This is a genomic window from Archangium sp. (assembly GCF_057119385.1).
The window spans coordinates 1-57,671 of sequence record NZ_DBNGVP010000069.1 but is presented as its reverse complement, the minus strand read 5'-3'; the positions used below and the strand labels follow the sequence as shown (position 1 = coordinate 57,671).

The following is a 57,671-nucleotide window of genomic DNA, read 5'->3' as shown; positions in this document are numbered from 1 at the left end:
CCCGCTCATCGGCGAGTCCTCCAGGCGCATGGACAAGACGGACACGTTCATCCAGCAGGACGGCTCCAAGGTGGACGTGCTCTTCGTGGTGGACAACACGGCGTCCATGGTCGAGGAGCAGCCGCGCATCTCGGCGGCCATGCCCGCCTTCGCCGACGCGGCGCTGGCCCGGGGCGTGGATCTGCACGTGGCGGTCACCACCACGGGCATCGACCCGGTCTCCAACGCGTGCCCCGGCGGGGCGCAGGGCGGTGAGGCGGGCCGCTTCGTCCCGGTGGATGGCACCCGGCCGCGCATCCTGACGAACCGCACGCCGGGCCTGGCCTCCGTGCTGCAACAGAACGTGAACGTGGGCCAGTGCGCCACGGTGGAGCAGGGCTTCGAGGCCGTGCGGCGCGCCCTGTCGCCTCCGCTGGTGAACAACGCGGATGATCCGCGCACCGCGCCGAAGAACGACGGCAACCTGGGCTTCCTGCGAGACGAGGCGGCGCTGGTGGTCGTCTTCATGGGCGACGAGGACGATCACTCGCCCGACAGCGTGGACACCTACGTGCGCTTCCTGCGCACGCGCAAGGGCGAGAACCAGCCGCAGCGCATGACCCTCTACGCCATCGCGCCCACGGCCTCCGGTTGCCCCACCTCGGGTGGCGCGGGGACTCGCTATGCCGAGGCCGCCTCCCGCACGGGTGGCGAGGTGCTCTCCGCGTGCGCCGCGGACTACGCGCCGCTGCTCCGCTCGGTGGCCACCAAGGCGTTCTCGGCCCAGGACCGCTTCCCGCTCAGCGAGCCGCCAGACGCGGGCAGCATCGCGGTGCGCGTGAATGGCTCCTTGGTTACCAGTGGCTGGACCTACGACGGCGCCACCAACAGCGTCGTCTTCGCCACGGCGCCCGCTCCGGGCGCGAAGGTGGAGGTCTACTACCGCCGCGCCTGCCGCTGAGCAGCCCGGCGAGGGGAGGCGCTCCGGGGCCGGTATTCCGGCTCCGGGCGGGACATGTCGGCCCCGGGTGCTACAGCTCTGCATCGGTCTGTGCGGTTGACCGGAAAATTGGACGGCACCCCATGCTGAGTACCCTGAGCGCGTCCCCGCAGCAGGAGGCGACGGTGAGCTCCCGACAGCACGACGACAACTCCACTTCCGAGCGCCCGCTCACCCGCCGCTCGTCCCTACCGGCCGCCCGCTCGCCTGGCGGCCTGCGGGTCATCGAAGGCGGAGGCCAGCGCCGGCAGGACGAGCCGCTCGTCTCCCGCGACGCCGTGGCCCGCGTCCTCATGGAGGCGGGCGTGGATCTGCTCCTGCGCCGCATCAGCCCGGCCCGGGCCGCGGAGATCGAGCGCAAGGTGGACCGGGTGTTGGACCTCTTCGACCGGGTGGACGCCGCCCCCCTGTTGATGCCCGTGCTGCAGCGGCACCTGGACGAGCTGGAGGCCCTCATGCGGGAGACCCGCCAGGTCAGGGCCCCCGCCCGTCGCGGAGGGTAGTGCGTCCCCGGGGGGGATCCGGGGGAAAAGTGCGACAGGACGTTTGACCCACCCGGCCGGGCCGCTTACGCTCGGGGCCCCTTCCGCCTCCGGGTGTTCCTCCTGCACGGCGTGACTGCCGTACGAGGGGGGCGCGTCGCACCGTGTCGAACGAGAACTACGGCAAATACCAGCTCCTCAAGCGGCTCGCCATGGGAGGCATGGCGCAGATCTATCTCGCGCGCCAGCGGGGTCCCGAGGGCTTCGAGAAGCTGCTGGTCATCAAGCGCATCCTCCCGCACCTGGCGGAGAACGGGGACTTCGTCCGGATGTTCCTGGACGAGGCGCGCATCGCCGCCCGGTTGGATCACCCCAACATCGTGGACATCTACGACCTGGGGGCGCAGGACGACAGCTACTTCATCGCCATGGAGTACATCCACGGCGAGGATCTGCGGCGCGTGTGGAAGCGGGCGGAGCGCAGCGGCCAGCTGATTCCGGTGCCGCTGGTGTGCCGCATCATGATCGAGGCCTGCGCGGGCCTGGACCATGCGCACAAGCAGAAGGACGCCCAGGGCAAGCCGCTGGGGATCGTCCACCGGGACATCTCCCCGCAGAACATCCTCCTGACGTTCGAGGGGCGGGTGAAGGTGGTGGACTTCGGTATCGCCAAGGCGGCGGACCAGGCCACCGTGACGCGCTCGGGGGTGCTCAAGGGCAAGTACTCGTACATGGCGCCGGAGCAGGCCGCCGGGCAGAAGAACCTGGACTGCCGCACGGACATCTTCGCCCTGGGCGTGGTGCTCTACGAGCTGCTCACCGGGATGCGCCTCTTCAAGCGCCTCACGGACATGGCCACGCTGCAGGCGGTGGCGGATTGTCAGATCCTTCCGCCCTCGCAGATCAACCCGCGGGTGCCGAAGGACCTGGACCCCATCGTCATGAAGGCGCTGACGCGCGAGCCGGAGGATCGGTACGCGGAGGCGCTGCAGCTGCAGCTGGCGCTGGAGGACTGGCTGCTGACGCACCAGCTGCCGTCGTCCACGGCGCACGTGGCGGCCTTCATGAAGGAGCTGTACGCCGCGCGGCTGGCCGAGGAAGCCCGGCTGGGGGATGTGCTGATAGAGGATGCCGATGGCGCCCTGCCCGCCGGTGCGGGCAGGACGTCCGAGAAGTCCGGTGTCGAGACGATGGCGGCGCCGCGCCAGGCGGACACGCAGGCGCCGATGCCGGAGCGGCCCTCGCTGCGCACCCCGAGCCGGAGGGAGCCGCGGGGCTCCTCCGAGCGCAAGCCCCTGGAGCCCCGGCGCACCGTGGACATCCGCCGGGTTCCGGCGCCCGAGCTCGGGGAGGAGCCGCGCTCCTCCGCTCCCGAGAGGTCCACCCGGCGCCGGACCCCGCCGCCCGAGGTGGAAGACGAGTCGCTCTCCGAGGGGTCGGATCCCGAGAAGACCCTGGCGCCGAAGTCGAGCCGGTCGCGGCAGCCGGCGGTGCCGCCCCAGGCGCCCCGGAAGTCGTACCGGCTCGCGCTGCTGGCGGTGGGCGTGGGGCTCGTCGTGGGGGTGGGCCTGGGAGGGTGGTTCGCCCTTCATACGGAGCACGCTCCGGTGGCGGTGGCGCCCGCGCCCAAGCTCAAGCCCGCTGCTCCGCCGGAGTCCGCGCCGTCCGTCCCCGCGCAACCCGCGCCCGCCCGGGAGGAGCCGAAGCCCGTGGTGGCCGCCACCGCGCCCCCCCCGCCGGCCCGGGAGGAGCCGAAGCCAGAGCCCGAGCGCGTCGCCCCGAGCTCCGCTCCAGGCCCGGTGGAGCGCGTGGCCGCGCAGGAGTCGCGCCGGGGCACGGTGCGCTTCGCGGTCACGCCCTGGGCCGAGGTGTCCTGCGGTGGACGCAACCTGGGCACCACGCCGCTGCCGGACGTCTCCCTGAGTGCCGGCGTGTATGAGTGCAAGTTCTCGAACCCGGAGCTGGGGACGCGTACCCAGCGGGTCGAGGTGAAGGCCAACAGCCACAACAAAGTGGTCGTGAAGTTCTAGCTCGTTCTCCGGGATCTCCGCCGTGACACTCGAAGCAGGCACCCCCATCGGCAAGTACGTGGTCAAGCGCAAGCTCGCCGAGGGCGGCATGGCGGAAATCTATCTGGCCACCTCCACGGGCGCCGAGGGCTTCGAGAAGGAAGTCGTCATCAAGCGCGTGCGCTCGTTCCTGTCGGACGACGAGAGCTTCGTGCAGATGTTCATCGCCGAGGCGCGGCTGGCCTCGGGGCTCAACCACGCCAACGTGGTGCAGATCTTCGACTTCGCCAAGCACGAGGACTCGTACTACCTGGCCATGGAGTACGTGCGCGGCTGCTCGCTGTGGGATCTGCGCAAGCGCTGCCGGGAGAAGGGCATCTCCGTGCCGCCGGTGCTGGTGGCGCACATCGGCGCGCAGGTGGCGGCCGGGCTGCACTACGCGCACCGGCTCAAGTCCTCGGATGGGCAGCTGGTGCACCTGGTGCACCGCGACGTCACCCCGCACAACGTGCTGCTGTCCTACGACGGCGCGGTGAAGCTCACCGACTTCGGCATCGCCAAGGCCAGCAACAAGCTGACCCAGCCGGGTGTGCTCAAGGGCAAGTTCGCGTACATGTCCCCGGAGCAGGCCCGCGGGGAAGAGGTGGACGCGCGCACGGACGTCTTCGCGCTCGGCGTGGTGCTCTGGGAGATGCTCACCGGCGGCAAGCTGTTCGACGGGGACTCGGAGATGGCCGTGCTCCGGGCCGTGCAGGAGAGCGTCATCGCCCGGCCGGCCCGCCTCAACCCGGACGTGCCCGAGGAACTGGACCGGGTGGTGTGCACCGCGCTCGAGCGCGATCCCGAGGCCCGCTACCAGTCGGCGGGCGAGCTGGAGCGCGCGCTCGCCCAGTGCGTGCTGCACCGCGCGACCAGCGTGGACGAAACGGACGTGGGCACCTTCGTCCGGAAGCTCTTCGACGTCCCGCTCACCCAGTTCATCGCGGTTCCCTCCGCGCTGATGGACCGCTCGCAGCGCAGCCGCTCCGGCAGCGTGCCCGTGGCGGGGACGACGCCGGGCGCGCAGGCGCGGAGCCGTACGGGAGAGTCGCCCTCGGTGCAGGTGTCGGAGCCCGCCGCCCAGGCGTCCGCGCCCGTTCGCGAGCCCACCGCGGTGCTGCCCGGCTCGAATCCGGCCTCGGGGCGTGACAGGCCCGTGCGCCCGGACGCCTCCGAGGAGGCCCTGGTCTCCGCCTCCACCCAGGTGCTGTCCCGCGACCCGCTCCCTCCGCGCTCCACCCAGCCGCTGCCCCCGGCCGAGGGGGCGAGGAACTCCCGTCCCATGCCCGTGGTGGGCCCGGCGGAGCAGGGGAGGGCACCGGAGCCCGCGGCGCTCGAGCCCGCTGCCCCCGTCCGGGTGGCCCAGGTGATGCCGCCCGTGGCCGAGGCCAGCGCGCCGAAGCGTGGGGGCAAGGGACTCTGGGTTGGCGCGAGCGCGGTGGCCGTGGTCCTCATCGGCGGGGTGGCGGCCCTGGTGGCGCCGTCGAAGCCGCCGGCTCCCGAGGCTTCGGCATCCGCTCCGGTCATGCCTTCCTCCGCACCGAAGGCGGAGGCTCCCACGCCGCCCGTCCCCGAGCCCGTTGTCGCGGCGGCCCCCGATGCGGGCTCGCCCGACGCGGGAGCCGTGGCCGCCGCGATGCCGCCGCCCGAGTCTCCTCCCGCCCAGACGGGGAGCGCGGGGCAGACCCCGGCGGAGCAGGCTCCCGCCGTGGAGGCCAAGGGGACGCTCTCCGTCAAGGCAGTGCCGTATGCCGACGTCTACGTCGACGGCAAGCTGGTCCGGCGCGAGCTGCAGGGCACCGCGAACATTCCGCTCGTGGCGGGCCCCCACAAGGTGACCTTCAAGCACCCCTCGCGCACCGAGTCCTCCGACTTCACCCTCGCGCCCAACGGCCGGGTGACGAAGGCCTTCAACGCCACGCGCAAGTAGCGCGCCCGCCGTTCACTTCCTGACCTCGTAACCCCCGCGCCGCCGGCCTGCTCCGGTGCGCCAGGGCCCTCGTACGTCCGGTGCTACCGGCTGCTACAGGCTCTTGTTGACAGCTTCGGGCGCCTTCTGGCATTCAATGCCCTCCATTCAGTAGCATATATTGAATGGAAGGCATGCGGTTGCTGGAGCCCGACGAGCTCGAACGCATCGAACGCGACTTCGCTGGCGGGCTGCCCGCGAGGGAGATCCTCGAGATCTTCCGTCCCCGCGGCGTTCAGCTCTCCGAGGCGACGTTCCGCAAGTACGTGCAGGTAGGCCTGTTGCCCCGCAGTCGCCGGGTGGGGCGCAAGGGCAAGCACCAGGGGAGCCGGGGGCTGTACCCGGTGGAATCAGTTCGGCGGATCAACGCCATCAAAAAAATGATGGCCGAGGGTCACACCCTGGAGGACATCAAGCGTTCCTTCTTGTTCCACAAGAATCACATCGATCAGCTGGAGCGGGATCTCTCCGAGGTATTCGAGGGGTTTCAGGATCAGATGGGGGAACGCGCGTTCGGTACGGAGTACCGGCGCACACTGGAAGCAGAGCTGGCGTCGTTGAAGTCAAGGGCTCGGGAACTGGTCCGGGATGTGGCCCGGCTGGGAAGCGCGGTCACCGCGCGCCGAGACGAAAAGCTCCATTCGCCGTAGGCTGAAGGGTGGGGGACCGGGTAGAGTGGACTCATCGTTGGAGGGGACATGTCTGAAGTGAAGCAGCAGCGGCCGGAGGAGGAGGCGCCCGCGGAGGCGGACGGTGGGGCGGAGCGCCGTCGCTCGAAGACGATGTCGCGGAAGGAGATGGCCAGGGATCTGCGCCGTCGCCGCCTGACGGGGCAGATCGATCCCGAGGAGAGCGAGCTCCTCACCGCCGTCGACTCGCAGCGGCCGAAGACGCGGGCGGACTGTGTGAACGGTCCCCGTCCGTGCCTCTTCGTGTCCTGCAAGCACAACCTCTACCTGGATGTGAACCCGGAGACCGGTTCCATCAAGCTCAACTTCCCGGACAAGGAGATCTGGGAGCTGGAGCACACCTGCGCCCTGGACGTGGCGGAGAAGGGCGGCATCACGCTCGAGGAGGTGGGCGCCATCATGAACCTCACCCGCGAGCGCATCCGCCAGGTGGAGACGCGCGGCCTGCTCAAGCTGCGCGAGGCCACCGAGGCCGAGCCCCCGGTCTCCGCCCGCAAGCCCTGAAAATCGGGCCGGAATCCGCTGACGCACACGGGTTGCATGCTTCGTTGACACCCCGTGGGGTGGTTGCTAGACGAGCCGCCTCTCCTACAGACAGAGGCGTGCAAACCCGTGCTGGCTCTCCTCAGCGTTTCCGATAAACGCGGTCTGGTCCCCTTCGCGCAGGGGCTCGTCCGGCTCGGCTTCGAGCTGCTCTCCACCGGGGGCACGCTCGCCGCGCTCCAGTCCGCGGGAGTCCCCGCGAAGAAGGTTTCCGAGCACACCCAGAGCCCGGAGATCCTCGGGGGCCGCGTGAAGACGCTCCACCCCCGCATCCATGGTGGCCTCCTCGGACGGCCGGACCTGGACAGTGACCGGGCGGAGATGGCCGCCCACGGCATCGCCTCCATCTCCCTGGTGGCCGTCAACCTCTACCCCTTCCGCCAGACGGTGGCCTCCGGTGCCTCCGAGGCCGACGTGATCGAGCAGATCGACATCGGCGGGCCGGCCATGGTGCGCGCCTCGGCGAAGAACTTCCGCCACGTCACGGTGGTGGTGGACCCGGACGACTACGAGGCCGTGCTGGCCGAGCTGGAGAAGTCCCGCGCCACCAGCGAGGAGACGCGCCGGCGGTTGATGCGCAAGGCCTTCGCGCACACCGCGGCGTATGACGCGTCCATCTCGAACTGGCTGTCCTCACAGGCCGGCGAGCCGTTCCCCCAGGAGCAGACGCTCGCGTACCAGAAGGTGCAGAACCTGCGCTACGGCGAGAACCCGCACCAGCGCGGCGCCTTCTACCGCGAGCACGCCGCGCCCGCCGAGCCCACCGTGGCCTTCTCGCGCGTGCTGCAGGGCAAGGAGCTCTCCTACAACAACATCCTGGACCTGGATGCGGCGCTGGGCCTGGTGCTGGAGTTCCCCGAGCAGCCCTGCGCCGTCATCATCAAGCACAACACCCCGTGCGGCGTGGCGCTGGATGCGTCGCTGGTGACGGCCTACCGCACGGCGCGCGCCATCGACGAGGTGTCCGCCTTCGGTGGCATCGTCGCGCTCAACCGCGAGGTGGATCGCACCTGCGCCGAGGCCCTCGCGGAGACGTTCCTCGAGGCCGTCATCGCCCCGTCCTACTCGGCCGAGGCCCTGCAGGTGCTCGGGGCGAAGAAGAACCTGCGCCTGTTGGAGGCGGGTCCCGGCCTGGCCTCGACGACTGCCCGGCCGAGGGCCCAGCTGGAGGCCCGGAGCGTGTCCGGCGGCCTGGTGCTCCAGGATCGGGATGCCGTCGAGCCCCCGCTCGAGTGGAAGGTCGTCAGCAAGCGGGCGCCCACCCTAGAGGAGGAGAGGGCTCTTCGCTTCGCCTGGAGGGTGTGCAAGCACGTGAAGAGCAACGCCATCGTGTTCGCCAATGGCTCGAAACTGCTGGCCGCGGGAGGAGGGCAGACGAGCCGGGTGGACTCGGCGAAGATCGCCGCCACCCGAGGGGGCGAGGCCCTCAGGGGGAGCGCCGTGGCCTCGGATGCCTTCTTCCCCTTCAGGGATGGGCTCGACGAGGCCGCCCGGGCGGGGGCCACCTGCGTCATCCAGCCTGGCGGCTCGGTGAGGGACTCAGAGATCATCGCCGCGGCCGATGAACATGGAATGGCCATGGTGCTCACCGGAGTGCGACACTTCCGGCACTGAGCCATGCGGATCATCTGCCAAAAATGTGCGGCGGCCTACGCCATCGATGACCGGGTCATCACGCCCAAGGGCGTGCGCGCGCAGTGCCCGCGCTGCCGTCACCTCCAGTTGGTGAAGCGCGAGGACTCGCCCGCGGTCCCGGAGTCCAAGCCCGCTGCCGCCGCGGCGAAACCCGCCGCCGCGGCGAAACCCGCCCCCGCGCCCAAGCCGGCCGTGGCGGCGAAGCCCGCTGCTTCCCCCGCGAGACCGGCCACGCCGTCCGCGCCCCTGTCGCCCGACTCGTTGTTCGGCGATCTCGGGGACCTCGAGCCGGCGTCGGATCCCAATGAGGCCCCAGCGGACTCGTTGATGGACGACCTCGCGGCGATCGGCAGGCCGGCCACGCCCGCCGCTCCGTTGGACAAGGACTCGCTGTTCGGTGACCTCTCCGAGCTCACCCAGTCCTCGCCCTCCAATCCGGCGATCGACCTCGGTGCCTCGTCGAAGCCGGGGACGCCGGGCTATTCGCTTCCGTCCGGCGATCTGCTGTTCGATGAGCCCGCGCCCGCTCCGGCCCCCGTGCCGCAGCCCAGGCCGGCCGCGCCGGTGCAGGCCCGTCCGGCCGCGCCCGCTCCGCAGCCCAAGCCCGCCGCGCCGGCCTACTCGGTTCCGTCCGACGACGCGCTGTTCGACTTCAACTCGCCGCCTGGATTCGACCCGCCCGCGCCACAGCCCAAGCCGGCCGCGCCCAAGCCCGCTCCTGCTCCCGCCGCGCTGCCGGAGATGGCGGATGACGGGATCTTCGACTTCAACGCGCCGCCGGGCTTCAGCTCGCCACCTCCCGTGGCCGCGCCCGCGCCCGCTCCCGCCGCGCTGCCGGAGATGGCGGACGACGGGATCTTCGACTTCAACGCGCCGCCGGGCTTCAGCTCGCCACCTCCCGTGGCCGCTCCCGCCGCCGCGGCTCCGGAGAATGATCCGCTCATGGACTTCTTCGGTTCAGCGCCCGCGCAGCCGGCGCCCGCCGCGGCTGCTCCGCCCGTGGCGGCGCCCATGCCCGTCGCGGCTCCCGCCCGGCCCGCCGCGCCTGCTGCTGGCGCCCAGAAGCCGTGCCGCGAGTGCGGCAAGCAGCTGGTGGACCCGTTCGACCTGGCGCTCGGGGCATGCGAGGACTGCCGGCGTCGCGCGTCGCAGAAGCCCACGCCCGCCCCCGTGCCCGAGAGCCGTCCGGTGGAGGTCCTCGATCTGCCGCCGCTCGGTGACGCGGGCGGAGCCCCGGCGAGCGCGCCGCTGCCTCCAGAGCCCGGCAGTGGTGCACGCGCCGCTCCTCCGCCGCTGGCGCCCGAGCCCCGCAGCGCCGTCAATCAGCGTTCCGGCGTGGCCGTGTCGGCTTCCAGTGGAGGCCGTGGCGGTCTGATCGCGGCCGCGGTGGTCCTGCTGCTCGTGGGTGGCGGCGGCGCCGCGTACTTCTTCGTCCCCCAGGTGAAGGAGCTGGTGGGCGGCGGCAAGTCCGAGAGCGGCGGTGGGTCCACGCCGTCCTCGTCCGGCAAGCAGCCGTCCGAGACGGCCACGCTTCCTCCCGCGCTGGAGTCCGTGCTGCCCCGCTGGCAGCTGATGTTCGTGGACGCCAACAGCGGCGACAGCAAGCAGCTCCTCGCACAGGGACAGTCGTTGCTCGCGAAGGATCAGCGCGTCGCCTACTCGGAGGCCGCCGAGTCCTTCCAGCGGGCGCTGTTGTTGGATCCCCGCAGTGACACGGCCATCGGTGGCTACGTCCAGGCGCTCGCGCTGGGGCTCGGCTCGCGGATGGATGACCCGACCTTCCTGGAGGCGCGCTCCCTCATCGAGGCCGCGGAGGGCCGCTCCCAGCGGGGTGCGGATCTCCTGGTGGCGCACGCCAACCTCCTGCTCGCGCGCGCGGGCAACTCGGAGAACGTGCAGCAGGCGCAGAAGCTCGCCGAGGAGGTGCTGGCCAATCCCAAGGTTGGCACCCCGGCGCAGAAGGCCGAGGCCCACCTGGTGCTGGGCCGCGTCTTCCTGACGTCGTCCCGGGAGCTGGCCAACGAGCACTTCGAGTCGGCGCTGTCGCTCGCCTCGGACTTCCAGCGCGTGCACTACTACCGCGCGCTGGCCGACGAGACGGCCGGTGACTACTCGCTGGCCATCGAGCGGCTGCAGAAGCGGCTCGCGCAGGATCCCGATCACTGGGAGACCCGGTCCACGCTGGCCCGCATCTTCATGGAGGTGGGCCAGGTGGAGCAGGCGCGCGAGCTGTACGAGTCGCGCCTCAAGAGCACGCCGAATGACTTCCAAGCACTGTTGGCCATCGCCGTGATGCGCTACCAGGTGGAGAACGGGCTGTCCGGTGGGCTCGGGGCCCTGCGGGCCCTGTTGCGCAACCGCGAGAAGTACGACGAGCGCGAGGTGGCGGAGCTGCTGCTGCACCTGGCGGCGGCGGAGCGCTCGGCCAACAACCTGGAGGCGGCGGCCAAGGCGGCCCGCGAGTCCCTGCAACTGGAGAAGAACAACCCGGCGGCGCACCTCCAGCTCTTCCTCGTGTCCGTGAAGCGCAAGGACGCCACGGCCGCGGCCGAGCACTTCGCCGGCCTCAAGGGCCACCTCGACTCGCCCGTGCTGGAGAAGCTGCTCGAGGGACGGCTGCGGCTGCTGGAGCGCAAGCCCGCAGAAGCGATGCCGCTCTTCCTGGAGGCCGCACGGCAGGATCCGCGCTACGTGGATGCCCTGCTGCTGGCCGGCGTGGCCGGTGCCCAGAGCGGGCGCCGGGACGAGTCCTTCCGCGTGCTCGCCCAGGCGAGCCAGGGAGATCCGATGCGGCTGTCTCCCCGGCCGGCCGTCACCTCCTTCTACCTGCGCCCGGGAGATCTGCTCGACGGGCTCGAGGGCTCCATCGTGGGCGCTGGCCGTGGGGACGACGACCTGCTGGCCAACCTCTACGAGGGCCTCCTGCGCTTCCACCAGGGCGATGCCGCGGCGGCGGAGAAGCTGCTGAAGAAGGTGAACGACTTCGACACCAACAACGCGCTCGCGTCCGCCTTCCGGGCCTTCATCGCCCTGGGCCGCAAGGACCTGAAGTCGGCGAAGGCGCATGCCGCTCGCGCGGTGGCGGGGGGCCGTCAGGTGGCCGTCGCCCACCTGGCCCTGGGCCTGGTGATGCTGGAATCCAAGGAGCTGGAGCAGGCCAAGCGCTCGCTGCGCGAGGCGGTGACACTCGCCCCCAAGCTGTACTCGGCGGAAGTGAAGCTGGCCGAGATGGAGGGGGCCTCCAGCCGCGACTCGGTCCGCGAACGGCTGGTGCGGCTGCTGAGCCTGGATCCGTCGTACATGCCCGCCAAACGCGTCCTCTACTCACTCGACAAACGAGGTTGATGTGAAGGTCCTTCTGCTCGGCTCTGGCGCGCGGGAGCATGCGCTCGCGTGGAAGCTGTCCCAGAGCCCGCGGTTGACGAAGCTGTGGGTGGGCCCGGGCAATCCGGGCACCGCCCGCGTGGCCACCAACGTGCCGCTGAAGGCGGATGCGCCCGGCGAGGTGGTGGCGTTCGCCCGGCGGGAGCAGGTGGACCTGGTGGTGGTGGGTCCGGAAGCGCCGTTGATGGCGGGGGTGGCGGATGCGCTCGGCGCGGCCGGCATCGCCTGCTTCGGCCCGGTGCAGGGGGCCGCGCTCATCGAGGGCTCCAAGGCCTTCGCCAAGGAGATCATGGCCGACGCGGGTGTGCCCACCGCCGGCTTCCAGGTGTTCACCGACGTGGCCGCGGCCGAGGCCTACGCGGTGGAGCAGGGCCGCATCGTCGTGAAGGCGGACGGACTGGCGGCGGGCAAGGGCGTCATCGTGGCGCACGACGCTCAGGCCGCTCGCGAGGCGGTGCGCGCGGTGGGCGCCATGGGCACGGCGGGCCAGCGGATGGTGCTGGAGGAGCTGCTGGAGGGCGAGGAGGTGTCCGTCATCGCCCTGTGCGACGGCGAGCGCTACGTGCTGCTCCCGCCGGCGCAGGATCACAAGCGGGTGGGGGAGGGCGACACGGGCCCCAACACCGGCGGTATGGGCGCGTACGCACCGGCGCCCTTCCTGTCCGCCGCGCAGCTCTCCGAGGTGGGCGAGCAGGTGATCGCCCCGACGTTGGCCACGCTGCGGCGGCGGGGAATCCCCTTCCGGGGTGCGCTGTATGCGGGGTTGATGCTGACGCGCAACGGGCCCCGGGTGCTCGAGTTCAACGCGCGTTTCGGAGACCCCGAGACGCAGGTGCTGATGATGCAGCTGGCGGAGGACGTGCTGCCGCTGCTGGACGCGTGTGCGCGCGGCCGGTTGGAGCAGCGCCCGCTCGCGGTGCATCCGGGCGCTTCGGTGGGCGTGGTGCTCGCCGCCCACAACTACCCGGAGACGCCGCGGCGCGGAGATCGCATCGAGGGCGTGGACGCGGTGCCGGCCAGCTGCCCGGTGTTCGCCGCGGGCGTGGAGGAGAAGGGCGGGGCGTGGCTCACGGCCGGTGGCCGGGTGCTCACCGTGTGCGCGCGCGGCGCGGACCTGGCGGAGGCCCGCTCCCAGGCGTACGCCGCCACGGCCCACATCCGCTTCGAGGGCATGCACTTCCGCCGGGACATCGGCGCCAAGGGGCTGAGGGCGCCCACCGCGAAGTAACGTGACGCCGTGAGCCTGCTCTCCCGCTATCTGCTCAAGGAGCTGGTCATCCCCCTCGTGGTGTGGGTGGCCTTCCTCTTCCTGCTCCTCTTCGTCATGCAGTTCCTGCGGGGCTCGGACGTCATCCTCGGCTCGTCCGTGTCGCTGGCGGACCTGGGGCAGCTCATCGTCTACCTGGCGCCGCACTTCCTGATGATGGCGTTGCCGGTCGCCTTCCTGCTGGCCATCCTCCTGGGCCTGGGCCGGTTGTCGGAGGATCGCGAGCTCACCGCGCTCCAGGCGCTCGGCATCGGCCCGGTGCAGCTGCTCGCGGGGCCGCTGGCCATCGGCGCGGTGCTCGCGGCGCTCATGGTGCTCATCACCTCCACCGCCGAGCCGTGGGGCCTCACCAGCATCAAGACCTTCGTCGCGGACCTCATCAAGAAGAACGTGGTGGGCGACGTGAAGTCGGGCGTCTTCTACGAGGACCTGTCCAACCTCACCCTCTACGCCGAGACGGTCAATCAAGAGGATCGCCGGTGGACCAACGTGCTGCTGCATGACGACCGGGAGCCGTCCGCCCCGCTGTTGATGCTCGCGCGCAAGGGCCAGGTGAACACCAACCGCGCCGGACAGGTGCTGACGCTGGAGCTCGGCGATGGCGAGGCGCACCGGGCCAACCAGGATTCCGAGTCGTACTCGGTCATCACCTTCCAGCAGGCGGAGATCGCCGTGGGCGTGGAGGGCTCCATGGGGCGGCGCAACCGCTTCCGCTCGCCGAAGGAGGAGCTCACGCCCTCCGAGCTGCTCCAGGCCGCCGACGAGGCCGAGCGCACCGGGGGAGATCCCAAGCCCTTCCTGAACTCGCTGTACAACCGGCTGGGGCATGCGCTCGCGCCGCTGTCCTTCGCGCTGCTGGGCACGCCGCTGGCCATCGGGCGGCGGCAGGGCGGACGCGCGTGGGGCTACCTGCTGTCGCTGGGCGGCTACGTGGCCTTCCACCTGCTGATGCGCTTCTGCGAGCAGCTGGGCCTGCAGGACCGGGTGCCGCTGCCGCTGGCCAACCAGCTGGCCAACATCATCTTCGGCCTGGTGGGCCTGGTGGCCATGTACCGCGTCAGCCGGGCGGGGACGGTGCGGTGAGAGGCACGCTCTTCCGCTACGTGGTCCGCACGTACCTCCAGTTCGCGGTGGGCATCCTCGCCGCCGTGCTCTCCATCTTCCTGGTGGTGGACTTCGTGGACCGGGCGCGCCAGTACACCGGCGAGGGCTGGCTGTGGAACGTGGTGGTGCTGTACGCCAACAAGGCGTTGGTGGCCACGCAGCAGCTCGGGCCCGTGGCGCTGCTGCTGGCGGCGGGCACCTCGGTGTCCTCCCTGCGCAAGCGCGGAGAGGTGACGGCGATGCGCTCCCTCACCTTCGGCCCCAAGGCCCTCTACCTGCCGGTGGCCTTGTGCGTGGGGCTGGCCTGCGTGGGGCTCATCGCCTTCGACGAGTGGGTGGTGGTGAAGGCCTCCCAGCGCGTGGAGGAGATCACCACCCAGCGCTTCAACCGCTGGGGAGACTGGGGCGTGTACCACACGCCCAAGCAGTGGTTCCGCAAGGGAGACCAGATCTTCTACCTGCGCCGCGGCAACGCGCAGGAGGGCTTCGAGAACGTGGCCATCCTCACCGTCACCCCGGAGTTCCGGCTGGCGCGGCGCGTGGACGCGGACACGATGCGCTCGGTGGAGGGCACACGCTGGATGTTGGGCGGAGTGGTGGAGCGCTCCTTCACGAAGGACGGCCAGTCCCAGGTGCGCCAGATGGCGGAGGCCGAGTACGACCTGGGCGTCACCCCGCACACGTTCCGCCTGCGCCCCGGCCGGCCCGAGCAGATGCGCATCCCCGTGCTGCGCGAGCAGATCCGCGTGCGGAGCGAGGTGGGGCGGGATACGCGGCAGTTCTCGCTCGTGCTGCACAACCGCTTCGCCCACCCGATGGCGAGCCTTCCCGCGGCCCTGCTGGCGGTGGGTCTGGCGCTGCGCCCGGGACGCAAGGGACACCTGACGGTGGCGATCGTCGAGGGCCTGCTCATCTCGGTGATGATGTGGGGCCTGATGGTGGTGACGCGGACGCTGGCGCTCTCGGAGCGGATGGCGCCCGCGGTGGCCGCGTGGTTCCCGGTCGCGCTGCTGTCGGTGGCCGCGGCCCTGCTGTGGCTGCGCGGTGAGGGCCGGCTGGGAGGCGGTGGCGCGTGAACGTCCGGTCCGAGGTGCTCGAGCGCGGGTTCCTGGTGTGCCTGGCCCTGTGGGGCGTGGGGTGCCTGTTCCTGGAGGCGCTCGCGGCGGTGGGGCTCGCGGCGTGCGCACTGGTGGCCCTGGTGGCGGCCCGTCAGGGTGGCGTCACCGTGCGTGGCGCGCTGCGCGCCTGGTGGCCCCTGGTGGCATTCCTCGCATGGGCGCTGCTGGTGCCGGCGCTGTCCGGACATCGGCCGAGCGGGACGGGCGTGGCGCGGCTGCTGGACTTCGCGGGCATTCCCGTGGCGGCGGTGGCCATGGGCCACCTGTCGGACGCGCGGCGCGTGCGCCTGGCGTGGATCCTGAGCACGGTGTTCCTCGTGTCGTGCGCGGTGGCGGGGCTGCAGCACTTCGGAGTGTGGCCCTCGCAGGAGGCGCTGGAGCCGCTCCGGTGGATGCGCCTGTCCTTCGAGCGCGTCTATGAGGCCGTGCCGGGCACGGAGAACCGCTTCATGGCCGGAGGCCTGCTGTTCCACCGGCTGAAGTTCTCGCACATCGGCGGCATGGCGGTGGCCTTCGCGCTGGGCGTGGGGCTGCTCCTGAAGGGGCGGCGGCGGACGGTGGCGCTGGCCGTGGCGGCGGTGGGGCTCGTCTCGGTGGGCCTCTTCCCGTACGCCCGGGCGGCGAGCGTGGCCCTGGTGGCGGTGATGGGCCTGGTGGTGCTGCTCGGCCTGCCGAGGCGTGTGGCGTTGCCCGCCTGCGCCGCGGTGCTGGGGCTGGCCGTCTTGACGCTGGCCATCAACCGGCCCCTGCGCGAGCGTTTCCTCAACAGCTCCACGGAGAAGGGCTCGGGGAGCCGGTCCGCGCTGCTGGAGACGGGCCTGTGCGCGGTGCGCGCGTACCCCGTCACCGGTGTGGGACCGGGCCGCTTCCAGGCCCGCCTCTGGGCCACTCCGGACATGCCGGATCAGGCGCGCGAGCACCCGGGCAAGTCCCACAACCAGTTCGTCAGCATGGCCGCGGAGACGGGCGTCCCGGGTGCGCTGCTCTTCGTGCTGCTGCTCGGCTGGCTGGCGTGGCGTCTTCCCCGGAACCGGCCCGAGGGACTGGGCGCGCTCGGGGCGCTCGCGTTCTTCTGCCTGCTGTCCCTGCTGCACGATCCGCTGTTCCATGTCCAGGCCTCGCAGGCGCTGGTGCTCATCCTGGGGACGGGACTCAGCGCCGTCCCCCGGCGCTCCTGAGGGGCACTGGCGAAAGGGTCTCGAAGCGGGCTAAGTCATGGCCCGGGCCGCCTGTCCGGCCCGATGCCTCCCATGACTCAACCGGCTGCCAGTGACATTCGCGTGGGCACGGTCCTGCGGGACACGTACGAGATCACCTCGCTGCTCGGGAAGGGAGGGATGGGCGCGGTCTTCCTGGCCCGGCACCGCCGGCTCCCGGGAAAGCAGGTGGCCGTCAAGGTCCTCCTGAACAGCGCGAGCCTCAATCCCGAGCTCTATGCGCGCTTTCGCCGCGAGGCGGAGATCGCCTCGCAGTTGGGCCATCCCAACATCGTCGAGGTGCTCGACTTCGACACGCTGCAGGACGGCACGCCCTTCCTGGTGATGGAGTACCTGCGCGGCGAGAGCCTCGAGCAGCGGCTGTCGCGAGGTCCGCTGCCGGTCGACGCGGCGCTCTCCATCACGCGGCAGGTGTGCTCGGCGCTGCAGGCGGCCCACCGCGCCGGAGTCGTCCACCGAGACCTCAAGCCCGCCAACGTGTTCCTCGTGCCCACCGACTCCGGGGGCGTGGTGTCCGAGCGGGTGAAGCTGCTCGATTTCGGCATCTCGAAGATGCTGGACTCGCAGACGCTCCAGACGCAGGAGGCCGTGCTCATCGGCACGCCGCAGTACATGGCGCCCGAGCAGGCCCTGGGGAAGAACAGCGAGGTGGACGCTCGCACCGACATCTTCGCGCTCGGGTGCATCGTCTACGAGCTGCTGTCCGGCCGGCCGCCGTTCGCCGGAGACGGTGGCAGCATCGTTCAGGTGGTGTTCCGCATCGTCCACGGGCAGCCCGAGCCCCTGGCCTCGCTCTGCCCGGACCTTCCCTCACGGGTGCTCGGGGCGGTGGAGAAGGCGCTCGCGAAGAGCCCGCAGGACCGCTACCCGGATGTGGGCACCTTCATCACCGAGCTGACCGGCAGCCCGCTCCAGTCGCTCGCCGGAGCGGCGGTGCCCTCGTTCTCCTCGTCGCGTGCGGCCTCCGTGCCCGCTGGCGCGGCGGATGATGGGCTTGGCGCGACGCACATGCCCGCGTCCACGGCGCGTTTCGGAGCTCCGGCCGCCAGTGCGGATGATGGGCTTGGCGCGACGCACATGCCCTCGTCCACTGCCCGCTTCCCTGCTCCCGCCGCAGCCGCGACGGATGACGGGCTTGGCGCGACGCATGTGCCCTCGTCCACCGCCCGCTTCCCGATGCAGCCGGTCCCCGCGCCGGCCGACGGGGCGGATGAGGTCGGGCTCGCCGCGACGCATGTGCCCTCGTCCACGGCCCGTATCCCGGCTCCCGTGGTGCAGCCGCCACCGGCGAGTCCGGCTCCCGCGTCTCCTGCTCCAGCCGTGCTCCCCGTGCCCTCGGCCGTCCAGGTCACCGCGCCGCCGACTGCCCTGGCTCGCTCGGGACCAGGGATGGGTGTGATGGCGGGAGGGGCCGTGCTGGTCCTCGCACTCGGGGCCCTGGGCGGATGGTTCGCGACCCGGCCCGGTGCCACTCCCGAGAGCGGCACGCCCGCACCAGTGGCGGCGAAGCACCCCACTCCGAAGCCTGCTCCCGAGGCTCCTGCGGAGCCGAAGGCCCCGGCCGAGCCCGAATCCGTCGCTGCGACTCAGCCTGTAGCCGCGACCCAGCCCGTAGCTGCGACCCAACCTGTCGTCTCAGCCGAATCTCCTGCATCAAAGGCTTCCGAACCCAAAGCGGCCGTGGCCACCAAGAGCAAGCAGTCTGCGCGCCCGTTTGCGATGGAGGCCCTGCCGGAGGAGGTACGCGAGAAACTCCAGGATGCGGAGCGCGCGCTCGCCTCTGGTGACGCCCAGGAGGCGATTCGTCTCGCTCAGTCCAGCCAGAGGCAAAAAATCACCCCCGCGTCGTTTTCTGTGCTCACGCGGGCCTACTGCCGCAAGGGGGACATCGGCAATGCCAAGAGTGCATTGCGCGGTGGGAGTGAGCGGAAGATGTTGTCCAAGGACGACTGTAAGCAGCTCATCACGTTCTGTGAGGCGCTTGGACACGACGTCTCTAAATTTTGAGCGCCCTCGCCCGCCCTGCGCGGGCCCTGGCGCACCCCACAGGAGGCACATGTGAGAGCCGTTCTGGCGATGTTCATCGCGGTAGGAGTGTTGTCTTCAGTCCCCGCCCGGGCGGCGGCGCCCGTGGAAGCGGGGAAGGTGTTCTCCGGCCGGGAAGGGGAACTGGTGGCGGTCGTTCCGCTCTCGCCCGTGGAGAGCAAGAAGGCCCTCCTGCGCGTGCAGGGCACGGGGAACGAGCTCGATGGCAAGGTGCTCCCCTACGACGTGAACGAGACGGGCGACTACGTCTATTACACCACCGAGATCCGGGGCCGGAGCTTCTCCACCCTCATCGTGCGCTCGGCTCGCGGAGGAACCCGGAGCTACACGCTCAACCTGCCCGGCAAGCGTGACGGCATCACGGTGTCCTACGACGACGACCGCACCAAGGCCCTCAAGGGCGACGAGGTGTACGCGCTCCACCAGAAGCAGAAGGCGGATGGCACGCTCACCAAACTGATGGCGTTCGACCGCAAGGCCGAGACGGCCGAGGCCGAGAAGGCGCTCGCCGAGCCGGTGAAGTCCATGAACACCGCGTGCGGCACCTCGGCGGCGGTGGCGATCGACTGGAACAGCATCCCGGACGAGCTGATCAAGACGTACAGCATCGCCTCCTACTGCGAGAGCCCGTTCACCGCCCTGGAGAAGCTGTGCGCGACGGCCGAGGGCAAGAAGGCCATCCAGGCCCAGGTGAAGGAGGTCTCCTGCCGCTTCGGTGACGCCCTGAAGCTGGAGGTGCAGGGAGGCCGTGTCGCCTGGACGACCGCCAAGGACGCGGCGAACCAGGAGGAGTTCGCCACGAAGTACTTCCCGGACAACCTCGAGTCCGCGCGGGGCCAGGGCGAGAAGCTCTCCGAGCGGCTGCGCCTGGAGAAGATCCGCGTGTGCACGGACAACAAGGGCCACTACGTGGCGGTGATGCCCCACGAGACGCAGACGGTGCAGCTGGCCTACGGCGACGGCAAGAAGTTCGCCCAGGTCGCGCCTCCGCCCTGGGTGCTCTCCGGCTACCACTTCCTCGAGCCGCGCTTCTTCAACAAGACGATGAACCCCTCGTTCCGCGGGCTCGACATGCGCGTGTACTCGGAGGTGGAGCTGAGCGACGAGAAGCAGACCTGCGCGGTCCGCTGCGGCGATCGGACGATCCCCTTCGCGCTGGTCGAGTCCGAGAAGGCCCAGGAGTTGATGCAGAAGGCCACCATCGAGCCCAACCCGCAGAAGTACGTGCCCTACGCGCTGCTGCGTGATCAGCAGGGCCGTTACTACCTGGTGGAGCGCGGCTTCCAGCCGGGCCAGGAGCGGAGCTTCCGCGTCTCCATCGGCCCCAAGGGCAACCTGCAGCAGCAGAAGATGACGGACATCGTCTCCGACTCGGAGGGAGAGATCTTCGCCACGAAGAAGGGCGAGCTCCGGCTGCTGCTGGACCGCGCGGTCCCCGCGACGTGGATGGAGAACAAGAAGAAGACCGAGCTGCGCCCGGTGCCCGTCGATGAGAACCTGCCGCTCATCTACAACGAGCTGGGGGTCTACACCGGTGCCCGCCTGGGCACGCCGTGCGATGACCAGTGAGTCCCTGAGCGCATGCCCCGGGACGGAGCGTGTCCGCATTTGAACGCTCCACCGGGAGGCCCGTAGACTGCCCCCGCTTTACTTCTCTTTTCGGGGGCAGCAGACATGAAGCGGATGTTCGCGTTGGCGTTCTCTCTGGGGTGCGCGGTGCCGGTGTCCGCGCTGGCGGCGGATGGCATCAAGGTGCAGATCCTCAGCGCCACGGTGAAGGATCAGAAGATCGCCGGAGCGGAGGTCATCGCCCAGAAGAATGGCGAGGCGTCCGTCAAGGGCACCACGGCGGCGGACGGTACGGTGCGGTTCGAGAAGCCCTTCGGTGGCGCCGATGACAGCTCGGTGAGCCTGATCGTCAAGAAGGACGGGTACTCGAACCTGGTGGTGAAGTGCCCGTGCGATGGCCTGTCGTACGCCATCAGCCCGGTGATGCTCCAGAACCTGGACGGCATGCGCATCGTGCTCAACTGGGGCGCGCAGCCGAGCGATCTGGACTCGCACCTGGTCCACCCCTCGACCCACGTCTATTACTCGGCCAAGCAGGGGGACCTGGCCAACCTGGACGTGGACGACACGACGAGCTACGGCCCGGAGACCGTCACGCTGGAGAAGAAGAAGAACGGCGTGAAGTACCTCTACGCCGTGCACAACTACACCGAGGGCGACAAGCAGGGCTCGACGACGCTCTCCAATGTCAGCCAGGCGAAGGTGTTCGTCTACGTGGGCTCCTCGCTGGTGCGCACCTTCACGCCGCCCCGGGGCAAGGCGGGCAACGTCTGGGTGGTGTTCGGCATTGGCGACAACGGTGAGTTCTACGACATCAACAAGTTCACCGACGTGAAGGACCGCGGCCAGGTGGGCTCGTTCATGCAGGGCCTCATCAAGGGCGGCGGCTTCCAGTCCGTGCCCGAGGTGTCGGTGGATCAGACGCGCCTGGCGGACACGCTGAACAAGCAGGGCGAGAAGGCCTATCACGAGGGCAAGCTCGACGAGGCCGTGTCGCTGTACCTGGAGGCCATCGCCAACAACCCGGAGCACGGGCAGGCGTACAGCAACCTGGGGCTGGCGTACCAGAAGCTCAACCGCAACGCCGAGGCGCTGTGGGCCAACCGCAAGGCCATTGCCCTGGCGTCGGGCAAGGCCGCGGCCACCATCAAGGCGAGCTCCTTCTACAACATCGCCCGCGTGTACGAGGGCGAGGAGAAGTGGGCCGAGGCGCTGGAGAACTTCCAGTCCGCGCTGGGCCACAAGGACCACGACGCCTACAAGAAGGGCATCGCGCGGATGAAGGAGAAGCTCGGCCAGAACTGAGCCGGTGCGGGTGGATTTTGCGACGCCGAGCCTGAATGCGGGGTCCACCCGTGAACATCCGCCCTTCACATCGTGAGGGGCGCTCCCAATCATCCGCCCGGTATGGAGAATGAGAAGAACAAGCTGGCGGATGGTGTCGAGTTGCACCTCCGCTTTGGCAACCACCTGCGCCGCCTGAGGACCGAACAGAAGCTCACCCAGGAGCAGCTCGCGGAGCGCAGTGGGTTGTCGGTGGACGCCATCCGGCGCATCGAGCGGGGGGCGTTCTCCCCCTCGCTCGAGACGTTGTCCAAGCTGACGGAGGGGCTCGACGTTTCCTTGAAGACGCTGTTCCAGACCTTCGAGCGTGAGAAGTCCGACCGGGTCGCCGAGCTCTGCGACTTCCTGTCCAACCGCTCCGGACGGGACGTGCAGTTGGTGTGGCGGGTCGTGCGCGCCATGTTCGACGAGTGCTGAGCAACCGGCGGATGCTCTGGGGTGGACCGGGCGGATGTTCCCTGTTGCCCGAGCACCTGCTGGTCTAGTCACGCGCAGACATGCCCGCTCCTTCTCCCGTCGTCCTCGTGGTCGAGGACGAGGCCGACCTTCGCGAGATCATCCAGGATGTGCTCGCCGGGGAGGGCTACCAGGTGACCTGCGCGATGGATGGCGCCCAGGCGCTCGAGTTGCTGTCGGGTGGTCTGCGGCCGGGCCTGGTGCTGCTCGACTTCTACATGCCCCGGCTGGATGGCTGGGCCTTCCTCGAGCAGCTGAGGACCGGGTTGGGTCTGGCCGAGGTCCCCGTGGTGGCCATCAGCGGCTCGGTCGTGTCGCATCCGTCGGTCGCCACGGTGCTGCAGAAGCCTTTCGACATCACCGAGCTCCTGGAGATTGCCCAGCGATTCGCGCGGTGAGCGCTGGCTCCGCCGCTTGCCTCGCGGCCGTACATCGCGGGGAGGACCGGCGCGCCCGCGTGCGCTGCGCGTGAGCGCTATAGGCTGAGCGGCCCCGGGTGATGCGACCGGGTCATTCGCCGCATGAGCGCCAGCCGTCTCGAACAACTCCGCGAGGAAGTCCGCGCCCGCGCCGAGAACCGTCCCGGGGTCTACCGCATGCGGGGCCCGTCGGGAGAGGTGCTCTACGTGGGCAAATCGGTGAAGGTGCGCACGCGGTTGCTCTCCTACTTCCGGGCGCAGCGAGGGGAGAAGGGGGCGGAGATCATCGGGCACGCGCACGGGGTGGAGTGGGACTACGAGCCGAGCGAGTTCGCGGCGCTGCTGCGGGAGTTCCGGCACATCAAGCGCTGGCGGCCCCCGTTCAACGTGCAGCACAAGCGGGACAACTCGCTGTGCTTCATCAAGCTGACCCGCGAGCCCGTGCCTCGGCTGCTGGTGGTGGGCCACGTCATCAACGATGGGGCCGAGTACTTCGGTCCGCTTCGAGGCCGGCAGGGTGCCACCGCGGCGGTCCGGGCGGTGGGTGATCTGCTGGAGTTGCGCGACTGCTCCTCGGACACGCCCATGCGGCTGGCGGATCAGATCGAGCTCTTCCGGTTGAAGGAGGATCCGCGCTGCATGCGAGGCCAGGTGGGGCGCTGCCTGTCGCCGTGTGCCGGGGGCTGCACGCGCACCGAGTACATGGCGCGCATCGATCAGACCCGGGACTTCCTGAATGGGCTGACGGACCAGCCCCTGGCCCTGTTGCGCGAGCGGATGAGCATGGCGTCCCGGCGCCTCCAGTTCGAGTACGCCGCCGAGCTGAGGGACCGGGCGGAGACGCTGGAGCGGGTGCAGGCCGAGTTGCTCGAGATTGGCCGGTTCGTGGAGCGGCTGTCCTTCGTGTACACGGTGCCCGGACATGAGGGGGAGGACCGTGCCTACGTCATCCGCCGGGGGAGCGTGCGCGCCGAGTCCGCCGCTCCGCGCACGCCGCACGAGCGGCTCGCCCTGGAGGCGACGGTGGGCGAGGTCTTCGAGCGGCCGGAGCCGGCGACGATCGGCCTGCGGGCCCACGAGGCGCAGGAGGTGCTGCTCGTGGCGCGCTGGTTCCGCCTCAACCCGGAGGAACTGGGGCGGACCGTGCCCGCGGCGACCTTCGTGACCTCCGCCTCCGGTCGCGCATTGCGCGAACTTGTCCAACAGTAGGAGTGCGCCAGGCGAAGCCTGGGTGAGGAGGAAGCGATGTAGGAGCGGAAACTTCACGAAGGGACCCTGCGGGTTCAAACCCCGCCCGGCAAAGGAGGCCGCCAGCCGGAAGCGAGTCTTGCGTGGTGCCGGGGAGACCCGGGCCGCGAAGCGTAGACAGCGAGTGTGCGGGCCGCGTGATTGAGCCCCGAAAGCTTGGATTCGTCGCGAGAGCCGACGTCGTTCCAACAACGGAAGGCAGCATTGCAGGGCAGCAATCGGCCAGGCCCTGAAATCTCGCCGGGGTCGAAGAGCGGGGCACGTGCACAAGAGGGTTCTCCAGGAACCTGGGAGGTCCTGACGACTCCACGTCAAGAGGCCGGAGGGCAACCGGAGAAAAGCCCAGGCCCGAGGGAGATGAGCACCCGACTCCCTGGGGAGCGAAGGACGGGAGGCGGTGGTACCGCGCCGGTGAAGGAAACGAAGCCGGGCGGGAGGGTCGTCAGGAAGTCGGAGTGCCTCGTAATACCGAGGAAGCGGGGGAACGCACCCGGGCGGACCCCGTGGAGGGAAGGGGGCACCGGAACATGGAACCGAGGGAGGGAAAGATGGCGGGGACGCCGAGCCCTACAACCGTACCAACGAAACTCCAGCGGATAGCGAAGCTGGCGAGAGAAGCGAGCTCGTCCAGCGCAGGGTGCGAGATGGGCTTCCGCTCGCAGTGAGTCCATGAGCCGAAGAGCCGGATGCGGGAATTCCGCACGTCCGGATCCGTGGGGGGCCGGGGAGGTAACTCCCCGGTCTACCCGACCAACTCTGGCGAGACCGCGCCCGGAGGGTGCCCCTGGGTTATCTCAGTCCGAGGACGTGTTGGGAGTGGCGGGTGCAGGTGGGCGGAACGGGAACACAGAGAGGATTGCGCTCGCGAAGGGCACATTCCGCCCTTGCTCATCACGTGTATCGATGTGCGACAGGGCCTCGCGTGCTTGCTCTGGATCCATGCCGTTCAATGCCTGGGTGAAACCGGTAATGGCGCTTTTTCGCTGAGCATTCAGCGTGCTGATGCCCAGTCCCAGGACATTGATGGCTTCTTCGGCCATCGACCGGCGCGCTGGATTGTCCGTGGGCCGTACGTTCCCATTGCTGGTGAAGACGAAGTGCTCCCGGCAATCCGGCATGAGCGGGTGCACTCGAAGTGCACTGCTTCCCTTGAGCGAGCCGCAGTGGCTCTTCTTGGTGCAGGAAGCCAGGAGATTGGTGTGGTCGAAAACGCGCTTCGGGGCAGTGTGGCGTGACTCCAGGTGCTCGATATGCGAATTCGTACTCTCGATACGCTGCTCGCAATAGCAGCAGACGAAGCCCTGCTCGTGCAGGAGTGCTTCCTTGACCTGGGACCTGGCTTCCATCCAGTCCTTCTCGGTGCTATCCCAAGGAGGCTGCTTATGAGTAGCTTTGCGCTTCTTCCAAGCCGCGAACTCCGCTGGCTCGGTGCCCTTGATGATAGGTCTCATCGGGAGAGCAACTCCCGGGTGCGTATGATGGCGTCGGCTCGAGTGAACTCGGGCTCATCCGAGCCGATGCGCGATTCGAGCTCTTGCCGGAGTGAGCGGGCTTCGTCCATTCTTCCCTGATCGATCAGATGGAAGTAGTCGCTCAGCATCTGCTTGATCTCACTCGGACGCTCGTCGACACCCATGAGGTCTTCGAGGATGCGGTTGGAATCGCGGCCGAACGAGGCATCGGGACGCATCGCGCGGAGCTCACCCTCCTCATGACGAAGAAGGTAGATGCACTCAGGACGGACTTCGCTCAATACCTGCGGTGAGTGGGTGGTGATGATGAACTGACAATGGGGAAATGTACGTGCCAGGGCTGGAACGACCCGGCGCTGCCAGGAGGGATGCAGATGCGTCTCGATCTCATCGATGAGGACGATCGCGCTGCACAACTCGGGTCGAGCGGCTGCGGGGTTGGCCAGGGCTAGCCGCCTGGCGATATCCGCGCCCAGGGTCAGCAGGTATCGCTCTCCATCCGAGAGATGCTTGATATCGACTTCTGTATCGCCCTTGCGGACGACCATGTGCATGGGCTGCCGTCGTATACGAGGGGCACTGAATCCGGGCAACAATTCCTCAACAGCACGTCGCACGGCCTGGAGTTGAGAATCTCGGAACGCTGCGTCATCAAGCCGCTTTTCGTTTTCATAGTCCTCGCGCCGTCGGAACCAGGAAACGAAAGCTGAAGCAGAGGAAAGACCGGACCCGGTGAGAGCATGCTCGTAAGCGGCGAGCTGATTCTGGACGTCTCCCTCTTTGGAGGGCGGCTCGTCTCGATTCGCACCGCGCCCGGCGGCATAGTAGATGGCGAGCGGAACTGCGGTGAGCGGCTCAACGGACACATCAGCAGCCAACTTCGAGGTAAGCCCGGCGAGTTCGTTCCAATTACCGCCCAGCGCAATCTCTCCAGGGAAGGTTGCTTGCCCTTTGATGCTCCATGTCAAGTCACCACCATCCGTGCGCGCATCGACAGCGAGAGATAAAGCCTTCTGTCCAACCTGGATATCACTCTCCTGGAGGTGGCGTGACAGCTCGCGGTCTAGCAGACCCTGGTTGATATAACTTTCCTGGAGCACATGTCGCAGCTCTAGCTTATTCCCGCTGATCACCTTGACCGTCTGTAATAGAGGCGCAAGGGACGCACGGAGTGCTTCGAGAATCGACGTCTTGCCTGCTCCGTTCACCCCAACGAGCACTGTCACGTTCTCGGGGAAGTCGAGCGTGAGGTGTCGGATGCCACGAAAGTGGGTCAACTCGAGCCGTTGGACCCGCATCATCTTCACCGACATCGAAGTGTGCCTCCACTGCTGAGGAGCCTCGTCAGGGCTCGCCTTGCCCTACCGCTGCTGATGCGCCATGCGCCCGAAGGCGCTGGCATCCTGCCCCAGTACCTCCAAGCCGTCACGCCTCCGGCAGTGCGCAGGTGTGGAGGTCGCGCAGCACCTTCCGGGCCTCGGCGATGAGCGATGGGCCCCGCACCTCGGCGCCCAGCTTCACCACCAGCTTCATGTCCGGGGTGAGCCGGTAGACGCCCTTGGAGCGCTGCACCAGGCCCGCCACCTTCATCCCGTCCAGCAGCGCGTCCGCGCCCAGCGTCACCACCAGCCGGCCCGGGCCTCCCTCCAGCGCACGCAGCCGGAGATCTCTCATGTCGATCTTCAGCAGCGTCTGCTCCGAGAGGTTGTCCACCTCGTCCGGCGCCTCGCCGAAACGGTCCACCAGCTCCGAGCGCAGGTCCTGGACCTCGTCCGGATTGCTCGCCTGGCTGAAGCGTTTGTAGAAGACCAGCCGCTGGTGCACGTCCGGCACGTAGTCGTCCGGAATGAGCGCCGGTATCGGCATCGTGATCTCCGGCTCGATCTGCACCTTCGGCGGCTCGCCCCGCACCTCGGCCACCGCTTCCTCCAGCAGTTGCGCGTACAGGTCGAAGCCAATCGCCGAGATGGAGCCCGACTGCTCGGAGCCCAGCAGGTTGCCCGCGCCGCGAATCTCCAGGTCATGGCTCGCGATGGAGAAGCCCGCGCCCAGCTCGGTGAAGCGCTGCAGCACCTCCAGCCGCCGCTGCGCGTCCTTCGTCACCACCCGCCGCGTCGGCACCAGCAGGTACGCGTACGCACGCTCCTTCGCGCGGCCCACGCGCCCTCGCAACTGGTAGAGCTGCGCCAGGCCGAACGTGTCCGCCCGGTTGACGATCATCGTGTTGGCGCTCGAGATGTCGATGCCGCTCTCGATGATGCTGGTGCACAGCAACACCTGGTGCTTCTTCTCGGTGAACTCCAGCATCGCCTTCTCGAGCTGGCCCTCGCCCATCTGCCCGTGCGCCACGCCCACGGAGACGTTCGGCAGCAGCCGCTTGAGCGTCTCCTCCATCGAGGGCAGTGACTCCACCCGGTTGTGCACGAAGAAGACCTGGCCACCACGGGCGATCTCCCGCTCGACGGCCTCCTTGATGGTCTGCTCGTCGTACTTCAACACGAAGGTGCGGATGGCTCGCCGGTCCTGCGGCGGCGTGGCGATGATGCTCATCTCGCGCACGCCCGACATGGCCATGTGCAACGTGCGCGGAATCGGCGTCGCCGACAGCGTCAGCACGTCCACCAGCGCGCGCAGCTTCTTGATCTGCTCCTTGTGCTTCACCCCGAAGCGCTGCTCCTCGTCCACCACGAGCAGCCCCAGGTCCTTGAAGGCCACGTCCCCACCCAGCAGCTTGTGCGTGCCGATGAGGATGTCCACCTTGCCTTCCTTCGCGCGCTTGAGGATCTCCCGCACCTCGGAGGGCTTCTTCATCCCCGAGATGACGTCCACCACCACCGGGTAGTCCTTGAAGCGCTTCTTGAAGGACAGGTAGTGCTGCTGCGCCAGCACCGTGGTGGGCACCAGCACCGCCACCTGCTTGCGGTCCAGCGTGGCCTTGAAGGCGGCGCGCATCGCCACCTCCGTCTTGCCGTAGCCCACGTCACCGCAGACGAGCCGGTCCATCGGCTCGGACTTCTGCATGTCGTTGAGCACGTCCTCGATGGCCTTGGCCTGGTCCGGCGTCTCCTCGAACTCGAAGTCCGCCTCGAACTGGGCGAAGTACCGGTCCGGCGCGCTGAAGGCGTGGCCCGCGTGCGCCCGCCGCGCCGCCGCGATGGTGAGCAGGTCCGCCGCCATCTTCAGCAGCTGCTCCTTCACCCGCTTCTTCGTCTTCTCCCAGGACGTCGTCCCCAGCTTGTCCAGCGCCACCTTGGTGGGGTCCCCACCGGTGAACTTCTGGATGAGCCGCATGCGGCTCACCGGGAGGTAGATCTTGTCCTTGCCCGCGTACTCCAGGACGAGGAAGTCCCCGGGCACCCCGTTCACCTGCATCTTCGTCAGGCCCGCGTACCGGCCCAGTCCGAAGTCGGTGTGGACGATGATGTCCCCTTCCTTCAGGTCCTTGAAGCCCGAGGCGAACGCATCCAGGCTCTTCGAGCGTCTCTGCCTCCGGCGCGCCCGCGCTCCGAAGATCTCCTCGTCCGAGAGCACGGCGATGCCGCCCGCGCCATCCACGAAGCCGTGGCTCACCTCGCCCGTGAAGAGGTGCGCGTACACCGAGGGCTCGAAGAGTTTGGAGGCGTCCTCCAGCGGCTCCGTGTGCACGCGCACCATCACGTTCCGGTCCAACAGCAGGCGCTTGAGCCGGTCCGCCTGGCTGAGGCTGCCGCAGGCCACCGCACACGCAATCCGCGTGTCCCGCCAGCGCTGGAGCCGATCGATGAGCGGGGTGAGCGCACCCTCCTCACCGTGGTGCGCCAGGATGGCCTCGCGCACGTCCTGCGTCGTGCCGAAGGGGAAGAGCACCGGCGGCGCCTCGCCCTGGGTGAGCGACAGGCCTCCACCCTCCATCACGCGGAAGGCCTTCAGCTGCTGCTCCGCCTGCTCGCGCGTCAGGAAGTGCTCCAGCGGCGGATAGGTGAGCTCCTGCTCCGCGTCGGCGGCCGCGGCCGAGCGCTCCACCTCCGCCCACAGCTCCTCGGCCACGCGCTCGAGCCCCATGGGGTCGTCCAGGTAGAAGAGCGGCTCGGCGTGCCACTGGCGCAGGTAGTCGAAGAGCGTGCCCAGGCCTCCCTCGAAGAAGCCGGGCAGCAGGCCCTCCAGGCCGAAGCCGGGCAGGCCCTCGCGGATGGCATCCAGCCGCTCGCGCAGCTTCGTGGTGGGCATATTGATGCGGTCCGCCACCTCGCGGGCCGCGGCCTCGGCGCGTACCCGCGTCTGCTCGGAGAAGATGACCTCGCGCGCCGGCAGGAGGATGATCTCCTCGAGCGTGTCCACCGTGCGCTGCGTTTCCGGATCGAACGCGCGGATGGACTCGATGGTGTCGCCGAAGAACTCGATGCGGACGGGCTTCTCGTAGAGCGGGCTGAAGACGTCGATGAGGCCGCCACGCACGGAGAAGGTGCCCAGGTCCTCCACGAGCGGGCTGCTCTGGTAGCCCATGTTGGCGAGCTTCCGCGCCAACTCGTCGCGATCGAAGTCCTGCCCCACGCGGATGCGCTCGGACAGCTCCTTCATCACCTGCGTGGGCAACACCCGGCGCAGCAGGCCGCGCATGGACAGCACGAGCGCGGGGAAGCGCGTGCCCTGGCTCAGGTGGAAGAGGGCGCCGAGCCGGTCCGCGACGGCGTCCGCGTCCGGGGACAGCTCGTCGTAGGGGAGCACCTCGTCGGCTGGCAGGCGCAGGACGTGGGGCTCGAAGGGCGTGCCCTTGCCCCCGAGGAAGAAGGCGAGGTCACTGGCGAGGGCATCCGCGGCCTCCTCGTCCGTGGCGATGCAGACGAGTGGCGCCTTCAGGGTGCGCGTCAGCCGGGCGAGCGCGTGGCCCCGAGCGGCTCCCTGGAGGCCTTGCGTGCGGACGCGCTGCCCCGGGCGCAGCAACTCCAGCACCCGGGCGAAAGGGTCCCCTGCCACGGGAGGTACGCCGAGCGCCTCCCCACCGAGCTTCTGCGTCAAAGGAGTGTCCATCCGAGGGGCGACCTGGAGCGCCCCCCCGGTAATTAGGAGCCGGACCCGTGTAGGTCAACGGAAGAGCGAGAAGGCCGGTTGGCGACAGGCACTCCGGCTCCCGGGCCTACAACCTCCTACTCAGCCCAGGGCCCGGACATCCTCGTCATCGTCGTCCTGGTCATCATCGTCGTCGTCGTCGTCATCCCCGCTGCCTCCGTCCCGGAGCGCGGACTCGGAGCGCCAGGCCTCGGTGCCGGCCAGGGCCGGGAGCGGCGCGCTGGCGAGGCGGGCCAAAGCAAGCAGGGAAACGAGGGCGAGGGTGAAGAGACGCATGGGGGAATACCTCCTGTCACGGGGGACGGCGCGTGCGGCAGGGATATTCACCCCTGGCCCGAAGGGGAATCAGCCCTTCTTGAAACCGCGGATGTAGGCGACGAGGGCGTCGATCTGCTGGGGGGTCAGCTTGTCCTTGTAGGCCTTCATCTTCTTGTTGCGCGGGGAGCCGTCGGCGATGGCCTCGCGGATGTCGGCGTCCGTCTGGGCCTGCTGCCAGGCCGGCTGGGACATGTCGACGATGGCCTCCTTCTTCCCCATCTGGGTCTGCGCCTTGCCATCCGGCCCATGGCAGGACTTGCACCTGGCCGTCCAGACCTCGGCGACGGTCTCGTCGTTGGCGTGGGCCATGGTGGCCAGGGACAGGGAGAGCAGCAGGGCGAGACGGGTCTTCATCGTGGGGGGCTCCTCGGGAGGACAAGACGGCGCGGGGCCGGGGGTTCAGTGTCGGCTGGGCGGGACGTCAGCGGCCAGTGAAAGTTCACCGCCCTCGTGCGCCGGAGGGGCGCGCCGCCACTGGCGGAAGGCCCGCCCCATGAGCAGGGCCGTCAGCACCAGCAGCGTACCCGAGACGGCCAGGGCGACGAACCGGTGCATCAGGTGCATCCGGAAGGCGAGCCGCAGCTCGGCGTCACTGCTCTCGAAGCCTCCCGAGGAGGTGGCGAGGAATGTGAGCCAGAAGCCCGCGAGCAACAGCAGCAGGGGCGGAATCCGGAACCGCGAGAGACGTGAGGAGGCTGCCTGCGTCATGGGAGCGAATCCCTATCCAGGGAAGTGGCCGGATATTCCCTCTCCCGGAGGGCGAGGGGAAATTGGGTACGTTGTCAGCACGGAGCTAGAAATCCAGGGTGCGGCCCGGCGGCACGAGCCACACCTTCTCGAGAAATCCCACCGCGCCCCGATCCGCGTCATGGTGCTTCACCGTCGCGGCCTGCACGCCCACCAGCAGCGCCAGCGTCGCCAGTCCCGCGAGCAGCGGCAGGATGGCCGCTCTCCCCGTCCCGCTCAGCCCCAACCGCGCGAACACCCAGACCGCCAGGCCGAGCAGCAGGCCCAGCAGCAGCACGCCGGCCTCCGGGTTGGAGATGCCGAGGACGTTGAGCGCATTCGGAGGCTGATAACCCGCCTTCAACAGGGGCACGGCCAGTCCGAGCACCACGTTGGACACGTCATCGGGCACGTAGTTGACGAAGGTGGCCAGGCCCGTGAACACGATGGAGGCGGTGCACAGCGCCGCGGCCGCGCCCGCGAGCACCGGGGGGCCCGAGGTCCTCAACCGCTCCAGCACCAGGGCCGCGGGCAGCAGCAGGAAGGGCACCAGCCCCGTCAGGTGACGAGGCCCTGTCGTCCAGCCCCACGAGTCATACGAGAAGGAGGACGTGAAGTACGTGTACCCGGCGAGCAGCGCCACCACGAGCCACAGGTGCGCCCGCATCTCCCCGTTGCCACGGGCCTCGCGCCGCAGCACCCAGACTCCCGGGAGCGCGAGCAGCAGGAAGGGCGACAGGGTGAACAGCCCGCGCAGCGGCGAGAAGAAGGACAGGGCGAAGGCCCTCGGGTCCGGGTAGCGGATGCCCAGGAAGCCGCCCAGGTGCCACGGCTGGTAGGCCGCGTCGTTGAGGTGCTTGTACCCGGTCTCCAGCGGGTGCCCGAAGGCCGCCTGGTGGTACAGCATCAGCCCCACCACGAAGGGCAGCGCCCCCAGCGTGGCCAGCCCCACGCCCCGGCCCAGGCGCACCCACCGCGCGCGCATCGGCTCCTCGCGCCACAGCACCGTCAGCACCGCGTACAGCATCAACCCGAGCACACCCAGCGCACCGGTGTACTCGGCGGCCACCGTGGCGCCCGCGCAGGCCCCGGCCACGAGGTAGCCCCGCTCACGCCACTCGCCGCGCGCCAGCCGCCACAGCGCGTAGAAGCCGCCGAACAGCAGCACCGCCGTCGTCTGGTGGCTCATGAAGAGCAGCGAATAGCTGAACGCCAGCGAGCCCAACCCGTACGTCACCGTCACCGCGTCCGCCACCGCCGCGGACACGTAGGCGACCAGGAAGCGGCGCACCAGCCACAACATCCCCAGCGTGGGCAGCACCGTGAGGAACAACCGGCTGAAGAAGACGAGCGGCACCTCGCGCACCGCGTACAGGAAGCCGCCGCTCCACGCCCGCAGCGCCGCGTACACCGGCACCGCGGCGAAGGACAGCAGCGGCGCCTTGGACGGGTAGTACTTCCCGTCCTTCACCGACAGGTCCCCGACGTAACCGAAGTCCTTCAGCGCCCGGTTGATGTCCAGCGTCCCGTACTCCACCAGCGCGCGCGTCTGCCACAGCCGGCACAGCTCGTTGGGCGAGCGCAGGCCCGGGTGGTACGGGAACAGCAGCACGTACAGCGCTACGAGTACCGCGTACCTCACAGCGCGTCGCTGCCCCGTTCCCCCGTGCGGATGCGCACGGCCTCGTCCACCGGCAGGACGAAGATCTTCCCGTCTCCAATCTTCCCCTCGGCGCCCGAGCGGGCCGCGCGCACGATGGCGTCCACCACGCGCGTCACCATCTCGTCGTCCACCACCACCTCCACCTTCACCTTGGGCAGGAAGTCCACCACGTACTCGGCGCCCTTGTAGAGCTCCGTGTGGCCCTTCTGCCGGCCGAAGCCCTTCACCTCCACCGCCGTCAGTCCGTGCACGCCCACCTCGTGGAGGGCGTCCTTCACGTCGTCCAGCTTGAACGGCTTGATGATGGCTTCGATCTTCTTCACTCGGCACCTCCAGTGGCGCGCGCCACCGCGAAGAGGCTCATTCCCACCGGCAGCTTCACCTGACTCTCGGCCTTCGCCAAGAGCGGAGCGATCCGGTCGTACACCTTGAGCTGCAGCTTCGGCACCGAGCGGCGGCGCATCACCCGGCTGTTCATGAACCAGCCCGGAATGCCCACCAGGTTCATCCACTCGAGCGTGTCCACCTGGAAGCCGTTGCCCTCCAGCACCTGGCGCAGGGCCTCGGGCGTGTAGCGCCGGTGGTGCCCCACCGCCTCGTCGATGGAGCCGAAGAGCTGCGGCAGCGCCGGCACCAGCACCACCACCTTGCCGCCCACGGGCAGAATCTGCCGGAAGCGGCGCACCGCCGAGGCATCGTCCGGAATGTGCTCCAGCACGTTGGACAGCACGATGGTGTCCAGCCGCTCGGCCTTGAGCGACTCCCAGTCCGCGAGCGCCACGTCCGACAGGTACGGGCGCACGTGCGGCCGGCCCCGGAACTTGTTCTTCAGCCGGTCCACGTAGAAGCGGTCCACCTCGAGCGCGATGAGCAGCTCCAGCCCCGGCTCCAGCTTCTCGGTGATGGTGCCGATGCCAGCGCCGATCTCCAGCACCCGGCGGCCCAGGTGCTCGCGGAAGCGCTGGCCCAGCCACGCGTTGTAGTTGTTGGCGCCGTCCATGCGCTCCAGCGTGGTGTAGCCCTCGTGCTGGTTGTCCGCGTCGTTCTGCACCGTGGCGTAGCGCATGAGCGTGCGCAGCCGCGCCAGCTGCGCGCCCAGCGGCCGCCGGGGCGCCGCGTCCAGCGTCACCGGCACTTCCGCCAGCCGGTAGAGCTGCGCCGACAGCTTCACGACGATCTCCGCGTCCACCGACTCGTCGTCGCTGGTGAGCGACACGGACTTGAGGGCCTCGGTGCGGAAGGCGCGCTGGCCGCAGAGCGGATCCTCCAGCGACACGTCCGTGACGAAGCGGGTGACATGCCCCAGGGCCTTGTCCGCCAGCTGCTCCGCGTCCAGCTTCGGCACCCGCCGGCTGCCGAAGACGGCGTCCGCCGCGTCCTCGCGGATGGGCCGGCACAGCGCCTCGCAGGCCTCCAGCGAGTACGCCGCGTCCGCGTCCTGCAGGACGGTGATGTCCCCCGTCACCCGGCCGAGCGCCGCCCGGATGGCCGCTCCCTTTCCAGTCAGCCCGGAGAGCACATGCACGTGGGGCCTCGCGGGCGCGTCCACCGGCCCGTCCCCGGCGAGGATGACCTCGGTGCCGCGCGCGGCGAGGTTGTGGGCGAAGCGGGAGGCGTCCGCGGCGGACGCGGGGGTGAAGGGAATGACGAACGAGAGGGACTGGCTCACGCCCGGGTGACTACCACACGCCGGGCGCGGGTGCTCGTGCACGTGTGCACCGCGTGGCAGGAGGGCTTGCGAGCGAGTCCGCGAAGATTGACCCCCCAGGCTCCCCGGGGCAGTCTGACCCGCTGTGGAAGAGACTTCGAACGAAGCCCCCGACGCCCCCGAGCCGTCGCTGGACGTGATGCAATACGTCCACGCCGTCTGGCGCCGCAAGTGGCTCATCCTCGGCGTCATGGCCGGGGTGATGCTGGTGGGCCTGTTCCACACCCTGCGCCAGCCGAAAATCTACACGGCCAACACCTCGCTCATCATCGACGTCGCCGCGCCCCGGGTGCTGGACACCGAGGTGAAGGAGGTCATGGGCGACGAGCGCGGCAACTACTGGGCGAACAAGGAGTACTACCAGACGCAGAGCGAGGTCATCACCTCGCGCGCGGTGGCCTCCCGCGTGGTGGACCGGCTGGGCCTGCGCAACGACGCGGCCTTCCTCGGGGTGGCGGGCATCCAGGACGAGGAGGCGCGCAAGAAGGCCATGGCCGCGGCCGACCCCGTGTCCATGGTGCGCTCGCGCATCACCGTCATCCCCTCCACCAACTCGCGCGTGGTGCGCATCGCCGTGGAGGACGTGGACCCCAAGCGCGCGGCGCTGCTGGCCAACGAGGTCGCGGACGCCTACATCGCGGAGAACCTCGCCCTCCGTCTGAAGACGACCGAGGGCGCCAGCGTCTGGCTCGAGGAGCGCATGGGCGAGCTGGGCTCGCGCGCCAGCACCAGCGAGCTGGACCTGTACAAGTTCAAGCGCAGCGCGGACGTGCTCTCGCTGTCCGCCCCGGGCAAGGACGGGCAGCAGCAGCCGAGCACGGCGAAGCTGGCCTACGACAGCTACATGGCGGAGCTCATCGCCGTGCGCACGAAGATGGCGGCGCTGCAGGCGCGGGTGGACGCCATGCGCCAGCTGCGCAAGAGCGCGAGCCCCGACGCGGAGCACTGGGCCGAGGGGCTGCCGGAGGCCAACGAGGGCGCCCTGCGCGAGCTGCGCAACAAGGTGCTGGAGCAGCGCACCGGCTGCGTGGAGCTGGCCGAGCGCTACCTGCCGGAGCACCCGAAGATGCAGGAGTGCCAGGGGAAGCTGGCCGTGTTGCAGCAGGAGCTGCGGCGCAGCCTGGAGAACCTGGTGAAGGGCGCGGAGACGCAGCTGGCGGCGGCCCAGGCCAACGAGCGCACGCTGCTGCAGCGGGTGGAGCAGGCGAAGACCGAGGCCTTCGCGCTGACGGAGAAGGAGATCGCCTACCAGAAGCTGCGGCGCGAGGCGGAGAACGACCAGCGGCTGTACGACATGGTCCTCAAGCGCTTCAAGGAGCTGGAGCTGTCGGGCCAGCTGCGCACCAGCAACGTGCGCGTGCTGGACGCGGCGCTGCCCAACCCGGTGCCGGTGCGGCCCAACACGCGCAGCGCCTTCATGCTCTTCTTCCTGCTGGGGCTGATGGGCGGCGTGGCGGTGGCGCTGGGCCTGGAGCTGCTCGACGCGAGCGTGGCCAGCCGCGCGGACGTGGAGGAGCGGCTGGGGCTGGCCTTCATCGGCGCCATGCCTCCCCTGAAGCCCGAGGACGGGGGACCGGCGGACCTGTACATCCACCGCCACCCGCGCTCGCAGGCGGCGGAGATGTGCCGGGCCATCCGCACCAACCTGCTCTTCATGTCGCCGGACAAGCCCTTCCGCACGGTGGTGGTGAGCTCGGCCGGGCCCTCCGAGGGCAAGTCCACCGTCGTCATCAACCTGGGCATGGTGATGGCGCAGACGGGCTCGCGCGTGCTGCTCATGGACACGGACATGCGCCGGCCGCGCCTGCACAAGGCCTTCGGCGTGCCCGACGACAGGGGCGTCAGCTCGCTGGTGGTGGGCGAGGGCTCGCTGGATGGGGCCATCAAGTCCACGGACGTGCCCAACCTCTTCGTGCTGCCCTGCGGGCCGCTGCCGCCCAACCCCGCGGAGCTGCTCCACACGCGCGCCTTCTCCGAGCTGCTCGGCAAGCTGCGCGAGCGCTTCGACTGCGTCCTGCTGGACAGCCCGCCGCTGGGGCCCGTCTCGGACGCGCTCGTCCTCTCCAAACAGACGGACGGCATCCTGCTGGTGCTCAAGGCGGGCACCACCCAGCGCGAGCAGGCGAAGCGGGCCATCCGCGCGCTGCGGGACGTGAAGGCCCGCGTCATCGGCGCCCTGCTCAACCACGCGGACCTCAAGGGCGGCAGGTATGGGCCCGACAGCTACGGCTATGGAGGCTATGGCTACCGGGGCTACGGCAACGAGCGGGACGAGCAGCGCTCCACCTCCTGAGGACGACCGGTGATGAAGGTCCTCCAGCTGGGCAAGTACTACGCACCCTACCGGGGCGGCATGGAGACGCACCTGTCGGGGCTGTGCGAGGAGCTCAAGGGCCGCGTGCAGCTGGAGGTGCTCGTCTCCAACACGGAGCCGCGCACCGTGCGCGAGGTGGTGCACGGCGTGCCCGTCACCCGCTGCGCCGAGCTGGTGAAGGTGGCCTCCACCTCGCTCAACCCCACGCTGCCGCTGGAGCTGTCGCGGCGCCGGTACGAGCTGTTGCACATGCACTTCCCTCACCCCATGGCGGTGATGGGGTACCTGGGCAGTGTGCGGCCGAGGCGGCACGGGCTCGTCATCACCTACCACAGCGACGTGGTGCGCCAGAAACGGCTGCTCAAGGTGTACGGGCCCTTCATGCAGCGGGCGCTGGCGCGCGCGGATGCCATCCTGGTGGGCTCGCCCCACTACGTGGAGACGTCCGAGGCGCTGCGGCCGCACCGCGACCGGTGCCACGTGGTGCCCTTCGGCATCGACGTGTCGAGCTTCGTCCGCACGCCCGCGCGCGAGGCGGCGGCCGCGGCCGTGCGGGCCCGGTACGGTGGGGCCCCGCTGCTGATGGGGGTGGGGCGGCTCGTCTATTACAAGGGCTTCGACCACGCCATCCGCGCGCTGCGCGAGGTGGAGGGCGCGCACCTGCTGCTGGTGGGCGAGGGGCCGCTGCGCGCGGAGCTGGAGGCGCTGGCCCGGGCGTGCGGAGTGGCCGGGCGCGTGCACTTCCTCGGGAACCTGGGGGACGAGGAGCTGCTCGCGCTCTACTTCGCGTGTGATGCCTTCGTGCTCTCCTCCGTCACCCGCGCCGAGGCCTTCGCGCTGGTGCAGCTGGAGGCCCTGGTGTGTGGGCTGCCCGTCATCAACACCGCGCTGGACTCGGGCGTGCCCTTCGTCAGCCGCCACGAGGAGAGTGGCCTCACGGTGCCACCGGGAGACGAGGCGGCGCTGGCCGCGGCCATGCGGCGGATGCTGGCGCACCCGGAGCAACGGAAGGCCTGGGGCGAGGCGGGCCGCGCGCGCGTGCTGGCCGAGTTCACCCAGGCCCGCATGGGCGAGCGTGTGCTCTCCCTCTACCGGGAGGTCCTGGCCGCGCGGAGGGCGAGGGGATGATCGGCCTCCTCCTGACGCTCCTGTCCATCGCCGGGGCGTGGCTGGCCACGCGGCGGAGCCTCGGCCACGGGCTGGGCGCGGTGCTGCTGGTGGGCTACTTCTACGGCATCCTCCGGGCCCGCTTCCCGGATGGGTTCTCGCACTTCATGTTCGACGGCGCCGTGGCGGGCCTCTACGTGGCCATCCTCCTGCGCCGGAAGCGGAAGATGCGCTACGGCCATGATGGCCAGGTGCTGCGGCTCTGGGTGCGCGTGCTGATGGTGTGGCCGCTGTTCACCCTGGTGCTGTCGCCGCTCTTCGACTCGCAGCACTTCTTCATCCAGTTGGTGGGCCTGCGGGTGGCCATTCTGTTGCTGCCATTGATTGCCATGGGCGCGCAGCTGACCGGGGAGGAGGTGGACTCGCTGGGCGAGTGGGTGCTGTGGCTCAACCTCGTGGCCTTCCTCTTCGCCCTGCTGGAGCTGCGCCTGGGGGTGGAGGCGTTCTTCCCGCGCAACGCCGTCACCTATCTGCTCTACATGTCCAACGACGTGGGCGCGGAGCGGGCGCTGCGCATCCCCGCCATCTTCAACACCGGGCACGCGTACGGGGGCACCATGCTGCTGTCGCTGCCGCTGCTGGTGCGCCGCTGGCAGCGCCGGCCCTCCAGCCGCGTCCTCACGGTGGTGGTGCTGGTGGCCAGCCTGCTGGGCATCTTCCTGTGCGCGGCGCGCAGCCCGGTGGTGCAGCTCGTGGGCATCCTCGGGCTGGTGCTGCTCGTCGTGGGCCTGTCGTGGCGGATGCTGGCGAGCATCGGCGCGCTGGCGGTGGTGGTGGGTGTCGTCGTCCTGAGCAACCCCCGCTTCCAGCGCTTCCTCACGCTGGAGGACACCGACTACGTCACCGAGCGCGTGTCCTGGAGCGTGAACACCAGCATGCTCGACGTCCTCACCCAGTACCCGCTGGGCAACGGGCTGGGCAGCGCGGGCGGGACGAGCATCCCCTTCTTCCTGCTGGACCTCGCCAGGCCCCAGCATGGCCTGGAGAACGAGTTCGGCCGCCTCGCGATGGAGCAGGGCCTCATCGGACTGGTGCTGTGGATTCTCTTCCTCGGCTGGCTCTTCACCCGGTTGCCGCCGCGTCGCAAGGGCGGCTCACTCGTGGCCGAGCGGATGATGTGGGCCATGGTGCTGGTGATGTGGGGGACGGCCATGATGGGCACGGGCCTGCTCTCCTCCATTCCGGGCACCGCCCTGCTGCTGTTGTGGATGGGCATCGTCGTGGGAACCCGGCGCCCCGTGCCCGTGGCCCGCGCCGTGGCCGTGAAGCCCTCGCCCGCGGCCCCCTCCAGCAGGCTGGAATCACCGGAAAGGACGGCCGGCGGGCTGTCATCCCTGGTAGACGTCCAGGAGCGTGGCGGGTAGGCAGGGGCGGTTCATCACGCGAGGTAGACGGTGGGGACGTGGCTGCTGGTGACAGGGGACGTGGGGCGGCGCGGCGCCATGGACCGCGCGCATCTCGCGCTGGCCGAGTACCTCTCGCGCCGCGGTGACGAGGTGCATGTGGTGGCCCACTCCGTCTCCGAGGAGCTCCTGTCGTTGGCGGGCACGCACTGGCACGCCGCGCCCAAGCCCGCGGGCTCGGTGGCCCTGGGCTCTCCCGTGTTGGACGCCGTCGGCCGCTTCTGGGCCCGCCGCCTGAGCGCGCGCGGGGCTCGCGTGGTGGTGAACGGTGGCAACTGCCTCTGGGGCGACGTCAACTGGGTGCACTACGTCCACGCGGCGTACACGCCCGACTTCGAGGCCCGGGGCTGGCGCCCGCTCGCCCGGAGGTTCGTCCACGAGGGCTACCTGCGTGCCGAGCGCGCCGCCTTCTCCCGCGCGCGCCTCCTCATCGCCAACTCCCACCGGACGGCGGAGGACCTGCGGCGCCTGGGCGTTCCGGCCGCACGCATCCGCGTCGTCTACTGTGGCATCGAGGGCGAGCGTTTCCGTTCTCCCTCCACCTCCGAGCGCGAGGCGGTGCGCGCCGGGCAGGGCTGGCGTCCGGAGCAGCCGGTGGTGGCCTTCGTGGGCGCGCTCGGGGACAAGCGCAAGGGCTTCGACACCGTCTACAAGGCCTGGGCCGAGCTGCACCGGAGGGGCTCCTGGGATGGGGTGTTGGTGGTGATGGGGAGCGGGGCGGAGCTGCCGGCCTGGCGCGAGCGGGCGCGTGCGGCGGGGCTCTCGTCCATCCAGTTCCTCGGCTTCCGCTCCGACGTGGCGCGCCTGCTGGCCGGGTGCGACGCGCTGGTGGCCCCCACGCGCTACGAGTCCTATGGGCTGGGCGTCGTCGAGGCCCTGTGCACGGGCCTGCCCGCCTTCGTCAGCCGGAGCGCGGGCGTGGCCGAGCGCTACCCGCCCTCGTTGCGCCCGCTGCTGCTGGAGGATCCGGAGGGTGCTTCCGCGCTGGCCGACGCGCTCTCGGGCTGGGCCTCCCGGCGCGAGTCCGTCCGTGCCGAGCTGCCCGCCGTCTCCGGGCTGCTGCGCCGCGAGCACTGGCGGTCCATGGCCGAGCGGTTCGTCTCCTGCGTCGAGAGCGTCCCCCTGGGAGGAATCACGTGAGCGCGTCCGGCTCCGCCGGCCCCCGCCGCCGGCTGGTGTTCATCTGCGAGAGCGGCACCGATGTGCGGCTGGTGACGGGGCTGAAGCAGCGCTTCGAGCTGACATTGTTGCTGCGTCCCGCCTTCGGGCCGCGCACCATCAACTGGAAGGACGAGGGCCCCGAGCCCGTCCGCATCATCGAGGGCCCGGCCGGACGCGTGGCCTTCGCCGCGTTCGCGGGTGCGTGGCTCGTGCGCCACCGCGCGGAATTGGATGCCGTGCTGGCGCAGAACGCGGGCGTGGCCTCCCTGGCCGCCAATGCCTGCCGGGGCCTCACGCGGGTGCCCACCTTCATGCTCATCTGCAGCCCCAACATCGCCTACTTCCACTGCCGCTATGAGCGGGGCGAGCTGGGGCTTCCGGCCTACCTCGCCGGGCGCACGTTGTTGGAGGCGGCGCGCGCCGGCAACGCGCTGCTGGGCCACCGCTACCTCGTCCTCAGTGACTACCTGGGCGGCCAGGTGTCGTACGGGTACCGGGAGAAGGTGCGCGTGGTGCCGCTGTACGGCGTGGACACCTCGCGCTTCCGGCCGGTGCCGCCCGAGGAGAAGCGGCGGCTGCGCGGGAAGCTCGGCCTGCCCGAGGACGGCTTCCTCATCTTCTTCTCCAGCCGCGTGGCTCCGGAGAAGGACACCGAGTCGCTCCTGGAGGCCTGCGCCCTGCTGCGGGCCTCGGGGCGCTCCTTCTGGATGCTCAACCTGAGCGGTGGGCACCAGCGGCTGAAGCAGCTCGCCCTCGAGCGGGGCCTGGGGGCTTGCACCCTCACCCGGGACGCGGTGGACCCCGTGCACGAGCTGCCCGCGTACTACCAGGCCTCGGACGTGTGCGCGCAGGTGTCGCTGGAGGAGGGGCTCGGCTTCTCTCCGCTCGAGGCGCTGGCGTGTGAGGTGCCCGTGGTGGCCACCGCCGTGGGCGGGCTGCGGGAGACGATCCGCGACGGAGAGACGGGCCTCAGCGTTCCGGTGCGCTCACCCCGCGCGCTCGCCGATGCCCTGGCCCGCGTCATGGACGAGCCCGAGCGGTTCCTCGCCCTGGCCCGTCAGGGGCGGCGGATGGTGCGGGAGCGTTTCGAGGCCTCGCGCTGCTTCGATGGCTTCGCCGCGCTGGTCGAGCAGGAGCTTCCTCCGGCCGGAGTCAACGGCTGGAGGACGCCGTGAGCCGCTGGTAGGTGTCGAGGATGATGCGCGCGTGGTTCGTCCAGGAGTAGCCGCACCCGCGGGCGATGCGCTGGCTCCGGGCCGCGCCGGGCTCCGGTGACTCCAGCAGCCCGTGCACCGCCTCCGTCCAGGCGCCGACGTCTCCCACTGGCGCGTAGCGGATGGCGTCTCCGCCCACCTCGCGCAGCACGGGCAGCTCGCTCGCCACCACGGGCGTCCCGCAGGCCAGGGCCTCGATGACGGGCAGCCCGAAGCCCTCGGCCTCGCTCGTCACCAGCACGGCCCGCGCCTTCCGGTACAGCCCCGCGAGCGTCGCCCGGTCCAGCTTCGGCGGTTGGAGCAGCGCGTCCCCGATGCCGAGCCGCGCCACCCGCGCCCGCTGCGCGTCGTCGAGCACCGCGCCCTGCTGCACCAGCCGCAGCTCCGGGTGCTGGCGTCGCAGCGCCGCGAAGACCTCGAAGAGCACGTCCAGGCGCTTGCGCGGAATCCCGCTGCCCACGTGCAACACGTAGGGCCGGCCACCGAGGGGACGCAGCACCTCGTCGCTGGTGTCTCCGGGGACGGGCTCGGGCCCGTATTCGGATGAGACGCCCAGGGGGGCGTGCACCAGCCGCTCCGGAGGCACCACGCCGTGGCGCAGCAACTCGTCGCGCACCGCGAGGGTGCCGTGGAACACCACCGCCGCCCGTTGCAGCCCCTTCAGCGCCGCCCAGGCCATGGCCCGGAACCACGCCGGCCGCGGCTCCCTCCATGGCTCCAGGATGCTGCGGAAGGCATCCAGGTCATGGCAGTACACGCCCGCGCGCCCGGGCGGCAGCGTGTGCACGAGCTGCGCGTACGTGTGGTCCACCACGTGCCAGGCGTCCTGGCCGCGCGTGCGCAGCGCCACCCGGGCCGGGTAGGTGAGGAAGCGCGTCAGCACCCGGTCCACGTTGAGCGCGTCCCGGCGCTCGCGCAGCACGGGCAGCCGCCGCGCCACGGGCACCAGCTTCGGACGCACCGACGTCACCCATACCCGGTCCGCCAGCGGGCCGTGGAACTGCTCGTGCAGCGCCTCGCCCGCGAGGTCCATGCTCGGCCAGCCCTCGTCGAGCGGGTCCATCAGCAACGCCAGACGCAAGGGAATGCCGGTGTCGCTCACGTGTCCTCCACCCCGCGCGCGCGGACGCGGTCCCGCAGCACGTCCAGCGTATGCGCGAGCGAGAAGTTCTCCATGTAGAAATCGGCCGCGCGCCGGCCCAGGGCGGGCCAGGACGCCGGGGTTGACAACAGGGCCTCGGCCGTTTCGAGGACGGAGGCGGCCGTGGGCTCGGGGGCCAGGGCGAGCGCGCCGGAGTCCCGCCAGGGCGCTTCAGTGGCGGGGCCCGCGTTGGACACCAGCGGCATGCCCAGCCCCAACCCCGCCATGGCGCTGCCCCGGCGCGTGCTGAGCCCATCGGGGAAGGGCTGCACCAGCACGTCGCAGGCCTTCAACGTGGCGGCGAGCTCGTCCCCAGGCAGGCCTCCCAGCGCCCGCACGCGTCCGGCGAGCTCCGGGTGGCGGCCCGTGAGGTGCGTGGCGAAGTGCGTGCTGCCCCGGCCCGCCAGCACCACCTGGCGGCGTGCGTCCTGGCGCAGCAGCGCGGGCAGCACCTCCTCCAACAGGCCCGTGATGAGCGCTCCGTACGTGCCCAGGTGGCCGATGAGCACCGTGTCCGGGCCGGGGCGCAGCGCGGCGCGGCGGGACTCCACGGCGCTCGCGGAGGGTTGCGTGGGCAGGTTGCTCGGCACGGGCAGCCATTCGATGGGCACCCGGCGAGGCGGTGCGTGGAGGAGCCTGTTCCACCACGGCGTGGACACGAAGACGCGGTCCGCTCGTGCGAGGACGATCGCCGCCATGGCCCGGGTGACGGCGCCCAGCACGTTGTGGCGCCATGGCAGCTTCCAGCCCCAGGGGAAGCAGACCTCGTGGAAGAACATCCACACCTCGTCCTTCCGGCGCGACGCGAGCCACAGCGCGAAGGGGACGTTCATCGCCTTGTAGCCGAAGGCGTGGGGCACGTACTGCACCACCAGCCGTTTCGGTCCGGGCAGTTGATTCAGCGCGTGCTCCAGCCGTTGCAGGCCGCGCACGGCGTACCCCTCGGGCAACCGGTGCACGGTGACGCCCTCGGGGGCCAGCGTCTCCCGTGGCTCTCCCGGTGCCCAGACATGCACGGTGCGGCCCTCGCGTGCGAGCCCCTCGGCCACCTGCCACGTGTAGTCGCTCACCCCGCCGGGCCGAGGGGGGAACTCGCCGGTGAGCAGGTGCCAGGAGATGCCGGGCGCGTCCGCGTCCCGTCCGCTCATGTCCGCCCTCCCAGCACCCGCGCGTAGACGTCCCGCACCTGCGCGGCGTAGCGCTCGCGGGTGAAGCGGGCGAGCACCGAGCGCCGTGCCTCCTGTCCCAGCCGTGCGCGCAGCTCCGGCTCCCGGACGAGCCGCGCCATCGCCCCGGCGAGCCCCTCCACGTCCCCGGGGGTGAAGGCCAGGGCGTCGTGCCCGGAGCGGACGAGCTCCGCCGCCCCGCCCGCCGCGGACACCACCACCGCCCGGGCGCAGGACATGGCCTCGACGATGGTCATTCCGAAAGGCTCCGGCCGCGTGCTGGCGTGCACCACGCCGTCGAGCGCCCGGTAGATGGGGGCGGGCTCGGACTGGAAGGGGATGAAGCCCACGTGCGCCTCCAGGCCCAGCGCGTACGCGGTGGCGCGCAGCTCCGCCTCCGAATACTGCGAGCCGGGCGTGCGGTACACGGGGCTGCCCACCACGTAGAAGCGCACCGCGTGCGAGGGGTGCAGGGCCCGCAGGCGCGCCGCCGCCTGGAGGAACACCTCCTGTCCCTTCCAGCGCGCGTAGGTGGCCACCAGCCCGAGCCGCACCGTGCCCTCGGGCGCCGGGGGCAGGCCCGCGAGCGTGTCCAACCATCCACCGGGGGCGGGGCCGGGAGAGAAGCGCACCGTGTCCACGCCGTTGTGCACCGGGTGCACGGGGACGTGGCCGAGCACGTGCCGGGCGTCCTCGGCCACTGCTTCCGAGTTGGCGATGGCCGCCGCCGCGCGCACCCCGGCCAGACGCAGCACGCGCCGCAGCAGGGGCCGCTCGCCGAGGAAGTCATGGAGGTGCCACACCACGGGAGCGCCCGGGGCGCAGAGCGCGGAGAGCAGGTGCGTCTTGAGGCCGTTGGAGTGGACGAGCGTGGGGCGGAAGCGCCGCAGGGCGCGTTGCAGGGCGAGCAGGTGGGCCGCCGCGGCCGGGGTGGCGCGGGCCAGCGAGGTGCCGAAGCGCAGGGCGCGTCCGACTCCCGCGCCGCGCAACTGCGAGTCCCCCAGCGAGGCGAGCGCGGCGGACAGGGGCAGGGCGAGCGTCTCCACGCCCAGGGCCCGGGCCTGCTCCGTCAGGGGCCCCTCCGCTCCGGCGATGAGGCCGAGCCAGGGCGCCTCGGGGGCACGGCGCAGACAATCCAGCAGGTCCAGGAGCGTCCGCTCCGCTCCACCCACCACGCCCACCGGACTGAGGAAGAGCCACCGCACCCGGCGCAACCCACCAGAGGTGGACCGGCCGGGTCAAGGCGCCGATTCATCCATGCGGGGTGGGGAACAGGCCCATGGGACAGCCTGGTTGCCCGGGAGGCGGGGGTCCGGCGTCTTTCCAGGTGGAGCGGGAGCACTCCCGGCGCGGGCGATGGCAGGATAGAGCGTTCTTCTATGAGCCGAACACGCCGCTACCTCCGTGGCATGGGGGTGGGTTACGCCTACCAGCTCCTCACCATGGGGGTCGGGCTCTTCCTGACCCGATTCCTGCTGGAGCGTCTCGGTTCCGAGCAGTACGGCCTGTGGATCGTCGGCTTCCAGCTGCTCAACTGGCTGCTGCTGCTGGACGTGGGCGTCATCGCCCTGGTGCCCCGCGAGGTCGCCAGCACCACGGGCCGCGCGGACGGCGCCGAGGCCACGCCGCGGCTGGTGGGCTTCACCCTGCGCCTGGCGTTGATGCAGTCGCTGCTCGTGGGCGCGGCGGCGCTCGGCCTGTGGTGGCTGCTGCCCGCGGACTGGGAGGCCCTGCGCCCGGCCCTCGGCCCCACGCTGCTCGCGTTCGTCCTCCTCTATCCGCTGCGCATGTTGTCCGCGCTCATCGAGGGCCTGCAGGACCTGGCCTGGCTCTCCGGCGCGCAGATGGTGGGCTGGGTGGCGGGTACGGGCACCACGGTGGGGCTGGTGCTGCTCGGCCATGGCGTGGTGTCGCTCGCGTGGGGGTGGATCGTCCAGCAACTGCTCCAGGCGGCGCTGGCGGGCGTGCGGCTCGTGTGGCGCCACCGGCACGTGCTGCCCCGGCGGTTGCCCCGGCTCGAGCGCGCCGAGGTGTTCGGCTGGTTGCACCGGGGCGCGTGGGTCACCGTCAACCAGCTGGCCACCGTGCTCCTCACCGGGACGGACCTGCTGCTGGTGGGCAAGCTGCTCGGCCCCGAGGCCACCGTCGCCTACGCGTGCACGTCCAAGGCGGTGTCCATCCTCATCCACCAGCCGCGCATGCTCGTCAACGCCGCGCTGCCCGGCCTCAGCCAGATGCGCACGGGCGAGTCCCGCGAGCGCCTGCTGCAGGTGTGCACCAGCCTCGTGCAGGCCTCGCTGCTCATCAGCGGCCTGCTCACCACCGGCGTGGTGGCCGCCAATGGCGCCTTCGTGGGCTGGTGGGTGGGTCCGGACAAGTACCTGGGGCTCGGCGTCTCCGGGCTCATCGGCCTCAACATGCTGCTGCGCCACTGGAGCGGTGCCACCGCCATGGCCACCTTCGCCTTCGGGGACGAGCGCCGCATCGCTCTCACCTCGCTGGCCGATGGGGTGGTGGCCCTCGGGGTGGGCGCGGTGGGCCTGTGGCTCTTCGGTTTCATCGGCGCGCCGTTCGGCACGCTCGCGGGCCTGGTGCTGGTGAGCCTCCCGAGCCACCTGCGTGCGCTCGCGCGTCACTCCGGCATTCCCCTGAGGCAGCTGCTCCGGCCGCTCTTCCCCTGGTTCTGGCGCACCGGGGTGACGCTGGTGCTCGCCACGCTGCTGTCGCTCGCGTGGGCCCCGGGGCACCTGGTGGGCTTCCTCACGGTGGGCATCGCCGCCGCGCTGCTGTACGGCTTCCTTGTGGGCCCCGTGGCCTTCGTCGCGCCGCTGGAGTCCTACGTGCGGCCCCGGTGGAACGCCCTCACCGCGCGCCTGTCTCCCTCCAAGCCCTCCGGGACGGTATGAGCCACGGTCTGCGTCTCCTGCTCGTCGCGCGGCACCGCGCCGTGGTGGGCGGGGTGGAGTCCCACCTGCGCACGCTGCTGCCGCTCCTCCAGGCCCGGGGCCACTCGCCCGCGCTCCTCGTCGAGCACGACGCCGCTCCCGGGCAGGCGCGCCTCGACGAGGGGCTCGGCATTCCCGTGTGGAGCACCGCCGCGCTCGGACGCCAGGGCGCGCTCGAGGCCGTGGCGGCGTGGCGGCCCGAGCGCGTCTATCAGCACGGCGTACAGGATCTCCGCCTGGAGGAGGCACTGCTGGAGCGCTACCCGGCGCTGCTCTTCCTCCACGCCTATTACGGCACGTGCATCAGCGGGATGAAGCGGCATGCCTTCCCCCGGCCCGTGCCCTGCGAGCGCGTGCTCGGCCCCGGGTGCCTCGTGCACTACCTGCCGCGCCGCTGTGGTGGACGCAGCCCGCTCACCGCCCTGCGCGAGTACCGCTACCAGCAGCGCCGCCTCGCGCTCGCCCGCCGGTACGGCACGGTGTTGGTGGGCAGCCGGGCCATGCGCGAGGAGTACCTGCGGCACGGGCTCTCCGCCTCGCAGGTGGTGTGCGTGCCGCTCTTCGGGGATGGGGCGCCGGACCCCGGGCCTCCCGCGCCGCGGCCCCTGTCCGGACAGGTGTTGATGGTGGGGCGGCTCACGGAGCTGAAGGGCGGGGTGGAGCTGGTGCGCGCGCTGCCCGGGGCCCGTGCGGCGCTGGGCCGCGAGCTGGAGTTGGTGGTGGCGGGGGATGGGCCGGAGCGCCCGCGCATGGAGTCGGAGGCGGCGGCGCGGCGCGTGCCGGTGCGCTTCGTGGGCTGGGTGGACCGGGCGGAGCGGGAGGCGCTGATGCGGCGGGCGGACCTGCTCGCGGTGCCCAGCGTCTGGCCCGAGCCCTTCGGCATGGTGGGCGTGGAGGCGGGCGGCGTGGGCCTGCCCTCGGTGGCCTTCTCCGTGGGCGGCATCCCCGACTGGTGCGAGCCGGGCGTGTCCGGTGAGCTGGCGCCGGGACACCCGCCCACCTCCGAGGGACTCACGGGCGCCATCGTCCGGGCGCTGTCCGATGCGAGCCACCATGCGCGGCTGCGCGAGGGGGCCTGGCACATGGCCCGGCGCTTCAACGCCGATGCCCACGTGGACGCGCTGTGCGAGCGTCTCAGGGCACCCGGGCGGTGACGAGCATCTGGGTGCACAGCCGCTCGCGCGCGGCGGGCCCCAGGCGCCGCACCCACGTGTCCAGCGCGAGGTACACCCGTCCCAGCGCCGGCCGCGAGGGCAGCAGGCGCACCCCGGCGTGTCCCGAGAGGAAGGGCGTCACCGACAGCTCGATGTCCACCTGGGTGAAGCCGGCCGCGCGGCACAGCCGCTCCAGCTCTCCGGCCGTGTAGAGGAAGAGGTGCCCGTCCGCGTCGGGCTTGAACTGCCGGGACTCGAGCGCGGTGAAGTCCTCCACCTGGGAGTGCGTGGGCAGCTTCGAGCGGAAGTACGCGCCATTGGGCGTCGTCAGCAGCAGCGTCCCACCGGGCCGGAGGAAGCGGCGCAGGTGCGCGAGCATCCGGTCTCCATGCGCCACGTGCTCGATGACCTCGCACGCCAGCACCAGGTCGAACATCCCCAGCCGCTCCGGGTCGAGCGCGAAGAAGTCACCGGCCTCCCAGCGCAGCCGCTCCCCGGTGGTCCACGCGCCGAAGAGCTCCCGCGTGGGCTGCAAATCATTGGCGACGACTTCCCGTCCCTCCTCGTACAGGCACGCCGCGGTGAAGCCGCCTCCCGTGGCGATCTCCAGCACACGCTCCGGCCGCAACGCGTTCGCCTTGCGCAGCGTGTCCAGCACGCGGTAGCGGCCATAGGCCTCGTACGAGGGAGGCCAGGCCGGGTGGTGCTGCCACGGGTCATCCCTCACCACGGGATGGTTCGGGCGGGTGCGTCCCAGGGCCGAGAACCCCCGCTCGCACACCGTCAGGTACACGCGCTCGAACTCTCGCGTCAGCACGCCCAGCAGGTGGTCCCGTGACGTCGGCGTCGTCATGGAGCAAGAACATACCTGCTTCGGTACCCGCCAGGCAGCCGGGGGCTCCCCTCCCGAGCGGCGCGGGGCGCTCATGGCGCTCGCGCGGGCGGAGCGGATATGGCAGGACGGGTCAGCTCCCGTATGCGCTTCCTCGTCACCGCCGTCCGCGACAACGCCAGCGCCGTCCAGCAGCGGCTCGCCGCCCTGTTGGAGGGCCGGCCCCGTCTGGCCTACGTGGGAGGCCACGGCGCCCAGAACCTCGGCGATGACGCGCTCTTCGAGGCCGCGCGACAGGTGCTCGACGGCTACCATGTCGCCACCTTCCGCTTCTCGCCCCAGGAGCGGCGGCTGGCGCGTCTGGGGTTGTCCGGCGCGCGGTACTTCCAGCAGTTCATCCTCGGCGGGGGGACGTTCATCAACGCGTACGGGCTGCCCGTGGCGCGGACCGCGCTGGAGCTGGGGCTGCCCGCATGGACGCTGGGCACGGGGGTGGGCAGTGCCGGCTTCCACATGAAGGCCCGGCCGGAGCTGCTGGAGTGGCGCGCGCTGCTGCGGGACTTCCGGGCCGTGGGCGTGCGAGGCCCGATCTCGAAGGCCGCGCTCGACGAGCTGGGTGTTCCCAACGTGGAGGTGATTGGAGATCTCGCCCTGGTGTCCACGCGCGAGCGCGCCGAGCCACCCGCGCTCCCGCGCCGGTTCGCCGTCAACATCATCTACACGACGCCCGGCGAGCGCGAGGGCTACCCGGACGAGCGGCTGGAGGGGCTGGAGCGCGCCATCCGGCACTTCGTGGCCCAGGGCTGGGAGCCCGTCTTCGTGGCCATGCACGCGTGGGATGTGCACAGCCTGCGCCGGCTCGCGGCCAGGGCCGGACTGGAGGACGCCGTCATCCACGAGCCCCGGACGGGCGAGGCATACATGCGGCTCGTCGCTCCGTGCACGCTCACGCTCGCGGTCCGGCTGCACGCCGCGGTGCTCTCGTGCTGCGCGGGGACGCCGGTGCTCATGCTGGGCTACCGGGAGAAGTGCCTCGACTTCATGGCCTCGTTGGGGCTGGAGCACTGGCACGTGGACCTGACCGTGCCGGAGCAGGACATCTTCTCTCGCGCGTTGGAGCTGGCCGGGCAGGCGGATGGGCTGCGGGAGCCCCTCCTCGCGCGGGCCCGGGAACGGCAGCGGAGCATCCAGGAATACGTTCGCAAGCTGCTCACTCGTCCTTGAGGTGGCTTGAGCCCTCCGGGGTGGAGGCCTATAAGCCGCCTCATGCGGATGCCCTGGTGGATGAAGGCGCTCCAGCGCCGGGTGGTGATTCCCGTCCTGTCCCGGACGCGCCCCGAGGTGCGGGTCCGGGTCCACGACTTCCAGATGAAGGTGGACCTCCGGGATGAGATCGTCGGCACCCTGCTCTACGTCGAGGGGGACTACGAGCCCGAGTTCCGCCGCCTGCTGGAGCACCTGGAGCTGGAAGGCGGGGTGTGCCTGGACATCGGCGCCAACATCGGCCTGCACACGCTGACGCTGAGCCGGCGGGTGGGGCCGCGAGGCAAGGTCATCGCCTTCGAGCCGGAGCAGCACAACCACGAGCTGCTGCGGGAGAACCTGCGCCTCAACCACGTGGAGAACGTGGACGCGCGCCGCATGGCGGTGGGGGACCGGATGGGCTCGGTGCGCATGGCGCTCCACCCCTACAACTACGGGGACCATCGCGTGGTGGGGGAGGGCGGCGCGGGGCAGGAGGTGCCGCTCACCACCGTGGACGAGGCCGTCCAGGACCTCCCCGATGGAGCCATCCGCCTGGTGAAGATCGACGTCCAGGGCTACGAGCACAACGTGCTCCTCGGCATGCGGCGGACGGTGGAGCGCAATCCCGGCCTGGTGCTCCTCCTCGAGGTGTTTCCCGAGGCGCTCCAGCAGGCGGGCTCCTCCGCCTCGAAGCTGGTGCGGACGCTGGTGGACATGGGCTTCGACGGTTGGGAGCTCCACGAGCGCCGGTTGATTCCCCTGGGCCAGCCGTGGATCTACGACCAGATGTGGAACAGCTGCGAGGCGAACCTCGTGCTCTCGCGCGACACCGAGCGGCTGAAGCAGGTGGTGGGCCAGAGCTTCGGCCGCACGCTGCCCTGAGACGTGCTCCGCTCAGGACGTGACGGACTCGAACCACGTGCGCAGCCGGGCCAGCGGGTCCGCCGCCACGTGGGCCTCGACGGCGGCGCGTGCCTGCTCACCCATGCGCGGCAGCTCGGCGCGGCGGCGGAGCGCATCCTCCAGCGCCGAGGCGAGTGCCTGGGGCTCGCCCGCGCGAACGACCCAGCCCGTGCGGCCGGGCTCGACCCACGCGGCGGCGCCACACTGGTCCGTCACGACGACGGGCAGCCCGCACGCCATGGCCTCGCCCACCACGAGCCCGAAGCCGTCCTCCAGCGAGGGCAGCACGAAGAGCTCGGAGCGCTGGTAGACGGGGCGCGGGTCTCCTGGCATCGCCTCCACCTGGAGGCCCTGGCGCTCGCGCTGGAAGAGCCGCCGGGACACACGGTCTCCCGTGGCGCCCACGATGTGGAGGTGGACGCGCCCGGGGCCCACCTGGCGCACCGCGCGCAGCAGGTGGTGGAAGCCCTTGCGCACGTCCAGCGAGCCGACGAAGCACACGCGCAACGGCCCCTCGGCGCCAGGCCGCGTGGCCGGCGGCTGGAAGTGCTCCAGGTCGATGGGCAGCTCGATGACGGAGACCTTTCCGCCAGGCACTCCGCGGCGGACGAGGGAGTCGCGGGACCAGGGCGAGGAGACGCGGATGGCGTGGGCGAGCGCGTATTCGCGCTGGATGCGGCGCACGGCCGCGGGGGTGGGGTGTCCCAGGTGGGGGCGGCGGGCCTGGCGCCACGTCTCGCGGACGTAGACGTCCCGGAAGCCGGCGATGTGTCCGTTGGGGTTGTCGACGACGCAGGGCACGCCCGCGCGCCGGGCCCACTCGAGGGACTCGAGCCCCACCTGCGTGAAGGTGTACAGCCGCGAGGGCCGCAGGTGCTCCAGGCGGGCCGCGGCCCACTGTCCGAGGTGCTCGTCCAGGTGGAGTTGGAGTGCACCGGTGAGCCAGCGGTAGGGCGTCCAGCGCCGCACCGCCGCGAGCAGGGAGCGCGGAGGCGTGTGCCAGACGATGCCCGGGAGCGAGGCCAACCGGGCGTCGGTGGGAGGCGGCCCGAGCACATGCAGCGGCGTGCTCGAGCCGGAGAGCGCGCGCAGCAGGGAGGCGGCGTGGACGCCCATGCCTCCCGCGCCCGCCGCGGCACCGCTGACGAGGGCGGTGCCCGGTGTGTGTGTGCTTCCGCCGTGCATCCGTTCCCCTTACCCAATTCCACTCCGGTGCGACAGGACGGGGACGCGCGGTACGCGTCGGGGGGCGCGTCTGTTGGCTGCTGGCTTCTCCGGCAGGCAGGCAACAGAAGGGCGGCACCGGGGTACATTGACGCTCCGCGCCAGCCCCGCCACCATGCGCGCCCCCTGGGGATGGAGGTCGAGAGTTGATTACCTATCTGGTGGCCTTCCTCGTCGCGCTGATGGTGGCGCTGGTGCTGACGCTGGTGGTGCGCAACCGCGCGTTGGCGTGGGGTCTGCTGGACCAGGCCAACTCCAGCCGCAAGGTGCACGTGCGGCCCATTCCCCGCCTGGGCGGTATTGGAATCGTCGGTGGCTTCTTCGCGCCCCTGTGCGCGCTCTTCCTGGTGGACTCGGGGGTGGGCCTCCACTTCCGCTTCCACGAGGAGCTGGTGTGGGGCCTGTTCGCGGGCGGGCTGGGCATCGCGGCGCTGGGCCTCTACGACGACCTGCGCGGCGCGGGCGCGAAGCTGAAGTTCAGCGTGCAGCTGGCGTTGGCCCTGGGCCTGTACGCGCTCGGCTTCCGCATCGAGCTGATCGCCAACCCCTTCGGGCCGCCGGTGCCGCTGGGGCTGCTGAGCCTGCCCTTCACGGTGCTGTGGGTGGTGGGCGTCATCAACGCGCTCAACCTGATTGACGGGCTGGACGGGCTGGCGGGCGGGGTGGCCTTCTTCGGAGTGGGCACCAACTTCATCCTCGCGCTGAGCCGGGGCGACGTGCTGCTGTGCCTGGTGATGGCGGCGCTGGCGGGGGCCATCCTTGGCTTCCTCGTGTTCAACTTCAACCCGGCCTCCATCTTCATGGGGGACACGGGCAGCATGTTCCTGGGCTTCGTGCTGGCGGCCGTCTCCATCAAGACGAGCGCCAAGAGTGGCACGGCGGTGGCCATGCTGGTGCCGGTGATGGCGCTGGGGCTGCCCATCATGGACACGCTGCTCGCCATGGTGCGGCGCACGGTGCTCGGCCGGCCCATGTTCAGCGCGGACCGCGAGCACATCCACCACCGGATGATGAGCCGCCTGGTGCTCAGCCACCGCGCGGCGGTGCTGGTGCTCTACGGCCTGTGCGCGCTCTTCATGCTGACGGCGCTCGGCCTGCACTGGGCCAACACCGCGCAGAGCGCCATGCTGCTGACGGGCATGGCGGTGGTGGTGGCGGTGCTGATGCGCAAGCTGGGCTACCTGGACCTGCGGCACGCGGGTGACATGGGCGCGGCGCGGCGCAAGAACATCCGCCTGCGCTCGCTGGTGAAGGACGTGACGGACGCGGTGCGCGCCAGCGAAGGCGTGAAGGACATCTGGGACGCGGTGCGCCCGCTGGCGGACGCGCTCGATGCCTCCCGGCTGGAGCTGCGGCTGGAGCGCCAGCGCGAGGGCAACCGGGAGGGCCTGACCTTCGAGACGCAGCGGCCCGCGGGCTCGGCGCTGCCGCTGGAGGTGGCCCAGGAGGTGAAGAGCGGGGAGGAGACGCTCGGCCGCCTCGCGATTGCCTGGAGTGATGGGCGCTCGGAGATCAACCGCGACGAGGAGCTGGCGTTGGAGCTGGTGGCGGACGCGGTGGGAGACCGGGCGGCGAAGCTGCTGGCGCGGGCGGATGCGGATCCGCAGCGCGTGGTGGCGCTGCGCCGGTGAGTGGCGAGGGCGCAGGGGCGCTGCTGGAGGTGCTCCGGGCCTGGCCCGAGGCGCCGCGTGGCGCCGTGCCCCCGGACGTGGAGGCCCTGGTGCACGCGGCGGCGCGGCATGGGCTCGCGGGCTTCGTCCAGCACGCGTTGGGGCGCTCGGAGTGGACGCTGGACGAGCCGGTGCGCACGAACCTGCGCCGCGAGGCCCTGGCGCAGGCGGCCCGGGGCATGCGGGTGAAGGCGCTGCTGGTGCGGAGCCTGGATGCGCTGGCCGCGGTGGGCGTGGTGCCGGTGCTGCTCAAGGGGTACGGGCTGGGGCTGCGCCTGTACCCGGAGCCGCTGCAGCGGGCCACCACGGACGTGGACCTGCTGGTGGCGGACGCGGAGGTGGACGCGGCGTCGGGCGCCCTGGTGGGACTGGGATTGAGGCCGCTCGGCGAGGCGGCGGCGGCACATGCGCGGGAGCACGAGCACCACCTGACGTTCACGGGCGCGGCGGGGATGGTGGAGCTGCACTTCCGCGCGCTGGTGGGGTACGGCCAGACGCTGGAGGCGGAGGTGCTGCTGGCGCGAGCGGAGGAGGGGGTGCTGGAGGGCCGGCGCGTGCGCTACCTGCGCGCGGAGGACGAGCTCGTGTACCTCGCCATCCACGCGAGCAACCACCTGTTGCAGCGGCTGGCGTGGCTCTTTGATTTGAAGCTCCGGGTGCTGGCGAGCCCGGAGCTGGACTGGAAACGGGTGGTGGAGGTGGCGAGGGGGACGGCCTTCCCGCACCTGGCCTGGTACGCGCTGGAGGCGGCGCGAAGGCTGACGGGGGCCGTGGTGCCGGAGGAGGTGCTGACGGCGCTGGCTCCCCCCGTGTGGCAGCGGCGGATGGCGGCGCGCTTCTTCACCGCCGGGCGGCTGCTGGAGACGGAGTTGATGAACCACAAGCCGGCGTGGGTGGCGGCCAAGTTGCTGCTCGCGCCCCGGTTGCTGCCCATGGCGCGCTACATCCTGCGCCGGCTGCGGGACGACGGGCTCCCGGCACTGCGCTCGCGATGATGCCCGGCCTGCTTCATCCAACGCATCCCATATTCCGCACTGAACACGGCGGATGGAATATGGGATTTCCCATCGACGCATGAGTGATGGCGTGGGACCGTGTCGGGATGGATTCCGTGAACGCATCCATGCCTCTTGCGTGGCTCCGTCTGAGCGTCCTGGTGCTTCCGTTCCTGCTGGGATGTGGCACGCAACTCAAGTTCGCCACGGTCATACCCAGAGACGGGACAGGGCAGAGCGGTTGGCAGGCGGCATGTCTCGAGGCGAACGTGCAGAACATGACGACGGGAGATTCCGCCGTGTGTGCACTCACCATTGGGATGCCCGTCGAGACCCGGGACAACGGCTACATCGCTTCCTGGGAAGCGGCGGAAATCGCCGCGGAATGCATCAACAGGGCTTCGGATCTTGTCATCCGGCCAGCCCCTCCTGAAAGTCCCGCTGCTCTCGTGTGCAGGAGTTTCAAGGACACATTCCTCGAGATTCTGAATGAGAGCGTTCGTGGTTCCCGTGTCGAGATTGGATGTAGACCGGGCATTCCCGTGACACGGATTGGTTTCTGAGTCATGAAATTCTCAGCCGAACAACTGCTGGCCATCGTGCGCAACTACTGGCCTTCGGAGGATCCGGACGTCTCCTGTGGGCGCGAGCGGACTCCAGAGCGTGAGAGGTTCGATGAACTCTGGATGCGGGAGCTACAGAAGATCGACCTGTGGCGGGCTTTTCTCGACTCTTTTCGCGCGGAGCTGCCTGGTTTCACCCTGTCAGACATCACGGCCCCGGTTGATGCTTGCTTCCGATGTGGTGCGTACTCGGAAGAAGCCCGTCAACAGACCCGGCGCGAGTGGGTCGTCGTCGGGTGTCTCAGCATTCTGGTTCCCGTCTACACAGTCTACGGTGTGCAATACACTTACGATGGCAAGCAGCGGCGCCACCAGGTCTTCTTTGAGCCGCTTCCGCCCGCAATGCGGGCTCCCGCGGAGATCATCGCGAGCAGAATCGAGGCAAGGTTCGAAGCCAGCGCACTTCCGCGCGAACTCGCCGAGACGCCCATTCCTCTCTACGTGGAGCCTCGGAAGCCGCCGGACACGGCCCTTTTTCATGCGCTGTTCATCGGTGACCCAGAACGGGTGCCTTGAACCGATGAGGAAGCGCCGGGCCGGGCTGTTACCGCCTGCTCCGAGCCTGGCCGAGGCGCCACGTGGTACGGCACTGCGCTCGAGGTGAGCACTACGGATGGAGGGCCGCCTGTGAAATGGCCCCATCCCGGTTCACCCTGCCAATGATGACGAATCGATCATCGCGCTGGCTGGTGATGAGCCGCCTGAAATGATCATAGCCGTAGACCACACAGGTTCCAGGCTCTTCCAGGTTGAAGACCAATAAATCCCTATCGTGGGGCTCCAGGGTCGTTTGATTGAGGAAGCTCGTGGGCTGCCAGGGTGATGCCGGCCGCTCGGACGCGAGAGGCCTGGAACCGCCCAGGGAAACCACCTCCCGGGTGTTGACCGGGTCGAGCAGGTTCCTGGGGAGGGCACAGCTCCGCTGCTCCCCCTCCTGTGTACCGGCCATGGCGCTCACGGTGCTGATGAAGAACGCCCTGTCTTCCGGCGAGTAGAAATACCCCGCGCAGTAACCAGAAGGGCGCGCGTCTTCTCTCGAGGCGGAAGCGTGCGAAGCCATCAGGCGGCTACAGGTCTTCTCGACCAATCGCTCGAAGGTCGCGTGGGGACCGGCCAGCCCCCCTTCATAGCGGATGGCCCCCTCCGGCGACCGCCGGGCCCGGACCTCGAGATTCGCACTGGCACAACCCCAGACCGTGGTGACGGCCAGCGACGCAAGCAGTGCTCTTTTCATCACGTGTCGTCCTCTCTTTCCGCTCGTGGGCGGTTCAGAAATCGCGTGCGAGAATCCTGCCCTTGCCATCAATGGCATAGGTCGCTCCCGCGTCGGGAACGATGAGCCCGGGGCCACACTTGCGCAGGTCGGGTGTGAACTCGACGAAGAACAAGTCGTCACTGGCTTGGAGGACGCGCACGTTGATGTAGTCCCAACGGGCCAGGCAGCGATCCGGGAGTGGCAAGGTCTCGGGATTGAGGCCGGGTGGCCGGTACTCGTCCATCGCCACCTTCAGGGCCGCCATCATGGGGCCGGTGAACTGGACGCCCTTTTCCAGGGACGAGGGGAACTCCACGGCGCTTGCCTGCTCCGGAGGCGCCCACGAGGCCTTGGTATGTTTGTAATAGCCGAAGTAGCTGCACCCTGTCAGGAGCCCAGCGCAGCAGAGCGCGACGGGGGTGATTGCTCTCATAGGTCTCGTCCTGTGAATCCGGGGAGGCATCAGGGCAACCAATCCTTTCCCTCGAACATCTTCAGGTCGCCAGCGTCGTTGTAGACTTGGCCGATGGGAACCCATTGCTTGTCGCGCAAGGCCGAAACCGTGCGCGTGTAGTTGTGGTAGAGCCTCCAGGTCTCGAGACGGGACATGTGGGGGACGGGCGCGGGTCGGCCAGTGGAAGGTCTAATCAAGAGCTTCGGTCACCAGTGTAACCGGAAAATACACCCTACTTTCCGCACATCGAGGAGCTGATTTCCCATGGATTTTCGACTCATGATTTTCGCGGCACCTCTTGAATCCCTGTGAAGTAGCGGGACGGTGGCATTCCGAGCATCTGGAGGATGACGGC

47 protein-coding genes (1 of these 47 running past the window's edge) are annotated in these 57,671 nt (G+C 70.2%); 31 read left to right on the top strand and 16 right to left on the bottom strand.

Annotated elements, in window-relative coordinates; translation table 11 throughout:
* The 18 genes from AC16DP_RS16170 to AC16DP_RS16085 all read left to right on the top strand — a co-directional run.
* A protein-coding gene (locus AC16DP_RS16170; protein WP_483956785.1) for a choice-of-anchor D domain-containing protein crosses the window boundary here: on the top strand, window positions 1-940 show its final stretch. 2,012 nt of this gene lie to the left of the window's left edge; only the last 940 of its 2,952 coding nucleotides appear in the window; its start codon lies beyond the left edge, outside the window; it ends in the stop codon at window positions 938-940.
* A gap of 254 nt (window positions 941-1,194) precedes the next feature.
* Complete coding sequence (locus AC16DP_RS16165) at window positions 1,195-1,482, top strand: hypothetical protein (RefSeq protein WP_483956799.1); 288 nt, start codon at window positions 1,195-1,197, stop codon at window positions 1,480-1,482.
* A 143-nt stretch (window positions 1,483-1,625) separates the two neighbouring features.
* On the top strand, window positions 1,626-3,491 hold the full coding sequence (locus AC16DP_RS16160) for a serine/threonine protein kinase (RefSeq protein WP_483956784.1): 1,866 nt from the start codon (window positions 1,626-1,628) through the stop codon (window positions 3,489-3,491).
* Between the two features lie 22 nt (window positions 3,492-3,513).
* On the top strand, window positions 3,514-5,439 hold the full coding sequence (locus AC16DP_RS16155; protein ID WP_483956783.1) for a serine/threonine-protein kinase: 1,926 nt from the start codon (window positions 3,514-3,516) through the stop codon (window positions 5,437-5,439).
* 164 nt (window positions 5,440-5,603) lie between these two features.
* Window positions 5,604-6,128: a MerR family transcriptional regulator gene (locus AC16DP_RS16150; protein WP_483956782.1), complete on the top strand. Its 525-nt coding sequence runs from the start codon at window positions 5,604-5,606 to the stop codon at window positions 6,126-6,128.
* A 48-nt stretch (window positions 6,129-6,176) separates the two neighbouring features.
* Window positions 6,177-6,671, top strand: a complete 495-nt coding sequence (locus AC16DP_RS16145; protein ID WP_043389932.1) for a sigma factor-like helix-turn-helix DNA-binding protein — start codon at window positions 6,177-6,179, stop codon at window positions 6,669-6,671.
* A 108-nt stretch (window positions 6,672-6,779) separates the two neighbouring features.
* Window positions 6,780-8,324, top strand: a complete 1,545-nt coding sequence (purH, locus tag AC16DP_RS16140; RefSeq protein WP_483956781.1) for a bifunctional phosphoribosylaminoimidazolecarboxamide formyltransferase/IMP cyclohydrolase — start codon at window positions 6,780-6,782, stop codon at window positions 8,322-8,324.
* Between the two features lie 3 nt (window positions 8,325-8,327).
* Complete coding sequence (locus AC16DP_RS16135) at window positions 8,328-11,690, top strand: tetratricopeptide repeat protein (protein WP_483956780.1); 3,363 nt, start codon at window positions 8,328-8,330, stop codon at window positions 11,688-11,690.
* 1 nt (window position 11,691) lies between these two features.
* Window positions 11,692-12,957 (top strand): phosphoribosylamine--glycine ligase, encoded by a 1,266-nt coding sequence (gene purD / locus AC16DP_RS16130; protein ID WP_483956779.1) that lies wholly within the window; start codon window positions 11,692-11,694, stop codon window positions 12,955-12,957.
* A gap of 9 nt (window positions 12,958-12,966) precedes the next feature.
* Window positions 12,967-14,079, top strand: a complete 1,113-nt coding sequence (locus AC16DP_RS16125) for an LptF/LptG family permease (protein ID WP_483956778.1) — start codon at window positions 12,967-12,969, stop codon at window positions 14,077-14,079.
* On the top strand, window positions 14,076-15,176 hold the full coding sequence (locus tag AC16DP_RS16120) for an LptF/LptG family permease (RefSeq protein ID WP_483956777.1): 1,101 nt from the start codon (window positions 14,076-14,078) through the stop codon (window positions 15,174-15,176). Before AC16DP_RS16125 ends, AC16DP_RS16120 begins: the two co-directional genes overlap by 4 nt.
* Window positions 15,173-16,396, top strand: coding sequence for an O-antigen ligase family protein (locus tag AC16DP_RS16115; protein ID WP_483956776.1), 1,224 nt, complete (start codon window positions 15,173-15,175; stop codon window positions 16,394-16,396). The genes AC16DP_RS16120 and AC16DP_RS16115 overlap by 4 nt, the downstream gene beginning before the upstream one ends.
* Before the next feature lie 72 nt (window positions 16,397-16,468).
* Window positions 16,469-18,442, top strand: coding sequence for a serine/threonine-protein kinase (locus AC16DP_RS16110; protein WP_483956775.1), 1,974 nt, complete (start codon window positions 16,469-16,471; stop codon window positions 18,440-18,442).
* Between the two features lie 51 nt (window positions 18,443-18,493).
* Complete coding sequence (locus tag AC16DP_RS16105; RefSeq protein WP_483956774.1) at window positions 18,494-20,050, top strand: hypothetical protein; 1,557 nt, start codon at window positions 18,494-18,496, stop codon at window positions 20,048-20,050.
* Window positions 20,051-20,155: 105 nt separating this feature from the next.
* A complete protein-coding gene (locus AC16DP_RS16100) occupies window positions 20,156-21,355 on the top strand; it encodes a tetratricopeptide repeat protein (RefSeq protein ID WP_483956773.1) in 1,200 nt (399 codons plus the stop codon).
* A gap of 102 nt (window positions 21,356-21,457) precedes the next feature.
* Window positions 21,458-21,811, top strand: coding sequence for a helix-turn-helix domain-containing protein (locus AC16DP_RS16095; RefSeq protein ID WP_483956772.1), 354 nt, complete (start codon window positions 21,458-21,460; stop codon window positions 21,809-21,811).
* A gap of 80 nt (window positions 21,812-21,891) precedes the next feature.
* The gene (locus AC16DP_RS16090; protein ID WP_483956771.1) at window positions 21,892-22,248 is read left to right on the top strand and encodes a response regulator; all 357 of its coding nucleotides are present in this window, start codon (window positions 21,892-21,894) and stop codon (window positions 22,246-22,248) included.
* A gap of 123 nt (window positions 22,249-22,371) precedes the next feature.
* Window positions 22,372-23,478: a nuclease gene (locus AC16DP_RS16085; protein ID WP_483956770.1), complete on the top strand. Its 1,107-nt coding sequence runs from the start codon at window positions 22,372-22,374 to the stop codon at window positions 23,476-23,478.
* A gap of 833 nt (window positions 23,479-24,311) precedes the next feature.
* Here the strand turns inward: AC16DP_RS16085 and AC16DP_RS16080 are convergent.
* The 9 genes from AC16DP_RS16080 to AC16DP_RS16040 form a co-directional block, all read right to left on the bottom strand.
* Entirely contained in the window at window positions 24,312-24,968 is a 657-nt protein-coding gene (locus AC16DP_RS16080; RefSeq protein ID WP_483956769.1) for a retron system putative HNH endonuclease, read from the bottom strand.
* A complete protein-coding gene (locus AC16DP_RS16075) occupies window positions 24,965-26,302 on the bottom strand; it encodes an AAA family ATPase (RefSeq protein WP_483956768.1) in 1,338 nt (445 codons plus the stop codon). Before AC16DP_RS16075 ends, AC16DP_RS16080 begins: the two co-directional genes overlap by 4 nt.
* 112 nt (window positions 26,303-26,414) lie before the next feature.
* Window positions 26,415-29,996, bottom strand: a complete 3,582-nt coding sequence (gene mfd, locus AC16DP_RS16070) for a transcription-repair coupling factor (protein WP_483956767.1) — start codon at window positions 29,994-29,996, stop codon at window positions 26,415-26,417.
* A 120-nt stretch (window positions 29,997-30,116) separates the two neighbouring features.
* Entirely contained in the window at window positions 30,117-30,311 is a 195-nt protein-coding gene (locus AC16DP_RS16065; RefSeq protein WP_483956766.1) for a hypothetical protein, read from the bottom strand.
* Between the two features lie 69 nt (window positions 30,312-30,380).
* Window positions 30,381-30,707, bottom strand: coding sequence for a c-type cytochrome (locus AC16DP_RS16060; RefSeq protein WP_483956765.1), 327 nt, complete (start codon window positions 30,705-30,707; stop codon window positions 30,381-30,383).
* 45 nt (window positions 30,708-30,752) lie between these two features.
* Window positions 30,753-31,061 (bottom strand): hypothetical protein, encoded by a 309-nt coding sequence (locus tag AC16DP_RS16055; RefSeq protein ID WP_483956764.1) that lies wholly within the window; start codon window positions 31,059-31,061, stop codon window positions 30,753-30,755.
* An 85-nt stretch (window positions 31,062-31,146) separates the two neighbouring features.
* The gene (locus AC16DP_RS16050) at window positions 31,147-32,721 is read right to left on the bottom strand and encodes a hypothetical protein (RefSeq protein WP_483956763.1); all 1,575 of its coding nucleotides are present in this window, start codon (window positions 32,719-32,721) and stop codon (window positions 31,147-31,149) included.
* Window positions 32,718-33,065 carry a P-II family nitrogen regulator gene (locus tag AC16DP_RS16045; protein WP_483956762.1) on the bottom strand — a complete coding sequence of 116 codons (348 nt, stop codon included), beginning with the start codon at window positions 33,063-33,065 and terminating at the stop codon, window positions 32,718-32,720. Before AC16DP_RS16045 ends, AC16DP_RS16050 begins: the two co-directional genes overlap by 4 nt.
* Entirely contained in the window at window positions 33,062-34,411 is a 1,350-nt protein-coding gene (locus AC16DP_RS16040; RefSeq protein WP_483956761.1) for a methyltransferase domain-containing protein, read from the bottom strand. Before AC16DP_RS16040 ends, AC16DP_RS16045 begins: the two co-directional genes overlap by 4 nt.
* A gap of 124 nt (window positions 34,412-34,535) precedes the next feature.
* Here AC16DP_RS16040 and AC16DP_RS16035 point away from each other — a divergent pair, with 124 nt between their 5' ends.
* Genes AC16DP_RS16035 through AC16DP_RS16015 form a run of 5 tightly spaced genes read left to right on the top strand, consistent with a single transcriptional unit; the run spans window position 34,536 to window position 41,670 of the window.
* Entirely contained in the window at window positions 34,536-36,743 is a 2,208-nt protein-coding gene (locus AC16DP_RS16035; RefSeq protein ID WP_483956760.1) for a GumC family protein, read from the top strand.
* Window positions 36,744-36,755: 12 nt separating this feature from the next.
* Window positions 36,756-37,892 (top strand): glycosyltransferase, encoded by a 1,137-nt coding sequence (locus tag AC16DP_RS16030; RefSeq protein WP_483956759.1) that lies wholly within the window; start codon window positions 36,756-36,758, stop codon window positions 37,890-37,892.
* Window positions 37,889-39,295: a hypothetical protein gene (locus tag AC16DP_RS16025; RefSeq protein WP_483956758.1), complete on the top strand. Its 1,407-nt coding sequence runs from the start codon at window positions 37,889-37,891 to the stop codon at window positions 39,293-39,295. The genes AC16DP_RS16030 and AC16DP_RS16025 overlap by 4 nt, the downstream gene beginning before the upstream one ends.
* Window positions 39,296-39,325: 30 nt before the next feature.
* Window positions 39,326-40,474 (top strand): glycosyltransferase family 4 protein, encoded by a 1,149-nt coding sequence (locus AC16DP_RS16020; RefSeq protein ID WP_483956757.1) that lies wholly within the window; start codon window positions 39,326-39,328, stop codon window positions 40,472-40,474.
* The gene (locus AC16DP_RS16015) at window positions 40,471-41,670 is read left to right on the top strand and encodes a glycosyltransferase family 4 protein (RefSeq protein WP_483956756.1); all 1,200 of its coding nucleotides are present in this window, start codon (window positions 40,471-40,473) and stop codon (window positions 41,668-41,670) included. The genes AC16DP_RS16020 and AC16DP_RS16015 overlap by 4 nt, the downstream gene beginning before the upstream one ends.
* On the opposite strand, the gene AC16DP_RS16010 is transcribed toward AC16DP_RS16015, so the two are convergent.
* Genes AC16DP_RS16010 through AC16DP_RS16000 form a run of 3 tightly spaced genes read right to left on the bottom strand, consistent with a single transcriptional unit; the run spans window position 41,648 to window position 45,221 of the window.
* On the bottom strand, window positions 41,648-42,811 hold the full coding sequence (locus AC16DP_RS16010; protein WP_483956755.1) for a glycosyltransferase: 1,164 nt from the start codon (window positions 42,809-42,811) through the stop codon (window positions 41,648-41,650). The genes AC16DP_RS16015 and AC16DP_RS16010 overlap by 23 nt on opposite strands.
* A complete protein-coding gene (locus AC16DP_RS16005; RefSeq protein ID WP_483956754.1) occupies window positions 42,808-43,998 on the bottom strand; it encodes a glycosyltransferase family 4 protein in 1,191 nt (396 codons plus the stop codon). The genes AC16DP_RS16010 and AC16DP_RS16005 overlap by 4 nt, the downstream gene beginning before the upstream one ends.
* Window positions 43,995-45,221, bottom strand: a complete 1,227-nt coding sequence (locus AC16DP_RS16000; protein ID WP_483956753.1) for a glycosyltransferase family 4 protein — start codon at window positions 45,219-45,221, stop codon at window positions 43,995-43,997. The genes AC16DP_RS16005 and AC16DP_RS16000 overlap by 4 nt, the downstream gene beginning before the upstream one ends.
* A gap of 174 nt (window positions 45,222-45,395) precedes the next feature.
* Between AC16DP_RS16000 and AC16DP_RS15995 the strand changes: the two genes are divergently transcribed.
* Both AC16DP_RS15995 and AC16DP_RS15990 read left to right on the top strand, forming a co-directional pair.
* On the top strand, window positions 45,396-46,922 hold the full coding sequence (locus AC16DP_RS15995; protein WP_483956752.1) for a lipopolysaccharide biosynthesis protein: 1,527 nt from the start codon (window positions 45,396-45,398) through the stop codon (window positions 46,920-46,922).
* The gene (locus AC16DP_RS15990) at window positions 46,919-48,115 is read left to right on the top strand and encodes a glycosyltransferase family 4 protein (protein ID WP_483956751.1); all 1,197 of its coding nucleotides are present in this window, start codon (window positions 46,919-46,921) and stop codon (window positions 48,113-48,115) included. The genes AC16DP_RS15995 and AC16DP_RS15990 overlap by 4 nt, the downstream gene beginning before the upstream one ends.
* Here the strand turns inward: AC16DP_RS15990 and AC16DP_RS15985 are convergent.
* Window positions 48,096-48,968 carry a class I SAM-dependent methyltransferase gene (locus AC16DP_RS15985; protein WP_483956750.1) on the bottom strand — a complete coding sequence of 291 codons (873 nt, stop codon included), beginning with the start codon at window positions 48,966-48,968 and terminating at the stop codon, window positions 48,096-48,098. The two genes, AC16DP_RS15990 and AC16DP_RS15985, sit on opposite strands and share 20 nt — an antisense overlap.
* Before the next feature lie 123 nt (window positions 48,969-49,091).
* On the opposite strand from AC16DP_RS15985, the gene AC16DP_RS15980 reads away from it, so the two are divergent.
* Both AC16DP_RS15980 and AC16DP_RS15975 read left to right on the top strand, forming a co-directional pair.
* Window positions 49,092-50,171, top strand: a complete 1,080-nt coding sequence (locus AC16DP_RS15980) for a polysaccharide pyruvyl transferase family protein (RefSeq protein ID WP_483956749.1) — start codon at window positions 49,092-49,094, stop codon at window positions 50,169-50,171.
* A 42-nt stretch (window positions 50,172-50,213) separates the two neighbouring features.
* Entirely contained in the window at window positions 50,214-51,074 is an 861-nt protein-coding gene (locus AC16DP_RS15975) for an FkbM family methyltransferase (RefSeq protein ID WP_483956748.1), read from the top strand.
* 12 nt (window positions 51,075-51,086) lie between these two features.
* Here AC16DP_RS15975 and AC16DP_RS15970 read toward each other — a convergent pair whose 3' ends face one another.
* Window positions 51,087-52,280, bottom strand: a complete 1,194-nt coding sequence (locus AC16DP_RS15970; RefSeq protein ID WP_483956747.1) for a glycosyltransferase family 4 protein — start codon at window positions 52,278-52,280, stop codon at window positions 51,087-51,089.
* A 185-nt stretch (window positions 52,281-52,465) separates the two neighbouring features.
* On the opposite strand from AC16DP_RS15970, the gene AC16DP_RS15965 reads away from it, so the two are divergent.
* From AC16DP_RS15965 to AC16DP_RS15950, 4 genes are all read left to right on the top strand, one after another.
* Window positions 52,466-53,950 carry a glycosyltransferase family 4 protein gene (locus tag AC16DP_RS15965; RefSeq protein ID WP_483956746.1) on the top strand — a complete coding sequence of 495 codons (1,485 nt, stop codon included), beginning with the start codon at window positions 52,466-52,468 and terminating at the stop codon, window positions 53,948-53,950.
* Entirely contained in the window at window positions 53,947-54,984 is a 1,038-nt protein-coding gene (locus tag AC16DP_RS15960; protein WP_483956745.1) for a nucleotidyltransferase family protein, read from the top strand. Before AC16DP_RS15965 ends, AC16DP_RS15960 begins: the two co-directional genes overlap by 4 nt.
* Window positions 54,985-55,091: 107 nt before the next feature.
* Window positions 55,092-55,547 carry a hypothetical protein gene (locus AC16DP_RS15955; RefSeq protein ID WP_483956744.1) on the top strand — a complete coding sequence of 152 codons (456 nt, stop codon included), beginning with the start codon at window positions 55,092-55,094 and terminating at the stop codon, window positions 55,545-55,547.
* Between the two features lie 3 nt (window positions 55,548-55,550).
* Window positions 55,551-56,123 (top strand): hypothetical protein, encoded by a 573-nt coding sequence (locus tag AC16DP_RS15950; protein WP_483956743.1) that lies wholly within the window; start codon window positions 55,551-55,553, stop codon window positions 56,121-56,123.
* Between the two features lie 91 nt (window positions 56,124-56,214).
* On the opposite strand, the gene AC16DP_RS15945 is transcribed toward AC16DP_RS15950, so the two are convergent.
* Together AC16DP_RS15945 and AC16DP_RS15940 are read right to left on the bottom strand one after the other, a co-directional pair.
* On the bottom strand, window positions 56,215-56,841 hold the full coding sequence (locus AC16DP_RS15945) for a hypothetical protein (RefSeq protein ID WP_483956742.1): 627 nt from the start codon (window positions 56,839-56,841) through the stop codon (window positions 56,215-56,217).
* A 34-nt stretch (window positions 56,842-56,875) separates the two neighbouring features.
* Window positions 56,876-57,295 carry a hypothetical protein gene (locus AC16DP_RS15940; RefSeq protein ID WP_483956741.1) on the bottom strand — a complete coding sequence of 140 codons (420 nt, stop codon included), beginning with the start codon at window positions 57,293-57,295 and terminating at the stop codon, window positions 56,876-56,878.
* Window positions 57,296-57,671: the final 376 nt, after the last annotated feature.

Bases quoted from the DNA above. Each gene is read 5' to 3' on its own strand.
- AC16DP_RS15980 (WP_483956749.1), top strand. From the start codon at position 49,092: ATGCGCTTCCTCGTCACCGCCGTCCGCGACAACGCCAGCGCCGTCCAG.
- AC16DP_RS16085 (WP_483956770.1), top strand. From the start codon at position 22,372: ATGAGCGCCAGCCGTCTCGAACAACTCCGCGAGGAAGTCCGCGCCCGC.
- AC16DP_RS15970 (WP_483956747.1), bottom strand. From the start codon at position 52,280: ATGCACGGCGGAAGCACACACACACCGGGCACCGCCCTCGTCAGCGGT.
- AC16DP_RS16065 (WP_483956766.1), bottom strand. From the start codon at position 30,311: ATGCGTCTCTTCACCCTCGCCCTCGTTTCCCTGCTTGCTTTGGCCCGC.
- AC16DP_RS16090 (WP_483956771.1), top strand. From the start codon at position 21,892: ATGCCCGCTCCTTCTCCCGTCGTCCTCGTGGTCGAGGACGAGGCCGAC.
- AC16DP_RS16055 (WP_483956764.1), bottom strand. From the start codon at position 31,061: ATGACGCAGGCAGCCTCCTCACGTCTCTCGCGGTTCCGGATTCCGCCC.
- AC16DP_RS15955 (WP_483956744.1), top strand. From the start codon at position 55,092: ATGGATTCCGTGAACGCATCCATGCCTCTTGCGTGGCTCCGTCTGAGC.
- AC16DP_RS16075 (WP_483956768.1), bottom strand. From the start codon at position 26,302: ATGTCGGTGAAGATGATGCGGGTCCAACGGCTCGAGTTGACCCACTTT.
- AC16DP_RS16060 (WP_483956765.1), bottom strand. From the start codon at position 30,707: ATGAAGACCCGTCTCGCCCTGCTGCTCTCCCTGTCCCTGGCCACCATG.
- AC16DP_RS15975 (WP_483956748.1), top strand. From the start codon at position 50,214: ATGCGGATGCCCTGGTGGATGAAGGCGCTCCAGCGCCGGGTGGTGATT.
- AC16DP_RS16025 (WP_483956758.1), top strand. From the start codon at position 37,889: ATGATCGGCCTCCTCCTGACGCTCCTGTCCATCGCCGGGGCGTGGCTG.
- AC16DP_RS15950 (WP_483956743.1), top strand. From the start codon at position 55,551: ATGAAATTCTCAGCCGAACAACTGCTGGCCATCGTGCGCAACTACTGG.
- AC16DP_RS15945 (WP_483956742.1), bottom strand. From the start codon at position 56,841: ATGAAAAGAGCACTGCTTGCGTCGCTGGCCGTCACCACGGTCTGGGGT.
- AC16DP_RS16080 (WP_483956769.1), bottom strand. From the start codon at position 24,968: ATGAGACCTATCATCAAGGGCACCGAGCCAGCGGAGTTCGCGGCTTGG.
- AC16DP_RS16100 (WP_483956773.1), top strand. From the start codon at position 20,156: ATGAAGCGGATGTTCGCGTTGGCGTTCTCTCTGGGGTGCGCGGTGCCG.
- AC16DP_RS15940 (WP_483956741.1), bottom strand. From the start codon at position 57,295: ATGAGAGCAATCACCCCCGTCGCGCTCTGCTGCGCTGGGCTCCTGACA.
- AC16DP_RS15990 (WP_483956751.1), top strand. From the start codon at position 46,919: ATGAGCCACGGTCTGCGTCTCCTGCTCGTCGCGCGGCACCGCGCCGTG.
- AC16DP_RS15995 (WP_483956752.1), top strand. From the start codon at position 45,396: ATGAGCCGAACACGCCGCTACCTCCGTGGCATGGGGGTGGGTTACGCC.
- mfd (WP_483956767.1), bottom strand. From the start codon at position 29,996: ATGGACACTCCTTTGACGCAGAAGCTCGGTGGGGAGGCGCTCGGCGTA.
- AC16DP_RS16145 (WP_043389932.1), top strand. From the start codon at position 6,177: ATGTCTGAAGTGAAGCAGCAGCGGCCGGAGGAGGAGGCGCCCGCGGAG.
- AC16DP_RS16005 (WP_483956754.1), bottom strand. From the start codon at position 43,998: ATGAGCGGACGGGACGCGGACGCGCCCGGCATCTCCTGGCACCTGCTC.
- AC16DP_RS16095 (WP_483956772.1), top strand. From the start codon at position 21,458: ATGGAGAATGAGAAGAACAAGCTGGCGGATGGTGTCGAGTTGCACCTC.
- AC16DP_RS16110 (WP_483956775.1), top strand. From the start codon at position 16,469: ATGACTCAACCGGCTGCCAGTGACATTCGCGTGGGCACGGTCCTGCGG.
- AC16DP_RS15985 (WP_483956750.1), bottom strand. From the start codon at position 48,968: ATGACGACGCCGACGTCACGGGACCACCTGCTGGGCGTGCTGACGCGA.
- AC16DP_RS16150 (WP_483956782.1), top strand. From the start codon at position 5,604: ATGGAAGGCATGCGGTTGCTGGAGCCCGACGAGCTCGAACGCATCGAA.
- AC16DP_RS16030 (WP_483956759.1), top strand. From the start codon at position 36,756: ATGAAGGTCCTCCAGCTGGGCAAGTACTACGCACCCTACCGGGGCGGC.
- AC16DP_RS16135 (WP_483956780.1), top strand. From the start codon at position 8,328: ATGCGGATCATCTGCCAAAAATGTGCGGCGGCCTACGCCATCGATGAC.